Annotated in this window: 57 protein-coding genes and 1 pseudogene (1 of these 58 only partly in view); 24 read left to right on the top strand and 34 right to left on the bottom strand. The window is 45.8% G+C overall.

The genetic code is table 11. The annotated features are described in order from the left end of the window. From AB447_RS00600 to AB447_RS00550, 10 genes are all read right to left on the bottom strand, one after another. Window positions 1-112: the start of a hypothetical protein gene (locus AB447_RS00600; protein ID WP_048354483.1), read on the bottom strand. 599 nt of this gene lie to the left of the window's left edge; the window shows 112 of its 711 coding nt (coding positions 1-112); it begins with the start codon at window positions 110-112; its stop codon lies off the left edge, out of view. A gap of 514 nt (window positions 113-626) precedes the next feature. Continuing rightward, entirely contained in the window at window positions 627-2162 is a 1536-nt protein-coding gene (garD, locus tag AB447_RS00595; RefSeq protein WP_057957385.1) for a galactarate dehydratase, read from the bottom strand. Window positions 2163-2238: 76 nt separating this feature from the next. Beyond that, window positions 2239-2952, bottom strand: a complete 714-nt coding sequence (locus AB447_RS00590; protein ID WP_411801411.1) for a FadR/GntR family transcriptional regulator — start codon at window positions 2950-2952, stop codon at window positions 2239-2241. Window positions 2953-3059: 107 nt separating this feature from the next. Further along, a complete protein-coding gene (gene gudD, locus AB447_RS00585) occupies window positions 3060-4424 on the bottom strand; it encodes a glucarate dehydratase (RefSeq protein ID WP_048354485.1) in 1365 nt (454 codons plus the stop codon). Between the two features lie 31 nt (window positions 4425-4455). Further along, a complete protein-coding gene (locus tag AB447_RS00580) occupies window positions 4456-5814 on the bottom strand; it encodes an MFS transporter (protein WP_057957384.1) in 1359 nt (452 codons plus the stop codon). 75 nt (window positions 5815-5889) lie between these two features. After that, window positions 5890-7356 carry an alpha-ketoglutaric semialdehyde dehydrogenase GucD gene (gucD, locus tag AB447_RS00575; protein WP_048354486.1) on the bottom strand — a complete coding sequence of 489 codons (1467 nt, stop codon included), beginning with the start codon at window positions 7354-7356 and terminating at the stop codon, window positions 5890-5892. An 18-nt stretch (window positions 7357-7374) separates the two neighbouring features. Continuing rightward, a complete protein-coding gene (kdgD, locus tag AB447_RS00570) occupies window positions 7375-8301 on the bottom strand; it encodes a 5-dehydro-4-deoxyglucarate dehydratase (RefSeq protein ID WP_048354487.1) in 927 nt (308 codons plus the stop codon). A gap of 188 nt (window positions 8302-8489) precedes the next feature. Next, window positions 8490-9224, bottom strand: coding sequence for a twin-arginine translocase subunit TatC (gene tatC, locus AB447_RS00560; RefSeq protein ID WP_048354510.1), 735 nt, complete (start codon window positions 9222-9224; stop codon window positions 8490-8492). Between the two features lie 70 nt (window positions 9225-9294). Next, entirely contained in the window at window positions 9295-9501 is a 207-nt protein-coding gene (locus AB447_RS00555; RefSeq protein WP_046129055.1) for a twin-arginine translocase TatA/TatE family subunit, read from the bottom strand. Between the two features lie 21 nt (window positions 9502-9522). Next, window positions 9523-11274 (bottom strand): alkaline phosphatase D family protein, encoded by a 1752-nt coding sequence (locus AB447_RS00550; protein ID WP_048405943.1) that lies wholly within the window; start codon window positions 11272-11274, stop codon window positions 9523-9525. A 359-nt stretch (window positions 11275-11633) separates the two neighbouring features. Between AB447_RS00550 and AB447_RS00545 the strand changes: the two genes are divergently transcribed. Beyond that, a complete protein-coding gene (locus AB447_RS00545) occupies window positions 11634-12176 on the top strand; it encodes a GNAT family N-acetyltransferase (protein ID WP_048354489.1) in 543 nt (180 codons plus the stop codon). 49 nt (window positions 12177-12225) lie between these two features. Here AB447_RS00545 and glnL read toward each other — a convergent pair whose 3' ends face one another. After that, a complete protein-coding gene (gene glnL, locus AB447_RS00540) occupies window positions 12226-13161 on the bottom strand; it encodes a glutamine utilization two-component system response regulator GlnL (RefSeq protein WP_048354490.1) in 936 nt (311 codons plus the stop codon). A gap of 8 nt (window positions 13162-13169) precedes the next feature. Further along, window positions 13170-14501: a sensor histidine kinase gene (locus tag AB447_RS00535; protein ID WP_048354491.1), complete on the bottom strand. Its 1332-nt coding sequence runs from the start codon at window positions 14499-14501 to the stop codon at window positions 13170-13172. A gap of 313 nt (window positions 14502-14814) precedes the next feature. On the opposite strand from AB447_RS00535, the gene AB447_RS00530 reads away from it, so the two are divergent. Next, window positions 14815-15798 carry a glutaminase gene (locus AB447_RS00530; RefSeq protein ID WP_048406973.1) on the top strand — a complete coding sequence of 328 codons (984 nt, stop codon included), beginning with the start codon at window positions 14815-14817 and terminating at the stop codon, window positions 15796-15798. A 25-nt stretch (window positions 15799-15823) separates the two neighbouring features. Then, on the top strand, window positions 15824-17257 hold the full coding sequence (locus tag AB447_RS00525) for an alanine/glycine:cation symporter family protein (protein WP_048406974.1): 1434 nt from the start codon (window positions 15824-15826) through the stop codon (window positions 17255-17257). A 51-nt stretch (window positions 17258-17308) separates the two neighbouring features. Here the strand turns inward: AB447_RS00525 and AB447_RS00520 are convergent, their stop codons facing one another. Continuing rightward, complete coding sequence (locus AB447_RS00520; RefSeq protein WP_048354492.1) at window positions 17309-18046, bottom strand: vWA domain-containing protein; 738 nt, start codon at window positions 18044-18046, stop codon at window positions 17309-17311. Between the two features lie 185 nt (window positions 18047-18231). Between AB447_RS00520 and AB447_RS00515 the strand changes: the two genes are divergently transcribed. Next, the gene (locus AB447_RS00515; protein WP_048354511.1) at window positions 18232-18627 is read left to right on the top strand and encodes a ribosomal maturation YjgA family protein; all 396 of its coding nucleotides are present in this window, start codon (window positions 18232-18234) and stop codon (window positions 18625-18627) included. A 423-nt stretch (window positions 18628-19050) separates the two neighbouring features. On the opposite strand, the gene AB447_RS00505 is transcribed toward AB447_RS00515, so the two are convergent. The 6 genes and pseudogenes from AB447_RS00505 to AB447_RS00480 all read right to left on the bottom strand — a co-directional run. Further along, window positions 19051-20430: an amino acid permease gene (locus tag AB447_RS00505; protein WP_048354494.1), complete on the bottom strand. Its 1380-nt coding sequence runs from the start codon at window positions 20428-20430 to the stop codon at window positions 19051-19053. Window positions 20431-20724: 294 nt separating this feature from the next. Next, window positions 20725-21498 carry a MerR family transcriptional regulator gene (locus AB447_RS00500; protein WP_048354495.1) on the bottom strand — a complete coding sequence of 258 codons (774 nt, stop codon included), beginning with the start codon at window positions 21496-21498 and terminating at the stop codon, window positions 20725-20727. 62 nt (window positions 21499-21560) lie between these two features. After that, window positions 21561-21797, bottom strand: coding sequence for a hypothetical protein (locus AB447_RS00495; RefSeq protein ID WP_082142521.1), 237 nt, complete (start codon window positions 21795-21797; stop codon window positions 21561-21563). Window positions 21798-21967: 170 nt separating this feature from the next. Then, a complete protein-coding gene (locus tag AB447_RS00490) occupies window positions 21968-23359 on the bottom strand; it encodes a PTS transporter subunit EIIC (protein WP_048354496.1) in 1392 nt (463 codons plus the stop codon). A gap of 14 nt (window positions 23360-23373) precedes the next feature. After that, window positions 23374-24105: a carbohydrate deacetylase gene (locus tag AB447_RS00485; protein ID WP_048405986.1), complete on the bottom strand. Its 732-nt coding sequence runs from the start codon at window positions 24103-24105 to the stop codon at window positions 23374-23376. 142 nt (window positions 24106-24247) lie between these two features. Next, a pseudogene (locus AB447_RS00480) lies at window positions 24248-24531 on the bottom strand (UTRA domain-containing protein); the annotation flags it as partial. Window positions 24532-24630: 99 nt separating this feature from the next. On the opposite strand from AB447_RS00480, the gene AB447_RS00475 reads away from it, so the two are divergent. Next, entirely contained in the window at window positions 24631-25014 is a 384-nt protein-coding gene (locus tag AB447_RS00475) for a YndM family protein (RefSeq protein WP_048354498.1), read from the top strand. Between the two features lie 48 nt (window positions 25015-25062). On the opposite strand, the gene AB447_RS00470 is transcribed toward AB447_RS00475, so the two are convergent. Next, window positions 25063-25941 carry a Vgb family protein gene (locus AB447_RS00470; RefSeq protein WP_048354499.1) on the bottom strand — a complete coding sequence of 293 codons (879 nt, stop codon included), beginning with the start codon at window positions 25939-25941 and terminating at the stop codon, window positions 25063-25065. Between the two features lie 393 nt (window positions 25942-26334). On the opposite strand from AB447_RS00470, the gene AB447_RS00465 reads away from it, so the two are divergent. After that, entirely contained in the window at window positions 26335-27096 is a 762-nt protein-coding gene (locus tag AB447_RS00465; protein WP_048405989.1) for a SurA N-terminal domain-containing protein, read from the top strand. A gap of 45 nt (window positions 27097-27141) precedes the next feature. On the opposite strand, the gene AB447_RS00460 is transcribed toward AB447_RS00465, so the two are convergent. The 4 genes from AB447_RS00460 to AB447_RS00450 form a co-directional block, all read right to left on the bottom strand. Next, window positions 27142-28197 carry an iron-containing alcohol dehydrogenase family protein gene (locus tag AB447_RS00460; RefSeq protein ID WP_048354500.1) on the bottom strand — a complete coding sequence of 352 codons (1056 nt, stop codon included), beginning with the start codon at window positions 28195-28197 and terminating at the stop codon, window positions 27142-27144. A 165-nt stretch (window positions 28198-28362) separates the two neighbouring features. Beyond that, window positions 28363-28581, bottom strand: coding sequence for a hypothetical protein (locus AB447_RS00455; RefSeq protein ID WP_053071194.1), 219 nt, complete (start codon window positions 28579-28581; stop codon window positions 28363-28365). A gap of 10 nt (window positions 28582-28591) precedes the next feature. Beyond that, a complete protein-coding gene (locus AB447_RS25620) occupies window positions 28592-28747 on the bottom strand; it encodes a hypothetical protein (RefSeq protein ID WP_156183576.1) in 156 nt (51 codons plus the stop codon). Next, the gene (locus AB447_RS00450) at window positions 28747-29214 is read right to left on the bottom strand and encodes a helix-turn-helix domain-containing protein (protein WP_048405991.1); all 468 of its coding nucleotides are present in this window, start codon (window positions 29212-29214) and stop codon (window positions 28747-28749) included. The genes AB447_RS25620 and AB447_RS00450 overlap by 1 nt, the downstream gene beginning before the upstream one ends. A 142-nt stretch (window positions 29215-29356) precedes the next feature. Between AB447_RS00450 and AB447_RS00445 the strand changes: the two genes are divergently transcribed. From AB447_RS00445 to AB447_RS00415, 7 genes are all read left to right on the top strand, one after another. Further along, a complete protein-coding gene (locus AB447_RS00445) occupies window positions 29357-30193 on the top strand; it encodes an AraC family ligand binding domain-containing protein (protein WP_048355770.1) in 837 nt (278 codons plus the stop codon). Then, a complete protein-coding gene (locus AB447_RS00440; protein ID WP_048355769.1) occupies window positions 30190-31101 on the top strand; it encodes a DMT family transporter in 912 nt (303 codons plus the stop codon). Before AB447_RS00445 ends, AB447_RS00440 begins: the two co-directional genes overlap by 4 nt. After that, a complete protein-coding gene (locus AB447_RS00435; protein ID WP_048355768.1) occupies window positions 31098-31460 on the top strand; it encodes a DUF2000 domain-containing protein in 363 nt (120 codons plus the stop codon). Before AB447_RS00440 ends, AB447_RS00435 begins: the two co-directional genes overlap by 4 nt. Window positions 31461-31547: 87 nt before the next feature. After that, a complete protein-coding gene (locus AB447_RS00430; protein ID WP_048355767.1) occupies window positions 31548-33749 on the top strand; it encodes a glycoside hydrolase domain-containing protein in 2202 nt (733 codons plus the stop codon). Between the two features lie 98 nt (window positions 33750-33847). Further along, on the top strand, window positions 33848-34315 hold the full coding sequence (locus tag AB447_RS00425) for a hypothetical protein (RefSeq protein ID WP_048355766.1): 468 nt from the start codon (window positions 33848-33850) through the stop codon (window positions 34313-34315). Between the two features lie 36 nt (window positions 34316-34351). Next, window positions 34352-34798, top strand: coding sequence for a hypothetical protein (locus AB447_RS00420; RefSeq protein WP_048355765.1), 447 nt, complete (start codon window positions 34352-34354; stop codon window positions 34796-34798). Window positions 34799-34872: 74 nt separating this feature from the next. After that, a complete protein-coding gene (locus tag AB447_RS00415) occupies window positions 34873-35337 on the top strand; it encodes a hypothetical protein (RefSeq protein WP_048355764.1) in 465 nt (154 codons plus the stop codon). Between the two features lie 26 nt (window positions 35338-35363). Here the strand turns inward: AB447_RS00415 and AB447_RS00410 are convergent, their stop codons facing one another. Further along, window positions 35364-35624, bottom strand: a complete 261-nt coding sequence (locus tag AB447_RS00410) for a YiaA/YiaB family inner membrane protein (RefSeq protein ID WP_046129084.1) — start codon at window positions 35622-35624, stop codon at window positions 35364-35366. A gap of 418 nt (window positions 35625-36042) precedes the next feature. Here AB447_RS00410 and AB447_RS00405 point away from each other — a divergent pair, with 418 nt between their 5' ends. The 3 genes from AB447_RS00405 to AB447_RS00390 all read left to right on the top strand — a co-directional run bounded on the left by AB447_RS00405 (window position 36043) and on the right by AB447_RS00390 (window position 38243). Then, the gene (locus AB447_RS00405) at window positions 36043-36546 is read left to right on the top strand and encodes a DUF1648 domain-containing protein (RefSeq protein ID WP_048355763.1); all 504 of its coding nucleotides are present in this window, start codon (window positions 36043-36045) and stop codon (window positions 36544-36546) included. A 190-nt stretch (window positions 36547-36736) separates the two neighbouring features. Then, a complete protein-coding gene (locus tag AB447_RS00395; RefSeq protein ID WP_048355761.1) occupies window positions 36737-37474 on the top strand; it encodes a sulfite exporter TauE/SafE family protein in 738 nt (245 codons plus the stop codon). 112 nt (window positions 37475-37586) lie between these two features. Then, window positions 37587-38243 (top strand): GntR family transcriptional regulator, encoded by a 657-nt coding sequence (locus tag AB447_RS00390; RefSeq protein WP_048355776.1) that lies wholly within the window; start codon window positions 37587-37589, stop codon window positions 38241-38243. Window positions 38244-38277: 34 nt separating this feature from the next. Here the strand turns inward: AB447_RS00390 and AB447_RS00385 are convergent, their stop codons facing one another. Beyond that, window positions 38278-38895: a nitroreductase family protein gene (locus AB447_RS00385; RefSeq protein WP_048355760.1), complete on the bottom strand. Its 618-nt coding sequence runs from the start codon at window positions 38893-38895 to the stop codon at window positions 38278-38280. A gap of 135 nt (window positions 38896-39030) precedes the next feature. Between AB447_RS00385 and AB447_RS00380 the strand changes: the two genes are divergently transcribed. After that, window positions 39031-39570, top strand: a complete 540-nt coding sequence (locus AB447_RS00380) for a GNAT family N-acetyltransferase (protein WP_048355759.1) — start codon at window positions 39031-39033, stop codon at window positions 39568-39570. 47 nt (window positions 39571-39617) lie between these two features. On the opposite strand, the gene AB447_RS00375 is transcribed toward AB447_RS00380, so the two are convergent. Next, entirely contained in the window at window positions 39618-42278 is a 2661-nt protein-coding gene (locus tag AB447_RS00375; protein ID WP_048355758.1) for an MMPL family transporter, read from the bottom strand. Next, window positions 42275-42730 (bottom strand): MarR family winged helix-turn-helix transcriptional regulator, encoded by a 456-nt coding sequence (locus AB447_RS00370; protein WP_048355757.1) that lies wholly within the window; start codon window positions 42728-42730, stop codon window positions 42275-42277. The genes AB447_RS00375 and AB447_RS00370 overlap by 4 nt, the downstream gene beginning before the upstream one ends. Window positions 42731-42944: 214 nt before the next feature. On the opposite strand from AB447_RS00370, the gene AB447_RS25615 reads away from it, so the two are divergent. The 5 genes from AB447_RS25615 to AB447_RS00350 all read left to right on the top strand — a co-directional run bounded on the left by AB447_RS25615 (window position 42945) and on the right by AB447_RS00350 (window position 46851). Continuing rightward, on the top strand, window positions 42945-43094 hold the full coding sequence (locus AB447_RS25615) for a MarR family transcriptional regulator (protein ID WP_156183577.1): 150 nt from the start codon (window positions 42945-42947) through the stop codon (window positions 43092-43094). Between the two features lie 96 nt (window positions 43095-43190). Further along, a complete protein-coding gene (locus AB447_RS00365; protein WP_048355756.1) occupies window positions 43191-44630 on the top strand; it encodes a pyridoxal phosphate-dependent decarboxylase family protein in 1440 nt (479 codons plus the stop codon). Window positions 44631-44663: 33 nt separating this feature from the next. Further along, complete coding sequence (locus tag AB447_RS00360) at window positions 44664-45422, top strand: class I SAM-dependent methyltransferase (RefSeq protein WP_048355755.1); 759 nt, start codon at window positions 44664-44666, stop codon at window positions 45420-45422. Window positions 45423-46091: 669 nt separating this feature from the next. Further along, window positions 46092-46415 (top strand): DUF6944 family repetitive protein, encoded by a 324-nt coding sequence (locus AB447_RS00355; RefSeq protein WP_048355753.1) that lies wholly within the window; start codon window positions 46092-46094, stop codon window positions 46413-46415. Window positions 46416-46557: 142 nt separating this feature from the next. Further along, complete coding sequence (locus AB447_RS00350; RefSeq protein WP_231592091.1) at window positions 46558-46851, top strand: hypothetical protein; 294 nt, start codon at window positions 46558-46560, stop codon at window positions 46849-46851. A 146-nt stretch (window positions 46852-46997) separates the two neighbouring features. Here AB447_RS00350 and AB447_RS00345 read toward each other — a convergent pair whose 3' ends face one another. Next, window positions 46998-47678, bottom strand: a complete 681-nt coding sequence (locus tag AB447_RS00345; protein ID WP_048355752.1) for an aspartate/glutamate racemase family protein — start codon at window positions 47676-47678, stop codon at window positions 46998-47000. A gap of 249 nt (window positions 47679-47927) precedes the next feature. On the opposite strand from AB447_RS00345, the gene AB447_RS00340 reads away from it, so the two are divergent. Both AB447_RS00340 and AB447_RS00335 read left to right on the top strand, forming a co-directional pair. Next, window positions 47928-49478, top strand: coding sequence for an MFS transporter (locus tag AB447_RS00340; protein ID WP_048355751.1), 1551 nt, complete (start codon window positions 47928-47930; stop codon window positions 49476-49478). An 87-nt stretch (window positions 49479-49565) separates the two neighbouring features. Beyond that, the gene (locus tag AB447_RS00335) at window positions 49566-50564 is read left to right on the top strand and encodes a zinc-dependent alcohol dehydrogenase family protein (protein ID WP_048355750.1); all 999 of its coding nucleotides are present in this window, start codon (window positions 49566-49568) and stop codon (window positions 50562-50564) included. A 240-nt stretch (window positions 50565-50804) separates the two neighbouring features. On the opposite strand, the gene AB447_RS00330 is transcribed toward AB447_RS00335, so the two are convergent. The 5 genes from AB447_RS00330 to AB447_RS00310 form a co-directional block, all read right to left on the bottom strand. Then, the gene (locus AB447_RS00330) at window positions 50805-51161 is read right to left on the bottom strand and encodes a hypothetical protein (protein ID WP_048355749.1); all 357 of its coding nucleotides are present in this window, start codon (window positions 51159-51161) and stop codon (window positions 50805-50807) included. A gap of 60 nt (window positions 51162-51221) precedes the next feature. Continuing rightward, entirely contained in the window at window positions 51222-51506 is a 285-nt protein-coding gene (locus AB447_RS00325; RefSeq protein WP_269430228.1) for an AbrB/MazE/SpoVT family DNA-binding domain-containing protein, read from the bottom strand. A 101-nt stretch (window positions 51507-51607) separates the two neighbouring features. Next, window positions 51608-51823: a hypothetical protein gene (locus AB447_RS00320; RefSeq protein WP_048355748.1), complete on the bottom strand. Its 216-nt coding sequence runs from the start codon at window positions 51821-51823 to the stop codon at window positions 51608-51610. A gap of 243 nt (window positions 51824-52066) precedes the next feature. Further along, complete coding sequence (locus tag AB447_RS00315; protein WP_411801410.1) at window positions 52067-52615, bottom strand: class D sortase; 549 nt, start codon at window positions 52613-52615, stop codon at window positions 52067-52069. Window positions 52616-52636: 21 nt separating this feature from the next. Then, window positions 52637-56923 (bottom strand): isopeptide-forming domain-containing fimbrial protein, encoded by a 4287-nt coding sequence (locus AB447_RS00310; protein ID WP_082634598.1) that lies wholly within the window; start codon window positions 56921-56923, stop codon window positions 52637-52639. Window positions 56924-57671 lie beyond the last annotated feature (748 nt).

Here is a 57671-nt window from a genome sequence, read left to right as displayed (position 1 = left end):
CTTTCGGTTTAACGGCTTCTTCTTGATTGCCGTTCTTTTGGCTGTCGCTCATACTGCATCCTCCTGTAAAAGCTAGTATTATAGCAAAACACATCATCATCATTTTTTTCATTTTTTAAAACCTCCAAGGGTCCTGATGTTAACGGACTTTCAAACATTTTTGATGCGATTGACCCACTTGAAAACGGTCCTTTCTTATGTTACAACATGGAATAAATTAGATGAATAGGAAAAATGTCTTGAAAACTCTGTCAGCGAGATGATAATCAGCATAGGAAATAGGCCGAACGGTTATTGTGACGGGGAATAAGAGGGGTCTTTGGTTTGTTCTTCAAGGTAAACAAACTGTACAAAAGACTCATCTGATTTTTTTCATAAGAGGTTGTCGGTAAACATTCCACCAAGCAGTTCCTTTATAGTGAATATTAATGTTTTTTCAATCCGAAGCAATTTTCACTTATTATCTATACGGAACTATTTATATGAAGTTTCATAAATATATTTTTGGCTATGATTCTGTTTGAAGTATCGGATGTTGCGCACAATAAGAAATTTTTTGAGCTTGCGTCTCTTCTTTTATCCCATTATTAAAACCACCCTATAGTCTGCTATAGGGTGGTCTTCGATCACGTCACAGGCGCTGGATTGAACAGACATAAGTCATTATACAGCCCCCAATGTTCGGCCCACGTCTGTTTGCGGCCGCTTGCGACATCAAGAATCATTCGGAAGAGATCCCAGCCGACTTCTTCTATTGACGCTTCACCGGTGGCGATCCGTCCGGCATTGATATCGATCAAATCGTGCCAATCTTCCGATAATGATTGCCTCGTCGAGACTTTGATGACAGGCGCCATTTCCAATCCGTACGGCGTTCCCCTGCCGGTTGTGAAAACCTGAAGGTGCATTCCTGAAGCCAGCTGCAGCGTTCCGCAGACAAAATCGCTTGCGGGTGTCGCCGCAAAAACGAGGCCTTTCTGTTCGGCCCTTTCGCCTGGCGCCAATACGCCGTTTATCGGACTGCTGCCCGACTTCGCAATCGATCCGAGCGATTTTTCCACGACATTTGCCAGTCCGCCTTTTTTATTGCCGGGGGACGGGTTGGAGCTCCGGTCCGCTTCGCCCCTTTGGAGATACCGGTCATACCAGGCCATTTCCCTGATAAGCGCACGTCCGACTTCCTCGTTTACAGCCCGCGGGGTTAATAAATGGACAGCATCGCGTACTTCTGTTACTTCGGAAAATAAAACCGTCGCCCCTGCCCGGACCAGCAGATCTGCCGCATACCCCGCCGCAGGATTGGCGGTGACTCCTGAAAATGCATCGCTTCCCCCGCATTGCAGACCGATGACCAGATCGGAAACAGGGCATGTTTCCCGTTTTCGCTCGTTCAGTCTTTTCAAGCGTTCTTCGGCCATGTCCATAATGGATTGAACCATTTGCGAAAACCCTTGGCGCTCTTGCAGCAAAAGGATGTTCTCCGAACCGCCGTCCGGTGTGATCCTTGCGGGAAGCAGCTTTTCGCAGCCGAGGCCGATGATCATCGCCTGGCCGCCAAAATTGGGATGCCTCGCAATATTTTGAATCGTGCGAATCGGAATGGCGGCTTCGGGGGCATTGATGGCAACCCCGCATCCGTACTGGTGGTTTATTGCCGCTACTCCATCGACATTTGGGTATTTCGGAAGGAGCTCTTCTTTGATCCGTTTGACCGCGTAATCAAGAACGCCCCTTACGCATTGGACGCTCGTCATGATCCCGAGGACGTTTCTCGTTCCGGCGCTGCCGTCTTCATTTCGATATCCTTCAAATGTATAGCCTTCAAGGGGCGGCATGGACGTCGGAACCTTTGTAGCAATCGGCAGTTCTTCTAAATCCGGGGCTTCCGGAAGCTCAAGCATCGATTCAGAAATCCATGTGCCTTTTTGAATGGGCTCTGCGGCGTAGCCGATAATTTCGCCGTAGCGGACAATCGCCCCGCCTTTTTCGATATCTGCTAAAGCGACTTTATGTCCTTCGGGAACGCGTTCTTTTAGCTCAAGTCCGCAGAGGAATACGGTTCCCTCCTTCAGTCCCCCGGTATTAACGATGATTGCCGTATTGTCCTTCGGATTCACCTGAATGTAACGCGGGGTTTCTTGCCGGTTTACTTGTACAGCCATAGTTCAACATCAACTCCCCTTTGCGATTTGTTGAAAGCGCTGTCAAATGAACCGCGGCTGTCTTATATCTCAAGCATCAATTTCCCTTTTCATCTCCGCCTTTTTCTTGGTCAAGACCTATTAGAATTTTGTCGCGCACAAATTTTAAGTGTTCATACATATGGTGATAGGCTTGATAAGGATCTCTTTGTTCGAGGGCCTTCAAAATATTCGAATGATATTCGACGGTCCGGTCCCTCTCCCTGTACGGGATCTGGCTGTCTATTTTCGCGTGCGTCATCAAGAGTGACTGAATCATGCCTTCCACTACCGGGTTATTCGCGCTTAACGCAATGATCCGGTGAAATTCCTTATCCGCTTCGCCGTAATCGTTATCTGTGCTATTTGCGATTATATCGATCGTTTCCTTCAGCCTCGCAAGCTGGCTATCATCTATTTTTTCCGCGGCGATCGTCACCAGACCGAGTTCAAGCGCCATGCGCGCTTCAATAATGGCAGGCAAATTGTCAACTGCCAAAGCCAGCATGACATTGAACGGCTGGATGCCGATTTTGTCGTTAAAATACGTGCCGTCGCGGGTTTTTCTTTTGATGACGCCGAGCGTTTCAAGAGAAATTAACGCTTCCCTGAGGACAGGTCTGCTGACGTTTAAAATTTCCATTAATTCGATTTCCGTCGGCAGTTTATCGCCGGGTTTCATTTGACCGCTTGACAGTAAATGGACGATCCGCTCAACAACCTGTTTTGCCAATGTTTTGCGATTTACTGATTCTACTTGTAATGTCTCCATATCTTCTTCCACGGATGTGATCCCCCTTTCAGTTGCTCATATTGTAAGACAAAATACAGCATATGACAACGTTGATATGGGGATGAATACCGCAGAATCGCTTGCTTTTACCGGACAAGGCTCGGGCGTTTATGGTCAAACGTCCAATTTTCGATCAAAAACTGCATAGCGGCGGCATCGTCTCTTGCCCCAAAATTCATTTTGTTATAAAGTGCATGAGCCTTCTCAACCTGTTCCATGTCAAGTTCAATGCCGAGCCCCGGCTTATCAGGGACTTGAACATGGCCGTCCTTAATGGCAAACGGCTCCTTCGTCAAGTGCTGCCCGTCCTGCCATATCCAATGCGTATCGATCGCTGTTATCCGGCCCGGGGCGGCTGCTGCAACATGCGTAAACATCGCAAGAGAGATGTCAAAATGATTATTCGAATGGGAGCCCCAGGTCAGCCCCCAATCGCGGCACATTTGAGCCACCCGTACAGAACCTTGCATCGTCCAGAAATGCGGATCAGCGAGCGGAATATCCACGGCGTGCAATTGAATGGCGTGCCCCATTTGCCGCCAGTCGGTGGCGATCATGTTGGTAGCGGTCGGAAGACCTGTCACGCGGCGGAATTCCGCCATGATTTCCCGCGCCGAATAGCCATCTTCTGCGCCGCACGGGTCTTCGGCATATGCCAGTACGTCATGCTTGCCTTTGCAAAGCTCAATCGCTTCGGTGAGCGACCATGCCCCGTTCGGATCGAGGGTGATTCTCGCTTCAGGGAACCGTTTTGCCAAAGCTGTGACTGCCTCGATTTCTTTTTCTCCTTCGAGGACGCCGCCCTTTAGTTTAAAATCGCGAAATCCGTAGCGGTCATGCGCCGCTTCCGCGAGACGAACGATCGCTTCCGGTGTCAGCGCTTCTTCGCGGCGGAGGCGGAACCACTCGTCTTTTGCATCTTGTTCGCTGATGTAAGAAAGCGTGGTCCGCCTCCGGTCGCCGATATAAAACAAGTACCCGAGCATCTTTACCTTGTCCCGCTGCTGTCCTTCGCCTAACAGCGCCGCAGCCGGCACGCCGAGAAACTTGCCCAATAAATCGAGTAAAGCCGCTTCCAGAGCCGTTACCGCATGGATCGCCGTCCGCAGGTCAAAGGTTTGCATTCCGCGGCCCTCTGCATCCAGATCGCCAAACCGGTTTTTGACTGACTGCAAAATCGACTGAAACGCACCGATCGATTGATCCATCACAAGCTGCTTCGCCTGTTCCAGCGTATGGCGGATTCTCTCACCGCCCGGCACCTCGCCGACGCCGACCGCACCTGATGAATCCTTTAAAATGACAAGGTTTCGCGTGAAAAACGGGCCGTGTGCACCGCTTAAATTCAACAGCATGCTGTCGCGGCCTGCAACAGGGATGACTTTCATGCCGACAATCGACGGCGCGGCGGTGCTTTTTTCTTCTTTTATCTGCTGAATGTGTGAATTCATTTTAACCCTCCTCTTATTGAAGCGCTTACATTTAGATTGTCAAAGATGCATCAGTTTTCGGTTCTTCCTCCTTCAGCACAACGCGCTTGATCGGGCCGACGAGAAATACATAGCTCAGCACGGCGGCAATCGCATTTGCACCGACAAACACAAGCGCACCGTTAAACGATCCCGTACTGTTAACAATATAGCCGATGATAATGGGAGTAGTAATCGACGCGATATTTCCAAATGTATTGAAGATGCCCCCGCTTAAACCCGCGCACTCCTTTGGGGAAGTATCCGAGACGACAGCCCAGCCCAACGCGCCGAAGCCCTTTCCAAAGAACGCGAGCGACATGATAAAGACGACAAGCCATGCTGAATCGGCATAATTGCAGATGATCATGCTGCATGACATCAACATGCCGAGGATGATCGGCGTTTTTCTCGCAGCCGTTAAAGAGAAGCCTTTTTTCAAAAGGAAATCGGAGAAAAGTCCGCCAAGCACACCGCCTAAAAATCCGCATATTGCGGGCAGAGATGCGACGATTCCGGCTTCGAGGATCGACATGCCGCGCGCCTGAACGAGATAAACCGGAAACCATGTCAGAAAGAAGTAGGTCAAGGTGGTGATGCAATATTGGGCGATATAGACCCCGATCAGCATGCGGCTGCTTAGGAGCTGTTTGATGTAGGGCCATTGCGGTTTTCTGTCCTTCTTCTCTTTTTTTCCTTCATCCATCGAGACGAGTCCGCCGCCGTCTGCGATATAGGCGAGTTCCGCTTCGTTGATTCTTGGATGTTTCTTAGGTTCATAGACCGTTTTCAGCCAGACAAAAGACATCATGATTCCTAAAACGCCCATGATCACGAAAACGGTATGCCAGCTGAAAGAATGGGCGAGCCATCCCATGACGGGAGAGAAAATGACCAGGGCAAAATATTGGGCCGAATTAAAGATAGCGGACGCCGTTCCGCGCTCAGAGCTTGGAAACCATGCGGCAACCACCCTGCCGTTTCCCGGAAAGGACGGCGCTTCCGACAACCCGACGAGAAAGCGGAGAGCAAACAACAGGACGATGGCCGTTCCGGCGGCAAAAAATCCGAGCGTCCCCTGGAGCAGGGTAAATAATGACCAAAAGAAGATACTGGCGGCGATGACCATTTTTGAACCAAAGCGGTCGAGCAGCCATCCACCCGGGATTTGCCCGACCACATAAGCCCAGCCAAACGCCGAGAAAACATATCCCATCGCAACCGGGCTTAAGCCGAGCTCATGCTGAACGGTATCGCCGACAATCGAAAGGGTCGCGCGGTCAGCATAGTTAACCGCCGTAACGAAAAACAGCATGAACACGATAAACCAACGGACTGAGCTTTTTCTGCCTGCGGGATGATTTTTCTTCATAGCATCATCTCCTTTATTCATTTGTATTGAAACGAGAGGTAAGAAAGAGGCGCCCAAGGCCCCTTTCGAACCAAATTACCGCTTGATAAAAACAGTTTTGACGGCTGTGAAAAATTCTTTGGCCGCCTCTCCTTGTTCCCGGGAATGAGAACTCGATTGTTTGAGGCCGCCGAACGGCGCCTGCAGTTCGACACCGGCGCTTTCCGCGTTTACCCGAATGAGCCCGGCTTCCATATCATTGATAAATGACAGCATATGACCGATGTTTTCCGTGAAAATCGAGGCGCTTAAGCCGTATTCCACATCATTTGCGATCTTTATCGCTTCTTCTATCGTGTCCGCTTTGATTAACGCGATGACAGGTCCGAAGATTTCTTCCCGGGCAATCGTCATCTCTTGTGTCACTTGATCGAAAATGGCCGGACTGATATAGTAGCCGTTTTCATATTTTCCTTCGGTCAGCCTCTCTCCGCCAAAAATGAGCTCAGCCCCTTCCTGCTTTCCTTTTTCAACATAGGACAGGCAGTTGTCAAGCTGCTGTTTGCTCGCAATCGGTCCCATCCAGACGTCTTCTTTTAAGCTGTCGCCGATCGTGATGTCTTTCGTTCGCTGGATCAGCTTTTCTTTGAAACGGTCATACACCCCGCTTTGAACGATGACGCGGCTTGTTGCCGTGCATTTTTGTCCTGTTGAGCGAAACGCTCCGCTCACCGCCGCTTCCGCCGCGGCATCAAGATCGGCGTCATTTGCTACGATAACCGGGTTTTTTCCGCCCATTTCAAGCTGGAATTTCGCCCCTCGCTCAAATGCGATGCGCCCGATGATCTTTCCGGTTTGATTGGAGCCGGTAAAGGTAACGCCGCTAATCCCAGGATGCTCCGCCAGCCGCCGGCCGACTTCAGAGCCCGGCCCTGTCACTGCATTGACGACCCCAGCAGGAAATCCGGCTTCCTCAAAGCACGATATGATCTTTAGGCATGTGACGGCCGTTTCGGTCGCCGGCTTGATGACGACCGTATTTCCATAAATGAGCGCAGGCGCCATTTTCCATATCGGAATCGCCACCGGAAAATTCCATGGGGCAATCACCCCTACGGCTCCGAGCGGTACCCTGTCGGTAAACATGAGCGCGTCTTTGTCAGTCGACGGGATCACGTCTCCCGTTTTGCGCATGCCTTCTCCTGCATAGAATTTCAGAATTGCAATTCCGCGGGCTGTCTCGCCTTTTGCTTCAGGCAGCGTTTTTCCCATTTCGCGCGTTGCGCATTCGGCAATTTCATCAAGGCGCCGCTCCATGATGTCCGCTGCTTTATATAAATATTGGCCGCGCTCGGCTCCGGACAGCTTTCTCCAAGCTGTTTTCGCTTCGTTTGCGGCCGCTGCGGCCCGATCGACGTCTTCGCTTGAGGACTTTTGCACAAAACCGACGACATCGCGTGTGTCTGCGGGGTTTACTACTTTTTCCAACGAGCCTGATTCGGCTTTCACCCATTCCCCGTTGATAAAGTTCAAATACGTTTTGTGTTCCGTTGTAACGGGCATTCTGATTCCTCCTTTAATTTAGATGGCTGCCGTTTTTTTCGGATAGCGGTCCATCGCGTTCTTCAAGATGGTTTCGAGCTGGCGGCAATGGTCTTTTTCAACCGGCACAATCGGCGGTCTGGCAACATTTTTCACATTCAGCCCCATGATTTCCATGCCTGCTTTAATGAGGGAAACGGCATATCCCTTCCGCTGCTTGCGAATGTCATTGATCGGCAGGATCACGTGTTTATACAGATCCTTCGCAAGCTGTTTGTTGCCGTTTAACAATGCCTCGTAAAACATTCTCGAAATGTGGGGAATGTAGTTTGAAATCGCTGATGAATACGACGTAAAACCGATCGGAGCGTATGCAGGCATCGTTACTTCGGCCATCGGCATGCCGTTCAACAACCCGAGCCGGTCTCCAAGCGTATATGACAAACTGATGTTTAAATCCATATCCCCCGCCCCGTCTTTTAGACCGACAAGCTGCTTGAGCTCCGTCAGCCGCTCAACTTGCCCGAGTGTAAGAACGGCATGATCGCGCTGGTAGATAATCGCATTTAAATCTGTGCTTTCGATGATCGTTTTCGTATATTGATAAAGCCCCTCCTGCTCGCCTTTGATCAGGTAGGGAGGCAGGATCAGATATCCGTCCGCGCCTTTTTCAGCGGATAATTCCGCCCATTCGACCGCCGTGCTTAAGTTTCCGCCGACCCCGGTGTAGACAGGAACCTTCCCGCCGGCCGCCGAAACGGCGATTTCAACCATTTGTTCGTATTCCGCCCTGCTGAGCGATTGAAATTCACCGGACCCGCAAGCGATGAAAATCGCTTCCAGCCCTTCATCCAACAAAAATTGAATGTTTTGAAACAATGCTTCTTCCTCCAGCTTCCCTTGTCCATTGAAGGGCGCAACCGGAAAACCAAGTATCCCCTCCGGTGCCTTCCGAATTTGACTCATATCTGCAGTCCCCCTAAATTGCTTATTTGAATGATACAGAAAGCGCTGTCATTTCATTCAAAATGAGATGATGACCTCCTTCCAATATGTCTTTTTGTTTAATTGTAAGACAAATAAACAAATTGTCAATATCTTTATTTTCGGATTTTTCAAAAATAGTGAAAAAAAATAGGCTGAAGACTGTGCCTTCAGCCTTGGGCCTCTGCCCCGGCTTCACCGATCAATTTTTTTCTGTAAACGAACGAAGATAAAGAAATGCTCAATTCATACAAAACCAACAGCGGCACGATTACCATCACGTCTGAAATAAAATCCGGCGGCGTAATCACGATCGATATGACGACCAAAGCGAAATAAGAAACCTTTCTCATTTTGGCAAGCCTTGCCGGATTGAGAATTCCGAGGCTCGTTAAAAACATCACGACAAGGGGCATTTCAAATAAAAACCCGAACGGAAGGGTCAGGTTGATCATGAAGCGAAAATAGTGCTCTGCCGTAAACATCGTTTGAAAATGGCCGGCTGAAAGGCCGATCAAAAATTGAAGGACGAGCGGAAACAGCACAAAATAGCCGAATAAGATGCCCAGAATAAAAAAGAGAAACAGCCCCGGAATATAGCATAAAGCCACCCTCCGCTCATTTCTGGTCAACGCCGGCGATACGAACCGCCAGGCTTGAAAAGCGGCTACGGGTATTGTCGCCGCAATCGCCAAAACCCCCGAAATCATCATATACACCCATATAATGTCCCCTGGGCCCAAGACGGCAAGCTTGGCGTCCAAATCTCTGATCAGCCAGTCATAAATGTCCTGGACAAACAGAAAACCTGCAATGAGAAACAAAATAAACACGAGCAACGTTTTAATGATCCGCTGACGCAGTTCTTCAAGATGGTCAATTAAATGTGTTTCCCGGCTTTTCATCTGCAGCTGCCTCCCGCTTTCTTTAGCATGTTCGAATAAAGAAGCAGACGGGTTCACCCGCCCGCTTCCTTTATCCTGCCGTTTGGTCGCGCTTCTTTTTCACTTCAGTGTCAGCATCATTGTCATCAGAAGAAACCAAAGATTTCGTCGCGCTTTTGAATTCGGTTAACGTTTTGCCGAAAGCCCTCCCGATCTCAGGAAGCTTTGAAGGCCCGAAAATAATCAAGGCAATGACAAGGACCAAAATGAGACCGGGAATACCGATATTGGATAGCATTTGCCGTCATCCTTTCGCTGATTACTGGGTTACCTTTTTCTGCTTTTGCTTCATTTGTTTTTGGTGCGCTCTTGTATGCGCAATAAAGCGGTCCTCTTCGACTTCGTTCGATTTTTTCACGCCTCCCGGTACGATGTTGGAGGCTGTCCGCTTCAGGCCGGTGTGGTCTTTATGATAAACAAACGAAGCTCTCGTCGAAATCGCGGCGCCCGGCTCTGACACATACGGAACAACCCGGTAGTCCGCCCGCCATTCTTCAGGAGTGACCGTACAGCGCACATAGCCGCGGTAATCATTGAAAAATTGAATATGAGGATTGTTCGATAAAATTTTATCTGTATCCGCCCGTTTATCTGCCCCGTTTCCTCCGGATGTAATCGATGTGCCGACGAACTCGACGCCAAAGACAGCCGATTTCGGATCGTCAAAATCGACGAGCAGATTGTTCGCCCAGCTTGCATGAACATCGCCGGTGAGGACGACAATGTTGTTCATGTTTTTCTCTTTGATAAAGTCAATGATCCGTTCGCGCTGGGCCGGGTAGCCGTCCCATGAATCCATGCTGTAAATCGGCGCCGAACTCGTCCCAAAGTTCCAGCGAGCAAAGAAAATCTGCTGCGCCATGACATTCCAGTGCGCTTCAGACCGGCCGAGATTGTCGAGCAGCCAAGCCTCTTGCTCTGCTCCAAGGAGCGTCCGCTTCGGATCGTTTGATTCGTCTGAAGGCGGCTTGTTTCCGTCGCCATTCGCCTGATCATCGCGGTACTGGCGGGTATCAAGAACATTGATATCCGCTAAATTGCCATAGGAAAAATGACGGTATAATTGCATGTCAGGACCGTTCGGCAACGATCTGCGGCGGAGCGGCATGTGCTCATAATAAGCCTGATACGCGGCTGCCCTGCGTTTGATAAAGGCTTCAACAGACTGGCCTTTTTCAGGAATCGTATTCGCGTAGTTGTTTTCGACTTCATGGTCATCCCATGTGACGACCCACGGGAAGGCGGCGTGTGCCGCTTTCAGATTCGCATCTGAACGGTATTGGGCATGGCGGTTGCGGTAATCGAGAAGCGAGGTGATTTCCGGACCGCTGTGAGTTCTGACGTTTCCGGTCTTCGACAAGTACTCATTCGGACCGTATTCATAAATATAGTCACCGAGATGGAAAACGAGATCGAGCTTTTCTTTCGCCATGTGCTGATAGGCGGTATAGTAGCCGTGTTCGTACTGCTGGCAGGATGCGAAAGCGAAGGTGAGCTTCGAGACGTCCGCCCCTGGTGCAGGAAGGGTTTTCGTTTTCCCCACCGGGCTGAGCTGATTGCCGCATTTGAAGCGGTAATAATACACTTGGTTAGGCTTCAATCCGTCAACTTCGGCGTGAACGGAATGGGCGAGGTGCGGCGTCGCCTTCTCTTTCCCGCGTTTGACGATATGGCGGAAATGTTCATCCTTGGCGATCTCCCATTTCACAGTGACGGCTTCATTTGGCATGCCTCCCCCGTTTAGCGGATCCGGCGCCAATCTTGTCCACAAAACGACGCTGTCTGACAGCGGGTCTCCCGATGCAACACCAAGCGTGAAAGGATAATCCGAAAACTTCGGCGCCGCATTCACTTCCATCGTCCCCATCGATTGAGCAATCGCGAGCCCAAGCGAAAGCCCGGCGATTTTTCCGGCGCCCCGAATAAAGCGGCGGCGGTCAAACGTATGATCTTTCAAGCTTTCCTCGTTCAGCTTTTTGATCCATTCCTCAAGCGGCCCTTCATGTGACATGTAGATACCCCTCTCTATTCAAATGTTTGATCGGGTTCTATTATAGGAGCCGTTTGTTAACGGACAGTAAAGCTTTGTAAAACAAAAAATACGGTAAAACTAGCGGCTTCACCAGGTTTTTGTCGGAATTTGTCACAATCGATTCCATTCGCCTACAAATTCGACAAAAGGCCAATCATTCCGTCAGAACTTTCCTCCTGTTTTTCTTCATATTTTTTTAAAAGAATCAAAACAAACCGCCTCAATCATGGTAAAATAAAGAAAGTTATGAATAGAAAGGAATGAATGATGCGCAGATAGCTAAATGGTCTTCTCATTGTCCTCAACAAAAGCCAAACTTAAACTTTAGGAGGCAGACCATGGAACAAGTAAAACTCGAAACTGAAAGATTGATAGTAAGAAAGATGGAATTGCAAGATGCGGAGACCCTCTATCATTATTGGTCAGATCCGCTCGTGACGAAATTTATGAACATCACGCCTTTCACAAGCCCCGCCCAGGCGGAAGACATGATTCAATTGATCAACGGAATGAGCATTGAAGGCCGGGCAAACCGTTATTCAATCGTTGTCAAAGAGACAAATGAAGTGATCGGAACATGCGGCTTCAACATGATCGACGAGGAAAACAGCCGGGCTGAAATCGGCTATGACCTGGGGAGGGCCCATTGGGGAAAAGGCTTTGCTGCTGAAGCCGTCAAGACACTCGTTCGTCACGGCTTCCTCGACATGGAGCTGAACCGGATCGAAGCGAAAGTCGAACCGGAAAACAAAGACTCCATCAAACTCCTCGAGCGATTATCCTTTCAAAAGGAAGGACTTTTACGGGAATACGAGAAAGCAAAAGGCGTGTTCATCGATGTTTATATGTTCTCCCTGCTGAAAAGAGAGTTTCGTATATAAGGATGAAAAAAAGATTGATCTGCGTTTGGATCAATCTTTTTTCAGTTTGCTATATCCTTTTCCCTGCGCTCTCATTGAGCCGCTTGGCTTCCAAAAATAAGACCTGAATGAACTTTTTCATGTTCACGCGGGTGGACGAAAGAGCAGGAGCTGCATCCTTTTGCAGCTCTTTCATTTTTTTGCTGATCACGGTGAAGTCGAAAAACCGCGATGCATAGCTTTCAAACTTCGGATTTGAAAAGTCCGTCAATCCGAGGGATGCAAAATGGTTTAAAGAATGGATGATCGCCCTTCGCACCCGCTGCTCAGACGCTTTGATCTCTCGGTTGATCTCGACGGGCGAAGCGCCAGAACCGAGCTTTTGCTCCGCGACTTTGATGAAAATTTGCTTGAGCGGCGGAAAGTTTTTTTCATATAACGATATTTGCTCATTATCAAATAAATATTGAAGGATGGCGAGCAGGTCTTGGGAACCGTTTGCTCCGACAATGCCCAATTCGGAAAGAAGAAATTCGCCGGTCTCTTTAATGCTTTTTTCTTTTAGGACGTTCCTTCCGCCTCCGCCTACGTTCACCAGACGGCTTAAAGAAGACTGGATATCCTGTATCGACCTTTCCAATTCGATCCGCTCTTTCACTTTTTGAATGACGTTTAATATTTCGATGCGGTTGATCGGTTTATGGATATAATATTCGATCCCGAGAGAGTACGCTTCTGCGACCATTTCCTTCGCTTCCACCTGGGAGATCATGATGATTTTCCCCGGGAAAGACCCTTGCAGATGGCGGATTGTCTCGATTCCGTCACGGCCTGGCATTAAGAGATCGACAAATAAAATATCAATTTGCTTCAGGCGTAAAACGTGTCCCTCCAATTGACTGCCGTCCTCCGCTTCACCCGCCGTCTCTCCCAAATCTTCGTCTTCAATGATTTGTCTTAAAATCGAACGCACGGCGCGGTCATCGTCAACGATAAAAAAACGCATAAGGCCATTCACCCTTTCTGGATCAATTGTTGCGCGGGAAGCCTGATCGAAAACGCGACACCATGCGGTTGATTGCAGAACGCAATTTCGCCTCCAAGTTCTTCGACGGTTTCCTTTACATAAGAAAGTCCGATCCCTGTTGAAGGAGTGCCGAATTCATCATACTTAGAGGTGTATCCCGGTTCGAACACGACGTCCCCGATCTTCTCCGGGATGCCGGGGCCGCTGTCTTCCACTCCGAATTCTACCATGCCTTCTCCCGGATTCGAAAGATGGAGACGGACGGACCCCTTCTGTTGAATCGCTTCTACAGCATTGGCCATCACATTGTTGAGCACAGACAGCACGAGATAGACGCGGTATTTCGGGTGCTCGCCCTTGATTGCATAATGAAAATCAATGTCTTTTCCGAGTGATTCGGCATACTTCCGGTTGATTCCAACCACAAGGCGGATCAAATCCTCCGCTTTCATATAGTCCCTGAAATTTTCGTTTGAAATCAATTTGGAAAGCCCGGCAAAAATGCGCTGATTATCCTTTTTAACCTCATGGATTTCGCCGGCCAGCTTCAAAAGCTTCTGACTGAGTTCCTGCTCTGCAGGAGCTTCAAGGCTCCGGTTATGCAAGCGGCGGTAAAGCCGGTAGGACTCGCTCGTTATTTGCTCCGTGTTTTTCAACGTTTTTTTCAAATGAATCGTTTCCTCATATAAATTTGAGACGATCATCAGCATGCGCTCATTTTGTTCACGGACTTGTTTTTCCCTCGATTGTGTCTCGTACAGTTTCATGACATTAAAAAAACTGAGCACGATAAAACTGTGGGAAAACGCGATCGCCATCATATCGCGCAGCTTCTCCGGCGTAACCGTTGCGGCAAACATGACATACTGAACGGACATCTCTGCACAGTCGGCAAAGATTTCGATGACGAAGCCGAGCAGTCCGATAAAAAGCGGCCGGTATTGAAAAAACCGTTTGGCCTTGGCCATGTAAAAAAGGAAAGCGTACGTAAAATAAAAGAAAAAGGTCGGAAAATGGCTGTAAAAAGCCGGCTCCAAACTGACGTTATCTCGAGTGAGAAGATCCAGCAGAATCCTGAATACGACCACCGCAGCGCCTGTTAAAAACCCTGGTAAAACAGCCGACACATTTCTCATCAGCAGCAAAAAAAAGAAAAAAGTCGGAACGCCGAAGCTGACCCGGAATATCTCATTCAAAGGATAAAACTTCAGCTCGCCGGCAAGCGGTACAGTGAAAAGCATCAGTGCTAAAATATAGCCGTCTTTTTTCGCAAGCCGGCTGAACTTTTTCATGGCCTTGTCCCAATTTCTCCTCAGCATGTTGATCCCCCGTTAAACAGCGTTGTTTTATTTTACATCCAACATGATCTTCGTCCGCAACTCCTATTGTACCTACTGTTCAGTTGATTTTTACATCCATCGGCTTATTTTTTCAGCGCGTTTGTCGTTTTTTGTATGATCTTGTAGGTTCTGATTTAAATTGAATTTATATTCTTACAATTTGAAAGCGCTTTTAATTCCCAGATATTCTCTCTTGCCCTAATCTTTATCCTCTGACAAAACAGGCTTACGGCAGGCCGTCAAAGCGGACAGCCGCCCTAAGCACTCGACTTTTCAGATTGGAGGAATTTCGATGAAAGAAATCGTGAAAGAACGTGATAACACCCATTTCCGGCAAACCCGCCTTGACGATCTGGTCGAATATTACCGTCCCTTTTCCGCAGACGGCCGCAATGCCGAATATATCCCCGCCTTAGGAAAAATCGATGCAAAACAGCTCGGCATATGCGTGACAGGATCTGATCAAACGATGATGAAATCAGGCGACTGGGATGTCCCCTTCACATTGCAAAGCATCTCAAAAGTCATTAGTTTTATCGCCGCCTGCTTAACAAGAGGGATTCCTTACGTATTAGACCGTGTCGACGCAGAGCCCACAGGAGATGCATTTAATTCGATCATCCGCCTTGAAATGCATAAACCGGGAAAGCCGTTCAATCCGATGATCAACGCCGGCGCGCTGACCATCGCATCAATGCTGCCCGGGGATTCGGCTCGCGACAAAATCGAAACGCTTTACGCCCTCATTGAAAAAATGATCGGAAAACGTCCCGTCATCAATGAAGACGTGTTCCGTTCGGAATGGGAGACTGCCCATCGAAACAGGGCACTAGCCTATTACTTGAAGGAAACCGGCTTTTTGGAAGCCGGTGTCGAAAAAACGCTCGAAGTGTACCTTAAGCAATGCGCCATGGAAGGAAATACAGAGGACATCGCCATGATCGGCATGATTCTCGCAAACGACGGATACCACCCTTTTAGCCACGAGCAAATCATTCCAAAGGACGTCGCACGGCTGACCAAGGCGTTAATGCTGACGTGCGGGATGTACAATGCTTCCGGAAAATTCGCGGCCTTTGTCGGCGTTCCCGCCAAAAGCGGCGTATCCGGCGGAATCATGTGTGCGGTGCCGGCCAGCTTCAAAAGGAAAGAGCCCTTTCAGCATGGATGCGGGATCGGCATCTACGGACCGGCGATTGACGAATACGGCAACAGCCTGACAGGCGGTATGCTTTTGAAACAATTGGCACAGGAGTGGGATCTGAGTATTTTTTGAAGATAATGAATTAAGAGGTGAGAACATGCAGGAAGCTCTTCAGTATGTCATTGGAATCATAAACGATTTTCTTTGGTCAAAACTATTAATCGTGCTGCTTCTGTCGGTGGGAGTTTATTTTACGTTCAGATTGAAATTTTTACAGGTTCGGATGCTGAAAGAGATGGTCCGCGTTTTAAAGGAAGGCGCTGCAAACCGTTCCAAAAACGATATATCTCCTTTCCAGGCGTTCTGCATCAGCATGGCGGCCCGGGTCGGAACCGGAAATATTACGGGAATCGCGATCGCGATTGCACTCGGCGGCCCCGGAGCGATCTTCTGGATGTGGATCATTGCCATTATCGGTTCAGCTTCAAGCTTTGTCGAAAGCACGCTGGCCCAAATTTATAAAGTGAAAGATGTAAACGGCTTCCGCGGCGGCCCCGCCTACTACATGGAAAAAGGGCTGAAAAAACGCTGGATGGGCGCCCTGTTTGCGGTTTTAATCACCCTGTCATTCGGGATCGTGTTCAACTCCGTTCAATCGAATACGATCAGCGTCGCGTTCAATAACGCATTCGGGACAGACCGTTTCATGCTCGGCGTCATTTTGATCGCCGTTTTCGGAACGATCATTTTCGGCGGTGTGAAGCGGATTGCGAAGCTTTCCGAATATATCGTCATGTTTTTAGCCGTTCTTTATATCGGAGTCGCTTTTTTCGTCATTTTGACCAACATTTCGCAGCTGCCCGAAGTTTTTGCACTGATCGTGAAAAATGCATTCGGATTTGAGCAGGCAGCGGGCGGAGCATTAGGCGCGGCACTGATGCACGGGATCAAACGCGGAATTTTCTCAAACGAAGCGGGAATGGGAAGCGCGCCAAATGCAGCCGCAACGGCTACGACAAGCCACCCCGTCAAACAGGGGCTGATTCAGGCGTTCGGCGTCTTAACAGACACATTGATTATTTGTACTAGCACTGCCTTGATCATTTTGTTCTCTGATGCCTATAAGCAGCCGGGACTGAGCGGAATCCCGCTGACACAGGCCGCTCTAAGCGAACACGTCGGACCGTGGGCGTCAGGATTTCTTGCGATATTAATACTGTTATTCGGGTTCTGCGCGCTGATCGGAAACTATTACTATGGAGAGACAAACATCGGATTCTTAAACAAAAGCAAAGCAGTCTTATTGCTATATAGAATCGGTGTGCTCGGAATGGTGATCTTCGGCTGCGTTGCAAAAGTCCAGCTCGTCTGGGATATGGCCGACCTGTTCATGGGATTGATGGTCATTGTCAATTTAATTGCGATCTCCCTGTTATCAAAAAACGCTTTTGCTGCTTTACATGACTATGTGAAGCAAAGAAAAGCCGGAAAAGACCCTGTCTTTTATAAAGACGTATTGGAACATCATGACGACATCGATTGCTGGGATCTTTCCGAAGCCGCTCACGCTAAAAAAGAACATGCAGGATAAAGTGAGGCCGCCTGAAAGGGCGGCTTTTAATTGATTTGCTGAATCATTGCCTCATCTTCTGAACAGCCTGCTGAAAAACCCCTTCTTTTTCGGTATATCAGGCTGGGATTCCCGAACCGGTTCTGCTAATATTCCTTTTTGCTTCGCTTCCTTCAGCCACGCGGGAAATTCGTTGAGAAGCGACTCATACAGTTCATCATCTGAAATGCGTTCTATATCTTGAATATGCAAAAAATTGGCGTTGTCGACAACGCGGCCTTCCAACGCATCAATCTTTTTTAGAAAATCAAAATTTCCGCCGCCAATTCCGACAAACTGCCAGAATAACGGTTTATCCGAGGACGCCTCGATAATGGGTTTTATCGTTTTTTTGCAGCCACCGTCATTGATAAAAATAATAAAGGCAGGCTCTGAACCAGGTTCTTCCGTCATGTATTTTTTCAAAACATCTTTCATGACCGGGGGTTCATCATTCCTTCCGAATTTATGAATCGAATCATTGTTGATAATCTCCCGGTCCACATACCCTGAAAAATCTTTTTCGGTAACCGGCGCCAATCGGGAAAATTCATTATCATACACCCAAACATCGAGCACCCCGTCGTCATCAAACCGGTCGGCGACAGCCAGCACCCTTTCAACCGTCTTCTGAACGGTTCCATTTTTATAAAGAGACCTCATTGATCCCGTAATATCCAAAACCAAGCCGACCCGTGCCGTAACTTTCGTTAGTTGTTTTTTCTCCAAAACGATGTTCAAGCTTTTCTTTTGCAGACTGATCGAGTTCATTTGCAAATCTCCTTTTTGTTTGTATAAAAAACTATTACGAATCCGGCATATCTCAGGTTTCAACCTGCGAAAAACCTTCAGATTTCGATTACGATGATAAGATATAGATAAATAGAGGTTACATGCACGCAGAGAAATTTTCCCCTTATTTCAATAACTCAATCTTTAGAAACGGGGTTTTACGCATGATCAAACGCAACCGTACACGACAGGCCTTGCTCGTGATCGCAGCCATGGCGGCGGGCTTAGGTTCACGAAAAATAGCAGGGCTGCTGCCGGACTTTGTAAACGCCTATTTAGGGGACGCTCTTTGGGCCCTGATGATTTTCTTCGGATTCGGTTTTTTGTGCAGAACGGCTCGTACAAAAACTATCGCGTTCATGGCGCTGGTGTTCTGCTATTTAATAGAATTCAGCCAGCTGTATCATGCCGGATGGATCGACCGGATTCGAGGCACCGCACTGGGCGGGCTTGTGCTCGGTTATGGATTTTTGTGGAGCGATTTATTGGCCTATTTGCTGGGAATTGGAACGGGCATCCTTTTCGACCGCGCGATGCACAAACGAAAAAAACAGCTGTAAAGCTGTTTTTGAGGAAAATATACGCACTTTTATTTTGTGACTTTCTGCTGTTTAAAACTTGCTGGACAAGTCCGATAATAAAAGAGGATGGGTTCGATGCGTAAAGCGTGATGCAGGCCGTCATTTCCTGCAGCAGGCAGATGATTTCCTCCTGTTTTTTCGACATGTCCAGTGTCTCTATCCTTTTTGGCAGGAGGAACTACATCGTTTATCTCTTCCCTATAATCGTCTGCCGCATGCTTTACGGTTTGCCCATCTCTGTTTGTTCTATGGACTTTTCCCCAATAATCCGAAGTAAGAAAAATGTTGCCCCGCTTTCTCATCCAGCCTTATTCATTTGATGCGTTTCCATTCATGATTTTCGTTTATTCCATAAAAGAAAGCCCCGTTCCTACGCGGAGCTCTGAATAAAATCGTGAGAATCTATTGTTTAAGTGTGCTGTGCTTATAAGAATAACTGAAATAAACCGCCGTTCCGGCCAGCAGCCAAACAGAAAAATAGAGCCATGTTTTCATCGGCAAATTCGCGATCAGAAACAGGCAGAAGCCTATTGAAAGAATGGGAAGCAGCGGCACGAAAGGAACTTTAAATCCGCGCGGCAGGTTTTTTTCGGTTTTTCGCAAAATGATCACAGACAGGCTCACCATCAAAAAAGTGAGCAGCGCACCCATATTGGCTAAATCAGACAGGTTTTTCAAGTCGACAAACCCGGCGATGAACGCTGTTAACATCCCGGTGATCCATGTATTCCATACCGGTGCTCCCGATTTTTTTCCCGTTATTGAAAAAACTTTCGGCAGCAGCCCGTCTCTGCTCATGGCAAACGAGATTCTCGTCGCCGCAAATGTATTTGCAAAAATCACCGCCATCAGCCCGATTACCGCACCGACCGAAATGATTTCCGCCACTGCGTTTTGATTGACTACCTGTAAAACGTAAGACATGGCCTCGGGGACGTTCAGCTGGCTGTACGGAACCATGCCTGTCATCACCAGACAGACGAGGATATAGATCATCGTACAGATCACTAAAGATCCTATAATGCCGATCGGCAAATTGCGCTGCGGGTTTTTTACATCCTCGGCTGAAGCAGAAATGGCATCAAACCCCAAATATGCGAAAAACACAGCCGCCGCTCCGGTAATGACACCCTCTGCACCGAACGGCATAAAAGGCTGCCAGTTTTCAGGCTTCACGTAAAAACTGCCGGCAATAATAAAGAGCGCGACGATTAATATTTTCACGATCACCATTGCGTTGTTGAACTTTTTGCTTTCTTTCGTTCCCTGTGACAAGATCCATGTGATGACGAACGTAATCATGATAGCGGGAAGATTCATGATTCCGCCATGTTCGGGAGTGGTCAGCAGCTGTTTCGGAATGGACAGTCCAAACCCTTCGAGCAAGTTGTTAAAATAGCTGGACCACCCGCTTGCAACCGCAGACGAGGTGACCATATATACTGACAGCAGCGTCCAGCCCATCAGGTGGCCGACGATTTCTCCCATGGTTGTATAGGAGTAAATATAAGCGCTTCCATATACAGGGAGTGCGGACGATATTTCTGCATAGCAGAGAGCAGCCAGACTGCAGGCAACAGCAGCAAGGATAAATGAAAAAATAACAGCCGGTCCGGCGTCCTGTGCCGCTGTTATCCCGGTCAACACCATAACCCCCGTTCCGATAACGGCGCCGATTCCCATCAATGTTAAATCAAACGCTCCCATGGATGGATTGTGTTTCCGCTTTTGATATTGTGCTAAAAGTTGTGCTACATCTTTTTTCTGAAATAAGTTTCGCAAAAGCCTTTCCTCCAAATACAAAGCCGGAAAAATACAGATTTCCTTAACTCTGATTGTTTTGCGTATCAAATGTTGTCATTTCAAGCTTTATGATGCGTGGATATGCTATGTATTCCAATATACACCCCGTTCCCATCAGCCTCGTACAAAACAAAATCCCCTAAAAAATGGACAGTATTTATAGTAAATGAAAAAGGCTGCAATGTAAAATAATGTCCTTTCCCGATAATACGAAAAGCGCCCGGCAGGCACCGTGCGCTTTACAAACAGCATATGGCGGCTGAAAGCCGCGTTTTACTGTCGGAAAGGGTATTTTTCGTTATGCAGCATATAATATTCAAACACGCGTTCCAGCCATTCTTCCTCTTCCTTTGTATAAGGCGAAGGAATTTGATTCACAAACTTCTCCGTTTCGGCTGTATCGACGCTGCCAAAGGCCGCCAGTACATCCTCGCCGACAAACTGAAGACTCATCTTCATATGCCGATCTGCCATCTCTTGCACCTCGGGATCATCAACGGGCTTTCCCGCCAGCCTTTTGACTTGTTTGGCTAATTGAATAAACGATTTATCCAATGATGCCATCACTTCTTCCGGTTTGTTAAACAACCGGTCGGCAGCTCCTTCCGGCATGTTCTGTTCGAGCCATTCACGCTGATCTTTTTCTGTTTGGATGCTGTTGATCAGGCTCATGAAAATGGCCCCGTCTATTTCTTTTTCTTCCTCCAGAAGACCGATCATCCGGTTGACCGCTTTCAATGCGGTTTCAATATGTTCCTTTTTTCCTTCAAGCTCTTTCTTTTGATTGTGCAGTGTTTCAATCAGACTGATGTCAAAGCTGGAATCGCTCATGAGCCGCGCAATTTGCTCAAGGCTGTATCCCAAAAATTTAAAACACGTGATCTTATGCAACGTCATCTCATCCTGATCCGTGTAAAGGCGGTGTCCTGAGCTCGGGTGCTTCTCAGGCTTGAGCAGCCCGATTTCATCATAATAGTGCAGCGCCCTGATCGATGTGCCGGTTTTCTCGGAGAAAGCCCCGATTGTATAATATTGATCTTTTTCCATCTTTGTCATCCCCCTCACAAGACAATCATAACGCCTCACGTTACCGGAGGTGCAAGTTTTATTTACTTGAAGAATCGCACGTATTCGATGATGGATCCATCGGGATGCTTCATCGTTATGTTTTTCCCCGTCGGCACTTCCTGAATGTCGCGAATGATCTCGGAACCGCCGTCAACGAACCATTTCTTAAACTCCTCTACAGAATCGACAATCAAGGTTACTTTTGTTTCAAGGTAAGGCTCTAATGCCTTTTGCGATCCTGCCAGAATGAAAAAATGACCGACTGCAGCGATTTCCAAGCCTGTTTCGCGATATTGAAACCTCAGCTTGAGCCTAACAGCTTTTCATAAAATGACAGAGCCCGATTCCAAATCATTCGTGTACAGGCGGGTATATGCCTTATAACTTCTAAGAACATGCCCCCCTTTCGTTTATCTGTTTTTATGATAACACTAAAGCGGTGACGAATTTACGATTCCCGCTCTATGATGTTTTCCAATTCCCTCTTCACATGCGCTGCCCCAGGGCCGATCACAATCTGGATATCATGCCTTCCGATCTTGATGACGCCGTGTGCTCCGGCTTGCTTTAATTTGGTTTCATCAGCAAGTGAGGTATCGGTTAATTTCATCCTCAGCCGCGTCATGCAGTTGTCGCATGCGATCACGTTTTCTCTTCCCCCGATATGCTGGAGAATGTTTGCTGCGATCGTTTCATAGCCTGAATGCATTGTACCCGGTTCGCTTTTTGCCGGAGCTTCGGCATCCTGTTCCCTGCCGATGACTGGAACGTTTCGTTTTGTAATGACAAGATAAAAGGTGACGTAATAGAGGACAAAGAATGCGAGGCCGACCGGAATCAACAATAGACCCCGATCAGATAAATTCAGATTCAGCGCATAGTCGATTGCTCCCGCTCCCCACGAAAAGCCGTGCCGAATGCCGAGCAAGTACAGCACCATGCCGGCAAGACCCGTGTATACAGAATGGAGGAAATACAATAACGGCGAGGTAAACAAAAACGTAAATTCAATCGGCTCGGTAATGCCGGTAATCAACGATGTGGCCGCTCCGGAGGACATCAGCGCCTTCGTTTCTTTCTTCTTCGTTCTGGCGGCCCGTGTGATGGCTAAGGCAATCGCCGGAATGCCAAACATCATCGTGACGAAAAATCCGCCGAGAAAATACCCGGCTGCCGGATCGCCATTCAGAAACCGCGTAATTTCGCCTGTCACCGTTTCCCTTGAAGCCGTTTCAAAACGTCCGAGACCAAAATAAACATACGTATTCATGACGTGATGAAGGCCGAACGGCAGCAAAAACCGGTTGAAAAAACCGAAGACAAATATACCGAAAGCCCCCAGCCCGACAAGCATTTGGCTAAAAGCGTCGATTCCCGACTGCGCATAAGGCCATACGACTGAGAACAGACCCGCGATCGGGATCATCACCAAAATGATCATTGTAATCGGAAACTTTTCACCGCCAAAAAAAGCGAACATGCTTGGTAGCCGGGTTTGATGAAATCGATTATAGATAAACGCAGCCACAAGCCCCGCAACCACCCCGCCGAACACGCTCATATCAAGGTTCTGATTCAGGATGCCGAGCCCTTCCTGCAAGACTGAAACCGCCAAAAATCCCGTCAAGGCGGGAATGCCCTTATCCTTTGTATTGGCAAGCCCCATGGCAATGCCGATCGCTATCAAGATGTCCATATTGTTTAAGATGACGCCCGACGCCTGAAAAAGCGGAATGTCGAGCATGTCTACAGCAGACAGCCGAAGCAGAAGTCCCGCAGCCGGAAGGGCAGCTATCGGAATGAGCAGCGATTTGCCGAGCTTTTGAAGAAAATGTTTCATCTCCTCTCCCCCTCTTATAGATCCCCGAATGTAGATAAACGTACGTCCTGCAGCGACCTCACCCGCTCTACGGTCTCTGAATCGATCAAAAACTCCAGCTCATCGGCCCGCGGATAAGTAAACGAGGAATTCGCCAAAAGCGCTTTATCAAGATAAGCCGGATGCGTCATGACTTCTATCGATTCACAGTCATTGAAAAGCCGGCTGACGGCTTGTTCGTCCTGTAAAGCGGTTTCGAGAACGGGTTCGAAACGGTCCGTCGTTTTGATCTGTTTCAATGACGCATGCTCCATGTTATTTCTGACAGGCAGCCCGAATTCTTTCGCCAATTTTACAAACACTTCCGTTATCCCGGCATAGGAGTTGATATGATGATGGCTGTCCATATGAGTCGGCTTAAGGCCTAATTCATACACTGTTTCGATTTGCGCTTGCCACTCGTCATACACTTCTTCCAAATCTACCGTGAACGCTCCCTGATAAAAAGAAAGCCGCCGAAAATCCCCCTTCACATCAACGATTGTCCGATGGCCCGGCAAAATCGGCCTTCCGCATGTCAACACCAAATGCACGCCGACTCCCAAGCCCGGATACGCTTTGGCAAGCCCGGCTGCATGTTCGGCTCCCGGCATATTGGCCATTATGGTCGCCGAAGTTAAAATCCCCAGGTTGTGGGCATCGATAATCCCATAATTGATGCCTCTTGAATAACCAAAATCGTCAGCATTAATGATTAATTTTTTCACCGTGATGTCCCCTTTGCGATGTTTTGGTGTCCCTATCAAAATATGCCGGATCCGGCACTTTTAGCATGTTGCAGCGATTTAGGGGACCGCAAAACAAAGAAAAAAACCTGCTGCTGAACAATGCTCAGTTAACAGGTTTTGGCTATGTGCGATGTTGTTGTTCGACGCTATCCCCTCTCGTGATGATCCTTTAGCGTATTCGACGACTCCGTCTGGATCATCATATGTAAGCGATTCAGACAGGAATACCGGGGCACCGACGTTGACGTGCAAATGCTCGCTGATCGTTTCATCGGTCAAAATCGGTTCAATCCACTAGGTCTCCCGCTCGATCCGGATATTGTATTTTGTCCTCAGTAAACCAAACAATGACCCTTTAACTCTTCTTAAACAAGACCAGGTGCAATTTTCCCAAGGAATATAGGATATATTTCAAACAGCCGCCAAAAGAAGCCTGATAGCATGTTTTGATTCCTTCATACGAGGAAAAACTAAAGTAAACCTCGTAAGAAGGAGTGAATGGGGATGGAACATGTCAAAGCTCTTGCGATTAAAGGTATCATGACAATTGTGATTTTGTATCTTGTACTCGGTCTCGGCTTCGGCTTTTCTTTTGGACATACCCTCTTGATTACGGTAGTTTTAGGCGCGGTCTCATACTTGCTTGGCGACTTGTTTATTTTGCCGAAAACGAGCAACATTACCGCCACGCTGGCCGATTTGGGCGTCGCATTTCTTGTTGTCTGGCTGCTGTCACGTACGATGGGAGTGGAGGGAGGCCCCTCCGCACTGGCCGCATTTTTCGCAGCAGTCGCCATGTCGGTCGGAGAATACATTTTCCATTTTTACATGATGAATAAAAACCTCGGCTTTTTCAATCACCGTCAAATGGAAACACGGACGGACTAGTGGCACCGAAAAACGAAGAACGTCCCATGTTACAGGGACGTTCTTTGTTTAGCGAATCGTTAACCGGCCGATTTGGCCGCATTCTTCGGCAAACCAGATCCCGCCACCCGCTGCGGCGATGCCGTGCGGTTCAGCATACTCCGCAGGAATGGGATATTCGGTGATGTCTCCTTCCACCGTGATCCTGCCGATTTGATTGGCGCCCCACTCCGTGAACCACAGCGCACCGTCTTCGCCTGAGGTGATGGCGTGGGGCCGGGCATTTTCGGAAGGAAGCGGGTATTCGCAGATCTCCCCCGAAACAGTGATCCTCCCGATTTGATTGCCGTTTATTTCAACGAACCACAGCGCGCCGTCCGGACCAGCCGCAATCCCGACCGGCCCTGATTGACTCGTGGGTATTTGAAACTCCCGGATGCCGCCCTCCGGAGCGATGCGGCCGATGGCGTTGCTTTGGTTTTGCGTAAACCAAAGCGCACCGTCAGACCCCTCCGTAATGAATGAAGGGAATGACCCAGAGGGCAGTTCATACTCCGCAACCTCCCCCGAACGGGACATCCTGCCGATTTTATGGCCTGCCATGTCCGTGTACCATACGGCATCGTCAGGCCCTTCCGTGATTCCGAATGGCGCCGATCCAGCCGGAAGCGCATATTCTGTCAGTTCACCCTGAACTGTGATTTTCCCGATTTTCCCGGCTTTATACTCTGTAAACCAGAGCTCCCCGCTGTTTCCGGCGGCGATGATCGACACGCCGGCATCCTGCGTCGGAACGTCGTATTCCGTGATCTGTCCGGCTGCGGTGATTCTGCCGATCCGGTTCCCTTTTTGCTCTGTAAACCAAAGCGCGCCGTCCGCGCCTCTTGCGATTCCGTACGGTCCTGATGCAAGATCAGGCAGCGGATATTCGTTTATGTTCAACTGCATGGCTAACCCCCCTGTATGTTTGGATTTATTCTGAATAGGAGGCGATGCAGCTGTACAGCAAGAAAAACTTCTTCTATAAAAGCACATGACAAATCCTATTCAGAAAAAAGACGTTACATTCGGCAAATCGAATAGACGTATACGATGATATGCTTGTAACGAAATTTTCTAAAAAGGATTATAAGATCATGGACTTTTTTCACCCTTCCGCTTTTTTTACAGTATATCACAGACCGGACGTTTCGTCTGAAACATTACGAACTCCTTTCAATTCGATTACAAATTGGAAAAACGGTTCCAAATGCTTTCTTTTTTAGCGAATATCATTTAGAATGCGCACTAGATCATTTTTTTGCGATCTGACTTTTTGTTCAAGAAAGGAGACACATGTTGATGAAGAAACTGATTTCATCTCTCATGATCGGATTCATGGCTGTCGCTCTCGCTGCGTGCGGTTCAAATGAGGAAAGCCAAAAATCGAAAGCCGATGATCAGGCAAAATCAACGCAAAACTCACAGGATCAAGAAAAACAAATGAAGGCGATGCAGAAAAAGCTCGATAAGCAAAAAGTGGATGACAAGAAAACCGTTGCCGTCGTCAACGGCAAAAAAATCAGCGGCAGCGACTACAACAGCTTATTGTCAACCGCACAAATGCAATATCAGCAAACCGGACAAGACCCGACAACTGCTGACGCGGCAAAGCAAATCAAAAAACAAACGCTCGACAGCCTCGTCGGACAAATCCTCCTTCTTGAAGAAGCCGACAAAAAAGGCTATAAAGCGTCTGAGCAGGAAATTAACAAACAGCTTGATGAAAGCAAAAAGCAGTATAAAAGCGATCAACAATTCGATGCCGCTTTAAAAAAAGCCGGCTTAAACATGTCCGGATTCAAATCCGAAATAGCCGACAACATCAAAGCGGAAAAATATATCAAGAAAGAAGTCCCGCAGGATAAAGTAACGAACGAAGAAATCAAATCATATTATGATCAATACGCCGCACAGCAAAAACAAAGCAAACAAAAAACGCCGAAGCTCGAAGACGTGAAATCGCAGATCAAAACAATGCTCGAACAGCAAAAACAGCAGGAAAAGCTCGGACAACAAGTTGAAAAGCTGAAAAAGCATGCGGATGTAGAACTTAAAATATAAAAACAAGGACCGCCGGTTTTGCCCGGCGGTCCTTGTTTTTGCATGCTATTCCAATGATTCGATCGCAGCAACGACATCCGCTTCGCTGAACGTTCCCATTAAGCAAAGCGACTCTTCCGGTTTGCACGCGTGGGCTGCAATTTTTTGTTTTGCCTGCTCGATGTTTTCGACAATGCCCAGATCGCGCAGCCTTTTCGGAAAACCGAGCGCCTCATAAAGCGGAAGCAGCTCGCGAATTTCGTCTGTCCGCCCTTCCAAAGCGAGCTGAACCAATATACCGTAAGCAACCTTTTGACCGTGCAGCACATGATGGGTTTCCGGAATAAACGTCAAACCGTTGTGAATCGCATGGGCCCCGGCCATTCTGCCGTAGCGGCCCGCATATCCGCCCACCGTTCCCGCAAGCGCGATGACCGCTTCCAGCACATTCGCCAAAGCCGGAGATGGTTCGCCTTTTTCGATGCTTTCTACAGCCTGCAGACTCTCGTTTAACAGGATCTCGCGAATATAGACGGACTGTCTGAGCCCCGACTGAACCATGATCGACAGCGCATCCTTCGTCGTTCTGATGATCGCCTCAGCCTCATACCACTTCGCAAGCGTATCGCCGATCCCGCTTTTTACGTAAGCAATCGGCGATGAAAGAAGCAAAATTGGGTCAACAAGCGTCAAATAGCTGGAACGTTTATGGTACTGCACCCCTTCAAAGTTCCCTTCGTCATCGTAAATCACGCTGAGCGGCGTAGCTGCGGCGCATGTACCCGGGATTGTCGGAATCGTCATCACCTCAATGTTCAAAAAGTCGGCAACGGCCTTTGCCGTATCTAAAACGGTTCCCCCGCCAATCCCGATGATGATATCCGCCGCGCCTGCTTCCTCGGCTGCTTCGCGAATCGTACGAAGCGAACTGTAGCCCTTCTGCTGAATCACCTTCCAATCAGCCGGAAGCGCCGCATGATTGGAAAAAGCCGCAAACGACTTCACCCCGGTGACAATCACAGGATGCTTGAACCCTTCTAAAAACGCCGGGAGCTCCCGCGTAATTCCTTCCTTGCATATATATTGATTCGGTCCGCTTCTGACGATATCTTCAGGCTGCATGACACCATCTCCTTCTATTATTTTCTAACGCCAATCATCTCACTTTCTTTAAAAATGTGTCAAATTATATTACGGGCCCGCCGCTGCACTGGATTCCAAAAAAATACATGTTTCATATGAAACATGTCGAGGAAATGGTGATGTTGTCATTGAACCAGCCGGTGTTTAGTCACGGTTTTTCAGACCGAAATCACAGTGCGGTTCGTTGTACTTCGTCTTGCCATCATTCGTTACGCTTAATTCATCTTTCTCACAAAACTGAACGATCTTTCCCGTTTTTTTGTTCTTTCCATAATAATATGTAACATCCGGATCATCTTTAAAAACGACCATATATTGCGTTAAAAAATAGTCTTTGTTAATCACCGTTTTAGGTTCAATCACATGATTCTCTTTATAATCTTTTTCCTGATACCCTAATTCCGCCAAATGCTTTTCGAACCCGCGCATTCATGATCGGGTTGCCGTGGTCGAACACATAAATAATCGCATACGGACCGATGAGCAATACCGTACTGATCAACCTTAATATGATGTTTAACCTTTTCATCATTGAACTCCGCCGTTCTCACTCACCAGCTCATCCAAGCGCGCCATCGCTTCCTCTTTTTCAAATGTACTGTACCAGAGGTCATCATAGGAATCTAAGATCCGGTAATGATGTGAAATCAAATTTTGCTGCAAACGAAAATCTCCTTTACAGTCAATCTCCCGCCACCATACCCTGCCGCCGAGCGTTTTCCCCTTCGGCCGGTCGATACTGCGATGCGCTACTGTTTCAACCACCTCTAGCGGTTCGTCCCCCAGCACCGACTGCAAAACCTCACTGTTTCGAAATAGCGCGCACACTGCCACGACATGCGTCCACCCCGCAGTCGTCCTGCCCTTTTCAATTTGCACAAGCGTCTTCTTCGAAATCCCAAGAACATTCGCCATTTTCTCCTGCGTATAGCCGCTTTCTGTACGAATCAGCCTTAATTTTAACGAAATGAGTTCCATTATGTAATCTTTGTCCACAGTATTCCTCCATTGTAGCATTTAGTGTAATATTACACTTTCCGATGAAAAATTTCAATCTTTCAAACCGCAACATCATACAAGAAATCCCCGAAAAACATGCTAAACTAAAACAATCGACAACACCGACAGGAGGTCCGTTATGCGAGAAGAAACCCGGACGCTGATCCTTGATCAAGACCTGCAGGTTGAAGCCTATCGTTTCAAAGGAATCATGCAGAAGTTCCCGAACCACTTTCACGAATATTATGTGATCGGCTTTATCGAAAAAGGACAGCGCTATTTGCTTTGCAAGGGACAGGAGTACATCATCAACCCCGGTGATCTCCTGCTGTTTAATCCCCACGATACGCACAGCTGCGAGCAAATTGACGGAAAGGCGCTTGATTACCGCAGCATCAACGTCATGCCTGATGTGATGCAAAAAGCCGTGAAGGAGATAACGGGCGCCGAAAGTCTCCCTTACTTCACGCAAAACGTGTTGTTCCGCCACGAGCTGACGTCCAGCTTGAAGGAACTGCACGTGCAAATTTTGCAAAAAGAAAAAGCTCTTCAAAAGGAGGAGCTGTTTCTCAACCTTCTTGAAGAGCTGATCAGAACGTATTCTGACGTGACGTTCCCCGAACGCGCACCCGAACCGTCCGATGAAGTCAAAACCGTGTGCGGTTATTTGGAAGAGCATTATACGGAAAATATTAGGCTTGATGATCTCAGCGGGCTCACGGGCTGGAGCAAGTATCATTTGCTGCGGTCGTTTACGAAGCAAAAAGGAATTTCTCCGTACAGCGACCTGGAAACCGTACGCATCAATCAGGCGAAAAAGCTTCTGGAACAAGGAGTAAAACCGATCGACGCCGCCTTTCAAACGGGCTTCAGCGACCAAAGCCATTTAACGAAGTTTTTCAAGCGGCAGGTCGGGCTGACACCGAAACAATATATGAAAATCTTTGAACAAGACAGATTGGAGATTGAAGGATGAATCATCGACCTGAAACCGCCGGACACCTTGCAGCCGTTTTAACGATTCTCATCTGGGGGACGACCTTTGTCTCGACAAAGGTGCTTCTCGAGGATTTTTCGCCCATGGAGATATTGTTTTATCGATTTTTGCTTGGATTGATCGTCCTTCTCATCGTTGATCCGCGCGTTCTGAACGTACAGAGCCTGCGGCAGGAGATCCTTTTTGCAGGGGCCGGCTTATGCGGCGTAACCTTGTATTTCTTATTGGAAAATATCGCGCTTACCTACACATATGCTTCAAATGTCGGCATGATCGTCTCGGTGATCCCGATGATCACAGCCGTCCTGGCTCATTTCCTTCTGGACGGCGAGAAGCTTAAACCGCACTTTTTCATTGGATTTGCCGCCGCTTTTACCGGTCTCTTGCTTATATCTTTCAATGGAAACGTCGTGCTCAAGCTGAATCCTTTCGGTGACCTGCTTGCCGCAGCCTCTGCTTTCGTTTGGGGAATATACGCCATTTTAATGAAAAAAATCAGCGTGTTTCGCCATCACACGATTCAATGCACTCAGCGCATCTTTCTTTACGGGCTGATCTTTATGATCCCGGCTTTGTTCATGTTTGACTTCCGTTTTACACTCAGCCCATTCGCTTCCTCCGTCAACCTGCTGAACATCTTGTTTCTGGGTGCTGGCGCATCCGCTCTTTGCTTCGTGACATGGAACTGGTCGGTCGGGGTGCTCGGAGCCGTGAAAACGAGCGCCTACATTTATATGGTGCCCGTGATCACGATTGCCGCTTCGATTATCATTTTGCACGAACAACTGACATGGATCGCCCTTGTCGGAGGCGCGCTGACACTCACCGGCCTTTATATTTCGGAGATGAAATCTAAACCGCAGCTGAAGGAGGAGCATACGTCTTGAATGAAACAAAATGCGCACTCGTCATAGACGAAAGCCTGCCTGTCGGACTAATCGCCAATACAGCCGCCATTCTCGGCGCGGCGCTCGGCAAAAACAACCCCGCCCTCCTCGGCGGGAACGTAACAGACGGCTCAGGGATCGAGCATCTGGGGATCGTCAACGTCCCCATCCCCATCTTAAAAGGAAACGCCGGGCTTCTTTATGAACTGAGGAAAAAGCTGCTCACCAACGAGTTCGACGATATCCTCGTCGTCGACTTTACCGATGTGGCGCAAAGCTGTCATACATATGAAGCATATATTGAAAAACAGACTGACCGGGAGCGTGGGGCTGTTAAAATAAACAATTACGGGCATTGACTGCTGAATGGGTCAAGGCCCTTATTTTTTTGTCATACGTTTGCCACCTAATAGTGAAAGCCTAAATAAAGAAAAGAGGGACCTTCTATGGATCAAATGGTATTGAAAACTCAGGAATGGCTAAACAAAACCTACAGCGGAAAACACGGCTACAACAAGGTGAAAGAGAACGGAAAACCAAGCTGGGAAACGATTTACGGTTTAACGAGAGCATTGCAGATCGAACTCGGTATCGCAGAGCCCGCCGATAATTTCGGGCCGGCGACAGAGAGTAGGTTTGTGCCGCTAAAAAAGCAGAAAAAAACTGAAAAACCTACAAACTTAAATTACATTCTGCAAGGCGCTTTTTGGTGTAAAGGAAGTGGATTTAATCCCGGCGGTTTAACGGGTAACTTCTTTGAGAGTACAGAGGATGCCGTGAAAAGGTTTCAGAGAGCTGCAGGTCTAGCCAAACAAGACGGTGTTGTCACTGCACAAATCATGAAAGCTCTGCTCAATATGAGCGCTTTTAAATTGCTTCGAAATGGTGATACGAAAATCCGTCAAATTCAGCAAAATTTAAACCGGGATTACAATGCTTATTTCGGATTAATGCCTTGTGACGGCGTTTATTCCAGAGAGACAAATAAGGCACTGATTTATGCTTTGCAAAAAGAAGAAGGCATGAGTACAAGTGTGGCAAACGGCAATTTTGGACCAGGGACAACAAGCAAATGCCCGACACTCAAACCAGGCGATTCCAGAACAAAGTTCGTGCTGATTCTTCAATACGCATTATATTGCAATGGATACCCATCAGGTGAATTTGACGGCGTTTATGATGCAGAAGTGGAATCTGCCGTCTCACGCTTTCAAAGCTTCATGTGTTTGCCGGCAACGGGAATTGCCAATATGGCAACGATCAAGGCACTATTGTCAAGCTCCGGCGATACTTCGCGTGCTGCCGCGGCCTGCGACACTTCCACGGTTCTAACGACGGCAACTGCAAAAACTTTACGTAACAACGGATATAAAGTTGTCGGCAGATATTTAACGGGCAATGTGCGGACAAGCAGCGGCCTTAAATCAAAAGCAATGACTCCCGCTGAGCTTTCAACCATTTTTAATGAAGGTTTAAGAGTATTTCCGATTTATCAGGACGGCGGCTACGAATCCTCGTATTTCGTAGAAAATCAAGGAACAACAGATGCGTATGCCGCTGTCAACGCAGCACAAGGATTAGGCTTCCCATCCGGCACAACCATTTATTTTGCCGTTGATTTCGACGCATATGATTACGAAGTAACAGACAAAATCATCCCGTATTTTAATGAAATCAGAGCAGCGTTTGACAAAATGCAAAGCATTCCGAATTCGCCAAAATATAAGATCGGCGTATACGGGCCAAGAAACATCTGTATCAGAACAGCCGACGCAGGATTGACGGAATACAGCTTCGTCGCCGACATGTCGACCGGCTTCAGCGGCAACCTCGGCTACACAATGCCGAAAAACTGGGCCTTTGACCAATTCTACGAACATTCAATCGGTACAGGCAGCGGCACCATCGGTATTGATAAAGACGCCTATTCAGGCAGAGACAAAGGAACGGCAAGCGTCACCCCGTCGTCAGATCCGGTGTATGATGCACGCGTTCGCACATTGAGAAACATTTTGGCAAATATCCCGGCACTGAGCAGTATTTCTGAACTATTTACAACAATGTTTATTTTTGATAAAACTGAGACAGTTTACAAATCTCTATACTTGGATATTACGTTGTCTACTTCACTGGTATTTAAAAAGCCAAGTGAAACGTCACCGGGTACACTGCAAGTTAAAAACGGGAAGGTCGGAGCATCGATTACAGAAGTATTAGGAAACTCAAAAACATCATTGAGTTCTTCACAAATTCATTCGTATGATGAGCTCTTAAAGAATATCGGATTGTCGGTGCGTAACGGCTATATTTTGGTAAACGTTTCACCTTCTGTTGAATCTTTGGATCTTTCATTAACTATATTTAGCAATGAAATTCCGGTAGTAGGCGATACAAAAACTGAAATGTCGGCTACAATTACCTTTAAAATTAAGAAGTTATATGTCTCACCTAGCAAACCAGTTGTAGCTCCTGAAGAAGCTTTACCAATCGATTGGGGAGCAGTTGGGGTTGCAGTTGGAGGAATTATAGCAGCTACTGTTGGCGTAGCAGCTGTTGTCATAGTAGGAACTGCAGCACCTGAAATCGCTATTGGTACGGCAGTGTCTGCTGTGTTATTTGCGATATTTGGCGAAATAACAGCTGATTAATTTGTTTATTTAATGAAAGCTGCATAAATACATAATATAATGTATTTATGCAGTTTTTCCAAATCTTTAATATATAAAGTCTCGTGGAGGTATTTACATTGAACACAGACAAACAAGTATTCACTGCAACGCAAAAAACAGCCAAAACCCTTAAAACTTACCGCGATAAGAGCGACGAAGAGTTATTAGCCTTTCTCGCTAAACAAGATTCACTAACCTTAAATCAGCTGAAAGTCTATTACTCTGATCCTTCATTTGCACTTCATTATTTCATCAGTGCAGCATTTTTCAGTATAATATTGGCTTCGTTCATAACTGCAATTCTTTCTGGTCAAGCAGATTCGATAATCCCTTTCGTTTCCGGCATCTCCATTATAATATTAGCCGTCATATTTGCGGGGGGTATCTTCTGGGTGCTTAAACAGCTTGTCACCTTGAAAAAAAAGCCGATTCAATTCATTGCACACTTTTCCAAGAAAGCCGAGTTTGCACGTATCGTAAAAATGATTGATTATGTTTTACAACAAAAATACAAAAAGGCATTGAAAAATATACCGTACCAATAAAATCTCACATATTTTTTATGTAGGAGTGACAATCCAATGAGCAACGAAAAACAATTATTTCAAAAAGCTGAACATACAGCCAAACTCCTTGAGTCTCACAAAAGTGACGATGAGCTGCTTGCATACCTTGCAAATCAAGATTCTGTTACATTAAATCAGTTAAAAATTTATTTTTCAAATCCCAGTTTCACATTAACGTATTTTATTAAAGCCATTTTTTTCAGCAGTATTACCGCTGTAATTATGGCGGCCTTTTTATCTGGTCAAGTCTCCTCCTCCACCTATGATCTTTCAAGGCTATTTTCATTCCTCTTCATGTTTTATCTAATCTTCTCTTTTCTTTGGATCGCCAAGATGCTGACCTCCTCGCGAAAAGGACCAATGCAAACAATCCTGCACTTCCAAAAAAGAGCGGAATATTCCAGGATTACGGGTATGATTGATTTTATTTTAGATGAACGTTTCAAAAAGAAATTTGATTAAAAAGCAGAGGGACATTCGCCTCTGCTTTGGTTCGTCGATCAATCTAAAATGTTGTGATTTGGAGGACAAAAGACATGCAAACAGACAAACAATTATTCGAAGAAACAAGACAAACGGCAGAAGCTATATTGTTTTCGAAAGCTGAAAACGATGAAGAGCTGATGGCATACCTCGAAAAACAAGATTTATCCACGTTAAACCGATTGAAAGTTTATTTTTCAGGGCCAACGCTGAAAATCGGCCATGTGATAAAAGCCTCGCTTTATAGCTCCTTCACCGCCAGCATTATAACTGCTATATTTACTGGTCAAGCCGTCTCCATTTCGTATGACATTGAATATAATTTTTTTCCTTTTATATTAACGATACTACTGATAGCCAGCTCCATCTGGGTGTTCGGCACGATCACTAAATCGCAAAGAAACAAAGACCAAAACTTTTTACACTTTAGAAAAAAATCAAACCATACAAAAATCATCGGGATGATTGATGTCCTCCTTGAAAACAAATATGAAAATATGTTAAACCGCAAAAAATAAAGAAGGCATCCTTCGATGCCTTCCCATCACTCCATATTAGACATATTCTGTCTTCTTTCCTGCTCGGCGATGATCTCATTGTCTTCGGCATTATCACGCGTCACTTTCTGCGTCAGAATCGCGCCCACCGCCACTAAAATCATCACAGCGATGTAATAGCCTTTTTCATTGAGCTGCAGGTTGTCGGCATTGTAAAGACCGATACAAAACAAAAAAACGCCTGCAAAAAATGTGAAATATGCCATGACCGTAAAAGCCGTTGTATTTCTCCGTCTATACTTCTGCATCTTAATACCTCCTAAAAAACTAAAACTATTATACTTGATTTACCCATCCAAAAGAAGAACGATATTCCTTTTCACACACAATTTAGTAAATATGTCACACGATGATCGTATAGACCTAATTTCTTGGAATCGCTAATATACGGAGGGCGGCCTTATTCTGCAAACCGCCCGGCAGGTTGTTTCCGGGGTTGACGCATGAAGCGGCCATTTCGGGTCAAAATCGCTTCAATAAAGAATAAAGGGAAAAAACATTAATCGTAAGTCACTGATTTGATAAACATTGACCTGATTGACGATTCTTTCATGGTTCAATCCTCGATATTTTTCGGTAATTGCCATCTGAAACCATTGTTTATGCATAAAAGAAACCGAACTTTTTCACACTTCGTCCGTATAAAAATAAAGAGGGGGAGAAAAGATGTCACATTCGCCAGGCCAAAAAGCAAACATTCCAAAGACCGTAAGCGAAAAGATCTGGGACGTGTTAGGCTGTTTATGCTACGCCGGATCGATCGTCTTTTTGTTCTCGATTTGGAGCAAGCTTCCTGAAGAAGTGCCCGTACATTATGGTGTACTCGGTGAAGCAGACCGCTGGGGATCAAAATGGGAGCTGATCATATTGCCCGGAATCGGAATGTTCATTCTCTTGCTTATGACGCTTTTGGAAAAGCACCCTGAAATCCACAATTATCCTAAACGGTTGAATGAGGCAAACGCAGAACGCTTTTATTTGCACAGCCGAAAACTGATCAATCAACTAAAAAACGTGTGTATCATTATATTTTCTTTCATTCTGCTTGAGTCTGTCTCGATTGCTTTAGGCTGGGGCAGCGGTTTTGGCAAATGGTTTTTGCCGATCGCCCTATTTGCCGTCGGTTTTCTTATTGCATCGAGCATGATCAAACGCAAAAAGATACAATAGCTTAAAAAGGTCCTCTGCCGGGGCCTTTTTCGTATGTTCGGCCGGTTCGCTGAAATCAATGTCCTCATACCAGGCCGGCTTGTCAATATGAAAATAATAGAGTAAGATGTTGTTATCCATTATGGTCGACCGAATACCGTCGACCCCGAGATTGTGCAAAATCAGGTTTTCATAAAGGAGAAGAAGCAACATGTCGATTGTTTTCGTTATGTTTTTCCTAGGTCTTTTACTAGGCTTTGTCGGAGCCGGTGGAGCCGGATTCGTCATCGCGCTGTTAACGATTCTGTTTCACATTCCGATTCATACAGCATTGGGAACGTCTCTGGCCGGCATGGCTTTCACGAGTTTATCAGGCACGTACAGCCACTTTCGCGAAGGAAATATCAAGCTGAAAATCGGCTTAACCGTCGGCTGTTTTGCAGCAGCGGGATCCTTTGTAGGAGCTAAGCTGACTTCTCTGATACCTTCAAGTTCATTGCATTATATGACCGCAGGAATGTTATTTTTATCGGCCATCCTGATTTTAATCAGATTATTCTTTTTGAAAGAAAAAGAAGCTCCCCAGGAAACGAACCTTGCCTTTTGGATCAAGGCCTGTTTATTGGGAATCGTGGCCGGCGTCCTGTCCGGAACGTTCGGAATCGGCTCTGCGCCTTTTATTCAAATCGGGTTGATGATGATGCTGAACCTGTCGATTCGCCATTCCGTAGGAACGACAATGCTCGTCATTATTCCGCTCTCATTAGGCGGTGGGATCGGCTATATTTCAGAAGGATTCGTCGATTATATGCTATTGGTCAAAATCCTGATCGGCACGATGTGCGGCGCATATGTCGGGGCTAAATTCACCAATGTCCTGCCGAAAGTCGTCTTGAAATCGGGTTTATTTTTAACTCCCGCCGTTTCAGGATTCATGCTCTTATTTTAATTCAGTGCCCGGCTTGCGGCCGGGCATTTTGTTTATCCTGCACTTGGAGTGGTTATAGTGGGAGATAACGTAGGAACCTGTGGTAAAATACGAAATGAGAACGAATACGAGGATGAGAAGCGTGATTGAAAAACCAAAACCGTTTTATGAACAATCCTACCATGCGATTAAGCGAATGATATTTGAAGGGAAATTAAAACCCGGTGAACGAATCGCCGAAGCGAAGTTAGCCAAGGAGCTCGGCGTCAGCAAAAGCCCTTTAAGAGAAGCGATCAGGGTTCTGGAAAAAGAGGGGCTCATCGTCATCGACTCAAGAGTGAAGGTCTATCAGCCGACAATAAAGGACGTTGAAGAAATCTATTTTTGCCGGATGGCGCTTGAATCATTCGCTGCGGGATTGACGGCAAGAATTGCAACGGCAGAGGAACTGAAAACGATCGAAGGCGTTTTGCAAAAAACGGAGGAAGCCATCCTTCAATCCAAGGAGCAAAACACGATTATCGAATTAAATGATACATTCCACGACTTAATTATCCAATATACACAAAACAGTCTATTGCGGAAACAGCTCAACGATTTGGAAGGGTTAATTTATTATTTCCGTATTTTGAATTTTGAAGGAGAAAAACGGGCTGAAGCCATTTTGGAGCAGCATCGGGAAATTTTTCGCCATATGAAACAAAGAGACGACGAACAGGCATCAAAAGCGATGATTCGCCACCTTCAGCTTGATCTTGACCACTTAACCGCTGTGCTGTCTCATCAATAAAAAGGGCGGCCTTTCTTACGGCCGCCCCCCATTTTTAATAGAAAGAAACAAATTCATTAACCGGTTTGCGATATCCTCTCAAGCGGCGGCTGCTTTCTTTTTCTTTGCCGATCGTTATCATGAGGACGATTTCATGTGTATCCGGGATCTTCAGCAGATCGCGAACTTGATCGCTGTCAAATCCGATCATCGGGCATGTGTCCCACCCCCGGTTCTTGGCGGCGAGCATAAACATCATCGCAGAAAGAGAAGCATTGCGAATAGCCTCTTCCTTCATAAATTGCTCCCCCCGCGACTCGTAAAAGTGGGTATTGTTTTCGATCATTTCATGCAGCTCAAAGTCCTTAATAATTCCTAAATCCCTCATGCCTTCGTTGATTTTTTCCGTTTGCCGGTAGGCGTAGCGGTCTCCCGTCACTAAAATCACGGCAGAGGCTGAATGCACTTTATATTGGCCGTTCGCAGCTTCCTTGACTTTTTCTTTTAAATCCTTATCCAATACTACTTTATACTCTGCATGCTGCAAATTGAACGCCGAAGGCGCAAGCTTGATATCTTCAAAGATATGCTCCAAATCTTTCACCGTGATTTGAACATCTTCCAGAAAATTATTTGCGGAGTGACGCGTTTCGATAAGCTCGTTAAATTCCATTCTCAAAAACTCCATTCTATCTATACTTTTCCGATAAGTTTCCTTACTTATAATATCGGCGACACCCCCCTATTGTTTAGAAGCGCTCACTTCGCTGTTATGATACGATGTTAAAAAATGAGGTGAACTCAGAGCATGAACATAACCATTAGAAAAATGACAAGCGGGGATCTGGGCCGGCTGCCCGAAATCGATGACAGTTTCATCGTAGACTCGGTTCTCCTTCTCACGCTTGAGGAAAATAAAATCCGATATTCAGTAAAACCAATTCCAAGCTGTAAAAAAAGCTATACGGATGAGTTAGAGCCCGCTGATTACTCTGCATATCTCGATAACCCCGATCAAGCCGTTTATTTGGCGTTTGCCGGCAATCAGCCTGCAGGACTTGCCGCAGTCAAACGGAACTGGAATGAATATGCCTATATCGAGGACATCAAGGTCGACCCAGCGTTTAGACGCCATGGAATCGGGCGGAAATTAATGGAGCAAGTCAAACGCTGGGCGCAGGAAAAGGGCCTCGCGGGGATCACGCTGGAAACGCAGAACAACAATGTAAAGGCATGCAAATTTTATGAAAACTTCGGATTTGAAATCGGCGGGTTTGATCTCTTCTTGTATAAAGGCATCGATCAACATCAAGATGAAATCGCGATTTACTGGTATTTGACGTTTTAAATCTAAAAAAGAGTGATGAACATCGATTGTTCATCACTCTCTTGCTATTATTCTCCGCTCTTTTTTCTGCCAAACGGCCACCAGTTGCCTTCTCCGAACGTCACAGTGATCGCCGGAATCAACAGCGGCAGGATGACGAGGCCGTATAGCAGAAGGCCGACAATGACGACTGTCGCCACCTGCATCAGCGTATTGACCCCCGAAGGCATCATAGCCGCGAATGTACCGGCCAGAATAACGGCTGCCGTCATAATCACAGACCCCATCTTGCTCATAGACTTTACAATACCTTGATTGATACCGAGGTGCACCTCTTCCTTAAACCGGTCAAGCAGGAAAATCGAATAATCCACCCCTAAAGCGATCAGGATCACAAAGCTGAAGAACGGAACGGCCCAGCTGACCCCGTCGTCGCCCATGATCCGGACAAAAATCAGCTCCGTAATCGATATCGACGTGTAATATGTGATAAATAGAGACGCAATCATATAGATGGGCATGATCATCGAACGGAACAAAATCGTCAGCACCGCAAACAAACCGATGACCATAATCGTCATCGTGCGGGATAAGTCTGTCGTCGACAGCTCTTTTAAATCGGCGTTCTGACTGGAGACTCCGCCGTACGCAATCGTTGCATCCTTCAAAGGAGTGCCTGAGACTTCATCGGCGAGTGCTTTTTTGATCTGATTGACCGTTGTAATGGCCTGTTCCGAATACGGATTGATATCCAGCGCCACGCTTAATTGGACGCCATTTCCGTCTGAAAATGAATAATTGTCAATTGCCTTCTTAAATTCTTTATTTTTCATGACCTGATCGGGAATGAATATCCCCGTATCCTTCACTGCAGAGCTTTTGCTCATGTCCTTCAGCATATCAGCGGAAGCCGTGATGCCGTCAGTCACTTTTGCAAGGCCGTCATTTGCGCTCTTCACACCGTCTGCAAGCTTACCTAGGCTTTCTTTCAGCGTTCCGGCCTGCTGCTCTTGTCCTGCAAGCTGCTGATCAGCTTGCTCAAGCCCGCTTTGAATCTGCCCAAGCTGGCCGCTGATTGCAGTCAGCTGAGGCACTGCCTGCGCGGTGTTACCCGTTTGAGCCATCTGTTTGCTGACGAGCTGGAGCTGGCTGTTGATTTTCCCCAACCCATCAGCCGCATCCCCCAGCGAACCGCCCGATTGTCCGCTCCCGGCAGAACCTGCGGCTTGCCCCGCGATTTGTCTTAGGCCTGCTTCTACATCAGTTAAACCGCTTTGAACATCGCCGATTCCTTTTGCCGCTTTATCAAGTCCGTCTGAAACCGCCCCAAGCTGGTGATCAATCGACAGGCCTTCAATTTCCTTTCCGGTCGGCTGCGTGATCGTCATCACCGAATCGACGTGATCCACCTTCTCAATGGCTTTGCTGACGTTCCCGAGATAAGGAATCGTTTCAGCCGTCGTCAGTTTGTTTTCCCCTTTGATGACGACATTCACCGGGAAGGCTTTTCCTTCGCCGAGCCCTTCTTTTATCACTTCAAGGCCTTTTACCGATTTATAGCTGCTGCTGATTTCCGAAGTGGAATCGAAAGAAATTTGATCATTATACGTTAAAATAAACGGAACTGTAATGATAGCCGTGATGATGATAAACAAGAACGGGCGCGCAACCGAATGTCTGCCAAGAAACGCCCACAATTTATTGTCGCTGTGAGAAAGCACTTTTTTGGACGGCCAAAATAATTTTTCACCCAGGGTCACCATAAACAACGGCAGCAGCGTATACAAGATGATCATTAATACGCCAACCCCGACGGCGACACCTACGGCAGATTGGAATATCGCAAATTTGGCAAACCCGAGGGAAGAAAAACCGATCAATACGGCAAAGCCGCTGATAAAGAGCGTTTTCCCCCCTGTGCGGTAAGCGATCAAAGTGGACTCTATTTTGTCATGCCCGTTTGCCAGCTCTTCGCGGAAGCGCGTCAGAAGAAGGATGCAATAATCCGTCCCGATCCCGAACAGGATCGCCACCAAAAACGTCTGCGTAAAACTCGAAATCGGAAAATCAACATGATGAACCAGGATCGCCAACAGCGATTGGCTGATCAAATAGGAAAAACCGACAGCGATAATCGGAACAAAAGGCGTTACGACTGACCGAAAAACAACCAAAAGCAAACCGATAATTAAAAAGACCGTGATAACTTCGGTTTTCTTCAGCCCTTCCTCTGAGCTGTGCGCAAAGTCCTGATTAATGAGAGACGCTCCTGTAATGTATGCCGTTAGATCGTCGGGAACGATTTGGTAAATGCGGTCCGCGATCTTTTCCACTTGTTTATCCGATCCTGTGACCGTAACGGGAATGAGGACCGTTTTCTTATCCTTTGATATCAGTTGATCTTGTATCTCCTTATCGCCTGAAAAAGGGGATGTAACGCCTTTCACCCCCTCGATCTTTTTGATCTGATCCGCTACATCATGCATGTTTTGTTTTTCGTCTTTCTTAAAGGCGTGATCCAGCGTAAAGACAACGCTGATCGTGTTATTGTTTTCCCCGGCGTTTTTCAGAATCTCCTTCGCCTGCTCAGACACCGAATCATTCGGAAGCTGTACCTGCCCCTTTTGATTTGCCAGTTCGGTCAGGTTCGGGGAAAACAAACTCAAGATGACCGTAAGTGCTAAAACGCATGCGGCAATGATCCATTTGTATTTGACGATCAATCTCATTCCGTCACGTCTCCTTTAAATTTTTGTTTTAACATCGTGAATATCTCGATAAAGGAATCCAAGTGTTCCTCATCTGTCTCATCAATTACTTTTTTTAGAGCCTTAAAAATGGCCGAATCTAATTCTTCCATGATGTTTTCGCCTTGCTCCGTAATTTTGATAAGCTTGGAACGTTTATCGTGCTGGACAGGAGAGTCATCCCATTCAACGAGTCCTTTTTCCAGCAGCTTCTTCAGCCTGTTGGAAACGGCGCTTTTATGTACGTTTTGTATGAGCGCAAGGCTTCCCGGAGTGGAAGGTCCTTTAATTTTTAAAACCGTTAATAAATCAGCCTGTTCCCTTGATATATGCTGAAACACATCCTGGTCAATTTCGCGCTGAACAAACTCTGTGCCGACAAACAATACTTCTGCAAAGAGATCGATTGCCTGGCACAATTTCTTTTCATCCAAAAGGGTTCACCTCTGCATTCGTTTATACCACTAAACTTTATTCACATGTCATATAGTTTATACCGTTAAACTATATGACGTCAATATTTTTACCAGAACGAAAATTAGCAACTAATTTGTACCTTTTCGATAAAACGCAGTTGATTTAACACTTATACAGAATATATCGGATTGATCCCTGACGCATATGCATGTGCAAAAAGGAGCCTTACACATGAAAGACATCAGCATCGGATTGAATATCACAAAACAGCAGCTGACGAGCGTCATCGGCTCATTGGAAGCCGACGGCTATGTGACAAAAGCGCCAAACCATAAAGTTTTCATAGCAACTTCCGCTTTCCGTCAATTTCTCCTTCCCTGAAAATGCCTGCTGCACAAACAGGTTCTAGTTTTCGAACACCTGAATGACCACAATGCTATAATTAAGAAAAATGTGAAAGAAAGCAGCGTGTGAACTATGAAACCATCCTTTTTGCCCAAGAACGCCTTTATCGATCCGAATGGTCAGAATATTAAGGAAATCTCGATTCTTGTTGATCAAATCGTCAAATTCGTCATTGAGCACGGAAGCAGCGCCGGGAATCACCGCACTTTGCCTTCCCCGGAATCATCGCATTACGGCGATATACCCGAGACTGGGATCGAATTAGAAGAGCTTTTAAAAAAGTTGCAGGCGATTGTAAAAAACTCCATGAATCCTCTAAGCCCGAATTATATGGGGCATATGGATTCCATTCCGACTCTAATGTCTTGTCTGGGAGAATTCGTCAGCACTTCAGTGAACAACAATATGCTGAGCCTGGAAATGTCGCCTGTCTTTTCAAAAATGGAAGTACAGCTGTTGGACACCTTTGCCCGTATGTTTGGATACGATGACAATTCAGGAGGCGTGATGACAAGCGGCGGGAGCCTCGCGAATCTTCAAGCGCTTGCAGCAGCGCGTAATCATCAATTGAAGGTGAAGGAATCGGGGTTATTCGGACTTTCCGGACAGCCGGTCATCTTTGCTTCAGACGTCAGCCATACTTCCTTGCACAAAGCAGCAATGCTGTTGGGCTTGGGAATTTCCAGCATTGTCCCGGTGAAAAGCAACAGCGATTCGAAAATGGATCTTGACGATTTAAAAAAGAAAATCAGCCAGGCAAAAAATGAAGGAAAGATTCCATTTGCGATTGCAGCCACGGCTGGAACGACGGTAACAGGAAGTATCGACCCCATTCGATCGATCGCTGACATCGCAAGGGAAAACGGATTGTGGCTGCATGTTGATGCAGCGTACGGGGGAGCACTCATTTTTTCAGAAGCTTACCGCGACAAGCTGAACGGTATCGAAATGGCCGATTCCATCACATTCAATCCGCAAAAATGGATGTACATTGCAAAGACCTGTGCAATGGTTCTATTCAAGAATCGCGGCGTTTTGGAAACCGATTTTCGCATTTCCGCCCCATATATGAACGAAACCGACTTTACAAACCTGGGCGAAATAAACGTTCAGGGCACGCGGCATGCGGATATCCTGAAATTATATTTATCGCTTCAGCACATCGGATTAAAAGGATACAGAGAGCTGTTGCATGAAAGCCTTGCATTAAAAGACGAGTTTATCAAACAGGTGAAACAGCGCCATTATCTCGAACTGTCCGGAGATCCGGATACAAACGTTGTCTGCTTTAGAAGCATTCCGCAGGATCTTGATGAAGCTCAATGGGATAACTGGAATCTCGAATTGCAGCAGTTTTTGTTGAATGAAGAAAACGTCTTCTTTTCATTGCCAGCATTTAAAGGAAGCCGCTGGCTCCGCGCTGTTTTATTAAATCCTTTTATTTCAAATACCCATATTGAAAGAGTCTTTGAGAAAATAGATGGGTTTTATGATCAGAGGTTATCGCTTTAAATGATTAAATAGACTTTGAAAAGGAGGAGAACTATGACAAGAAAAATTGGCACAGAAGAAGCTATTAAAAGATGGAACCGATTCGCCGATGCATATGCCGCCAATCATACCGAACTGGGAGACATTCATAAAGAAGTGTTTTTAAATCCTGCCATTTTTTCTCTCATTGATACGGTAAAGAATAAACGTGTGCTCGATGCCGGGTGCGGTGAAGGGTATTTCAGCAGGCTGCTGGCCAAGGCCGGAGCTGCTGTAACAGCTGTCGATTACTCTCCGAGAATGATCGACATTGCCAAGGAAAGAACGCCGGATGATTTGCCGATTGAGTATCGGCACGGGAACTGTGAAGACCTGAATATGTTAGAAGACAAAAGCTTTGATTTGATTATATCGAATATGGTCATGCAAGACCTCGCGGATTATGAAAAAGCGTTTCAGGAAATGCATCGGCTGCTGACAGACCGCGGATGTTTTATTTTTTCGATTTTGCATCCCTGCTTCATTACGCCGGAAAGCGGCTGGGAAAAATCGAAAGACGGCAAAAAGCTGCATTGGAATGTAGATCAATATTTTTATGAAGGTACATACGAACAAAAGCTTGGCGAACGGGAAAATATGCTGTTCTTCCATAGAACCTTGACGAGCTATATGAACACTTTGATGAAAACAGGCTTCATGCTGGAAGGCATAATAGAACCAAAGCCGTCAGAAGAGATGCTGAAAAAATATCCGTCATTTGAAGAAGATTTCAGGTGTCCTGATTTTATCGTTTTTAAATTAAAAAAACGTTAAAAGCAAGAATTTGAAACAATACCGGTTATAAGTATTCATTTTTCTTTTGCAAACTTTAAAAACAAGAAAAATATAACTATGGCGATACAATAATTCAACGGATTTTTAAAAATATTCATATTCAATGCTATTTGCAATAAAATCCACAAAATAAAAATTACTATTATAGAAGGTAATATTAACTTATTCATATGAATTCACCTTTTTATATATCAGATTAACATAACGAGGGAATTTCTCTTTTCCTCGTTATTTATTATTCAAAACAAGATGCTGCAACACCAGTACTGTCATTAATTTTTTTAATTGTTCCTAAACTTTTAGATTCTTCAGCATTAGCCACAGAAACTGAATTCATAGATAAAGTAAATAATAGAGTGAAAGCTGCTAAAAGCGCTTCCGATTTTTCACAAAAAACTCCATCCCAATGTCTAACGCATAAATTAACATAAAAATTAAATGGCTTCCATGGGATTTTTAAATGCCTCTAACGGAGTCTTTATTTCTATTTTTATAGAGGAACCTATTCTCATGAAAGGGCCATTTATCAAATACCTTGTCTTTCGTCGTGTCAAACATGGAAAAAGATCCTTACTGCTAAAAACACCTAGTCCAAAATATAAACTCTTGATTATATTGAATTAACGGGCCGGAAAGAGAGGGGATGAAATGAAAAAACAAAATTCACAAGAAACACAAGACGTAATAGATGAACTGAATGCGATAAGCGCATGGATACAAACCTATGGATCTTACATTCAAGCTATTGGCCAAACGAAATTTTTATCTAAAAAAGAGGAAGACAAAAAAGAAGGAATCGAATTGCAGATTAAAGGCAATCTGATCCAAGCCTTAGGCAACAGCATTCAAGCTGCTTTGGCTCAAATACAAGGAAAGAGCGAAAAAGACAAAAAAGGGGCCGCTCTGGATGTTCTGGGCCCGCTGTTCCAATCAATCGGAAATGTAATTGAAGCCGCAGCGGAAAGCGATTAATTTTTGCATCATTCCGTCCACCCGAATACCTCTCTTTTCCGAAACTGTTCAAGCCCCGGAAAAATGATAAGGACATGTTTATCGCCTATTCCGCAACTACCCATATCAACATACATTATCTTAAAAAGGGGGAGATATCAAATTGAATATCAGCTACCATCAAGCTCCTGATTATGTTCCTCACCTTCAACCAGATCTATATCCAGACTTATATTACCGGGATCCCAACCTTAAACAGCAAACACTGACAGCCATAGATCCGGTTGTCAGACACGGATTGCGCGAGGCCCAGCATCTCGGTTACCGGCACGCATTAAGGGAAGCGGTCGCGATTGGATATTTGATGGGAAGAGGCTATCAGTATCATACCGCTTGGAAAACCGTTGAATCTTGGTGGAGACCGCCGGGGACCCCGTTGCCTCAGCATCCGTACTAAGATCCATCCAGCTGTTTGAATCCGTCAATTCAAACAGCTGAATTTTTTCCCCTCCTTTTTTATGCTCGCCGCGATGGTGATGTCCCTCTGTTTTAAAGTCTTTATGTGCTCCTTTTCTGCATCGTCTCGAATTCAAATGTATGGGCTTAACGACCCGTCAATGAAAGATATTTATGGACAATCGCTTTGGCGAGACAAGCAGATGAGTCAATGAAACGAATGTCTGATTGTTGATCAGTCACGACATTTAAATCCGTACAGGCAATCACTGCCGCGTCAATTTCCTCGGTTAGTTCTTTAGAGAACGTTTTCCACAACTGAACGGATTCGTCGATTTGACTTGTTTTAATCATTTGTATGATTTGATTCACACACGTTTGCCAATGATCTTTATGGATATAATCCAGGCCGTTTTTCAAAAAAGCATCTTGAAAAATGCCCGATTGAACGGTCGGATCAGTAGCTAATAAGGCTATCTTTTTTGAATTCCCGGGTATGGCTTTTATCGTTTCATCGATCATGTTTAAGAGAGGTACTGAAACCGAATGTTGCAGCTGTTGAAAGTAGATGTGTGCCGTATTGCAAGGAATCGCAATAAAATCAACCCCTGTTTGTTCAAGCTTACGGGCGCCTTTTATAATTGCCGCTTCCATCTCTGCATGATTAATGGGTTGATCAATAAAGAAAGGGGTCGGACACGAATAAATCATCATGTGCGGGAAATCCATATCATATGTTGCCCCATACATTCTTTGACACTCGTCTACCACTTTATCAACGAACGGCCCGGTCGATTTCGGCCCCATGCCGGCAAGTATTCCGATCATCGTTATTCCTCCTTTTTACACTCATATTGAAATGATACCATTCCCATCACCTGCAGGAAATGACAGAAAAGAGCATATCCGGGATGCCTTTTCGTTTGAAAGAAATACTAGTATAATAGAAGCTAAAAGTTTCTCGATGGCATTATAATAGACCTGTTTTCTCCTAAACGGGCGCCTTTTATTTCTGAAGGCGTCTTTTTTATTGAATGTCAACTAGATGAACAAGCAAGAAAAGAAAGGAATTGCAGTATGAAAATAAGTAAACACTGGGGAATTTCATTATTGGCAGTCTTGTCAATCGGCCCCGGATTAAGGATGAATAGTGCGTTTACTTCAGCGCAAAGGCTGGTGCAGCAGACGTTTCACGCCGAAGCTAATGCAGCTCTTATTCCGTTTGTCGTCGGAGCTGTCGCTTTTGGTTTATTCGTTCCGTTCGGACCTTTTCTGCGGCATCGAATCGGTGCTCTGAGAACGTATGTCGCCTCAATGTGTCTTTTTATTTTGGGCGCATTGATATGCGGAGCATCTCCGAATTTGTTATGGATGACAATCGGCCGCATGCTGCAGGGGATCGGCACGGGGACGGTGCTCATGATGATGATTCCCATGCTGGTCCTTTCATTCCCAATCAGCATTCGAAATTTTGCATTGTTTGTCCTTGTCGGCGGATTGTTTGGCTTTGCCATTTTGGGAACGTTTTTCGGGGCGATCTCGTCCGTTTCCGGCCACTGGAGATGGTTATGTTATGCAGCCGGCGCATGTTCATTCAGCGGAATTGTTTTGAGCCGCATCTTTCTTCAAAACGAACATTCGGCTGAGAACAGACATCCCTTTGATGTTATCGGGTTTATCCTGTCGGGAATCGTTTCTGCTTTGACGGTTCTCACGTTCATCGGCTTTTTAAAACGGGGATTGTCCTCTCCTTATGTATGGGAAAGTGCGGGAGCAAGCCTGCTCCTCTTTGTGATTTTATTCACAACGCAATGTTGCATGAAAAAACCCTTCCTGCCGTTCAAATTAATGCTGCGTCCCAAGCCAATATTGGGGCTGCTAGTCATTGTTTCAGGTTATATGTGCATGGTGTTCAGCTTGTCTTCCCTGCAAGGAATGCTGAAAGATAACGGGATTTCCCATCATGATTTCCTGCTTTTCTACTTATTTTTCATTTGCGGCGTTGGGATCTCAGCGCTGCTCAGCGCCTTGCTGTATGACAAGCTCGGCCCGGGCGTGATCGGAATATTAGGATCGATTTGTATCATGGCCGCCGTTCTGCAAGGACTGTTATTGGGCAATCATGTCCCGTTGTATATGTATGCCTGCAATTTTATGATTTTAATGGCCGGCGTCGGGTTTACCGTAGCATCCGGCCTCATGGGAGCCGCTTTAGGAGGTCCGCTGCCGGACCTGGTGCAAAGGATTGTCGCCGTACAGTTTATTCGACTGTTCGCTTATGCGTGGATACCAATCATCGCAAGTTTTGCCTTAAAAAAAGATATGGCCTATCATTTGATGAATACCGGCAAAACTGAAGCGGCCCGCATGATGACATATCATGATTTTTTCTTCATTTCCTTTATTCTAAGCCTGCTGATTTTATGTTTCTCGTTTGGAATGGCGCTTACAGGAAAAGGGCATAAGCTTGCTCATAAACCGAATCATCATAAAAAACATACAGGTGTTTCACAGCATCTTCCCCGTCGCGTTCATGACAGATCTCTCGGGCAATTCAAGCTCATTTCGAGAAAAATGAGTGATCATGAATTCAGGCGCGCGCTTAAACAGTTTCAAAACAATACGTAAGGATCGAAAGAAAAGACAGGGGATACGCTTGCCCCCTTGTCTTTCTTCATTTTCAAACATGAGTGATATAATGAAATAAAAAAACGAATGAAGGAGTTAAAAGCCTTGGATGCAAAATGTATTACATTCTACAAATTCGGCAACCCGAAAGATGTTCTAACAGTCGAACATCGATCGATTGAACCTCCTAAGCATCATGAGGTGCTCGTTCGAATGCTGGCAAGGCCGATAAACCCTTCTGACATTATACCGATCACAGGCGCATACGCTCATCGAATTTCTTTGCCGGCTGTTCCTGGTTATGAAGGTGTGGGTATCGTAGAAGATGTTGGCTCTTCTGTATCACAAGATTTAATCGGCAAACGTGTTTTGCCTTTGCGCGGAGAAGGTACATGGCAAGAATACGTAAAAACATCTGCAGACCTCGCAATTTCCATACCGGAACATATCGATGATGTGACCGCAGCCCAGCTGTATATTAATCCCGTCACGGCCTGGATTACTTGTACGGAAGTCTTAAAGCTAAAACCGAATGATGTTCTATTGGTGAATGCCTGCGGTTCTTCTATCGGGCGGATTTTTGCACAGCTATCGAAGGTTTTCGGTTTTCGGTTAATCGCAGTTACGAGAAACAATAAGCATACTGAAGAGCTTCTCAAGCTTGGAGCATCATATGTTATAGATACTTCCGAACTCCCCCTCTATGAAACTGTTATGGATGTAACAAATGGAATTGGTGCAGACGCAGCCATTGATTCGATCGGCGGAGCATCGGGAAACAATCTGGCTTTTTGCGTTCGCCCTAATGGAACGTTTCTAACGATTGGCCTTTTATCAGGGATACAAGTAAATTGGGCAGATATTATAAAAAAAGCAAAGGTTAACGCCAGCATGTTTCATTTAAGAAATTGGAATCAAGATACCCCGGTTGAGAAATGGCAAAGCACTTTTCATCAATTGATTCAACTTATAGCTGATAACAAGCTGTGTTTGATGAAAGAGGACGGTTTGTATGACTTGTCACAAGTTAAACGAGCTGTTGAAACCTCTGACATTGTGAAAGGGAAAGTGTTTTTAACAAGCTGAAAGAGAGTCTTTCCCCGGGCTCCCATCACATAAGGAACAGCCGGCCTCGAAAAAACCGTCCATACCCCAGACAGACTGGTTCTCTTGACGTGCAGAAGCATTCGAAAAAAGAAACGCGTGAACTATCCCGTGCCAGGCAGCATCTCTATTCTACTTATCACTGTTTATCTTAACGGCTCACGTTTCCTTAATTAAACAAAGAATCGCCCTTAGAAATAAAGGGCGAGATTCGATAATTGATTATTTTGCGGTCTTTGCAAACTCCAATTTATCCTGAACTTTATGCTTTTTAAGAATATGTTCAATTGCATCTGCAGCAGCCTGCAAAGCTTCTATTTTGGTTCCGTACCATATTTGTCCGAATCCAAGGTCTTCTAATTCATCGGCACCTGCGGACAATCGTTTAGAAAAATTGAGTGGAAGGTCCGGCCAAAACCTCTCATTTCTTTCAATTTGAAAAGAAAAGGACGCATTTTCTCCTGGAACATGCATAATTTGAATTTCAGCAGCAGGGACTCCCCGAAAACAAAATGTGTATGTTTCCAGCTTGTAGACGACACTCCCCAAGTGGTCATGCTTTAACGGATAATCTGACATTTATTGCACTTCCTTTTTCCATATCGAATGTTTAGGCTTATGATTCGGCAGCATCTATAACTAGATTTCTTTTTGCAATCGGAGAGACAACAGGTCTTGCAATAAGGTCCTTGCTCCTTCAGGACTTAACACGATTCCCCCTGATAAAACTTTATTTTGATCGGATACTCTGCCGGTAACAAAGCATGCTCTGCCTTCTGAATATTTTTGCAAGATGATTTTTTCATCTTCAACAAATATCTCAATCGAATCTTGTTCATTGATTTTCAAAGCTTTTCTTATCCTTTTCGGCAATACAATTCTCCCCAGATCATCCATTTTCCTAATAAAAGCTGCTTTTTCCACAAAAACATCCTCCCCATCTTTTTTTGAAATTTTTCGGTTGCAAACTCAGGCAGAATGATTTTTTAGTGAAATTCCGCAGGCATTAACACCTTCGCTGCATATCAATCAATTTTCCCGCAGCCGGCACATACGATAGCAATGGAAGGGATCGCTTCAGGTCCAGAGCTCAAAACCGAAGAATCATCTTGCAGATCCAGCCTTATAAAGGGCTCTATGATTATCGCTTCATCATGATTGCAATTTGTGCATGGCTTTAGAAGTCCTTTTTTAGCAATTGTTTTCTTTATTCTGCTTTTTAAATCAGTAGAAAATTCCATACAATCCACCTCTAACCTGAAAGGCTGATTTATTATATAATGAAAGCTATCATATGTCTCTATAAGCAATATACAGTCAACAGCTTGTACTCTTTTAATGTCCAGGGTTTGAAACCTTTGTGATTATACGTTTAGCCGCTCTATTCATGATCGTTTCCTAAAGGATGGACATCACTAAAAGAATAGTATGTAAAATCTGATGTTAGATTAAAAATAAGTCGCAGGAATTCCTGCGACCTATTATCAAACTCTTTTTCCATAAATGATGTATCTTTTTGGCGCATGGCCGATATAAGAAAAGGGATAGCAAGTCGTAAGAATGAGCTCCTCTTTGTCATGCTGCAGCGTAATAATGGACATATCGCTTTTGTCTACGATTTTCGTCTTTTTGATTTCATATGAAAAACTTCCATATGGCAGCAAAACCTTTAATCGATCTCCCTTTTTCAGTTCTTCCGTTCGGCGAAAGACGGTATCCCGGTGCCCTGATAAAACGATTTGTCCGTTTTCATTTGGATAATAGCTGCCTTTGTAGTGCCCGACTCCTTTTTCCAAATCATCTGCGTCGGTGCCCTCTACAATCGGCAGCTCTGCATTGATTTTAGGGATCTCCAGAATGCCGACCGCTTCGCCGAACTTGGGCTTGAACCGGTCTTGATCTACTTTTTGGGGATGCTCAATTGCAAGTTTCGCATCTTCTAATGTTTGTTCTGTCTTTTTGCCGGTATCTATCACTTTCCATACTCCATAGCCTATAAGAACGAGTCCTGCTGCAATGAGGAGAATAGACATATATTTTTTCACGACAGAGATTTAGACACTTCTCTTTCTTCTAAAGTACCAAAGGGCTGTCCCTGCCAGAAGCAATCCTAAACCAACGAAAATCAGATTAAACGTATTTGTTGCCGTATCCGGAAGCTCATTTCCTTCATTTGTTTTCTGATCTGTATTGTCTGGCTTTTCAGGTTTGTTTGGTTTATTAGGTTCGCTTGGTTTGTTCGGCTCAGGATCTTTCGGTTCGACGGTGATGTCTACTCCCGGCTTATCCGGTGTGTCGATATTTCCGCCGTCAACCTCTGCGACGTTTTTAATCGTTTTACCCGCATAGCCGGGCTCGATTTTCGCTTGGAATGTCACAGTCCGCCATTCGGTGTCGCTTACATCGCCAAAGTTGGCGGTAACCTTGCCGCTTTCAAATTTCGCTTCGCCGCCGTTGCTCGCTTTTAAGCTGCCTTCTACATACGTCAGGCCGGCTGGAAGTTTGTCTGAAATGACGAGATTTTCTACTTTGCTGTCTGTTACCGTGTTGCGGGTCTTAATGGTATAGACAACCGTGTCGCCCGCTTCATACTTGTCCTTATCTGAATCCAGTTTCTTCGCCGTTTTTTCAGATTCTAATACAGGATATCGCGGATATACTTTGACTTCATGACTCGGCTTGTCGGGAGTATCAACATTATCGCCGCCCACGTTTGCCGTATTGACAATATCTTTGCCTGCTTGGCCGGCTTTGACTTTCACTTCAAATGTCACGGTATGCCACTTCGTGTCGGTGACATCGCCGAACTGGCCTGCTACTTTGCCGTCTTCATATTGACCATGATCATCGTCTTGGGCGTCAGTCGCAGCTGTACCGTCCACCTTTAAAGTACCCGAAACATATTCCAGGCCTTCAGGAAGCGCGTCTGAAATGACGAGATTTTTGACAAGGCTGTCTTCCACCGTGTTTCGAGTCTGGATCGTGTACAGAAGCGTGTCGCCTGATTCAGGATGTTTTGAATCCTTGTTGCCGTCAGCTTTTTCTTGCAGGCTTGCGGTTTTCTTTGATTCTAGCTTAGGCTCTTTCGGATCCACTTTGATGTCGGTTCCCGGTTTGTCAGGCTCATCGATATTTCCGCCGTCGACTGTTGCCACGTTTTTAATCGTTTTGCCCGCATAGCCGGACTCGACTTTTGCTTGGAATGTCACAGTATGCCATTCGGTATCGGTGACATCACCGAAGTTTGCCGTGATCTTGCCGTCTTTGATAGTAGCTTCCCCGCCGTTGCTCGCTTTTAAGCTGCCTTCGATATATGTCAGGCCGGCTGGAAGCTCGTCTGAAATGACAAGATTCTCTACTTTGCCGTCGGATACCGTATTCCGTGTCTTAATCGTATAAACAACCGTGTCTCCTGCTTCGTATTTCTTTTTGTCTGTGTCGAGATTTTTTGCCGTTTTTTCCGACTCTAATACAGGATCGCGCGGATAGACTTTGACTTCGTTGCTCGGTTTGTCAGGATCATCGACATTGTCGCCGCCGATGGACGCCGTATTGACAATATCTTTACCTGCTTGGCCTGCTTTCACTTTCACTTCGAATATCACGTTGTGCAACTTCGTGTCAGTAACATCGCCAAACCGGCCTTCTATTTTGCCGTCTGAGAAATGGCCTTGATCATCGTCTTTGGCGTCAGTTACCGCTGTGCCGTCCACTTTCAATGTCCCCGGCACATATTCCAGTCCTTCCGGAATTGCGTCTGAAATCACAAGATTTTTGACAAGACTGTCTTCGATCGTGTTTCGGGTTTGAATCGTGTATAGAAGCGTGTCCCCAACTTCAGGGTGGTCCGCATCTTTGTTACCTTTTGCTTTTTCTTGAAGGCTTGCCGTTTTCTTTGATTCCAGCTTAGGCTTTTTCGGATCCACTTTGATGTCGGTTCCCGGTTTGTCAGGATCATCGATATTTCCGCCGTCAACGTTTGCGACGTTTTTGATCGTTTTGCCTATATAGCCGGACTCGATTTTCGCTTGGAACGTCACAGTCCGCCAATCGGTATCGGTGACATCGCCGAAGTTCGCCGTAATCTTGCCGTCTTTGATTGTCGCTTCGCCGCCGTTGCTTGCTTTTAAGCTGCCTTCGACATACGTCAGACCGGCTGGAAGTTCGTCTGAAATGACGAGATTTTCTATCGTACTTTCAGTTATCTTATTGCGCGTCTTAATCGTGTAGACGACCGTGTCGCCCACTTCAAATGTATCCTTGTCCGAATCGATATTCTTTGCCGTTTTCTCAGATTCTAAAACAGGATCGCGCGGATAGACTTTGACTTCATGATTCGGCTTATTAGGATTGTCAACATTATCGCCGCCGACGGTTGCGGTGTTGATAATATCTTTCCCTGCTTGGCCGGGCTGCACCTTCACTTCAAATGTCACATGATGCCATTCCATGTCGGTGATTTCGCCGAATTGGCCGTTTACTTTGCCGCCTGTATAATCGCCTTGATCATCGCCCTTTGCGTCAGTTACTGCTGTACCGTCCACTTTCAATGTGCCCGGAACATATTCAAGTCCTTCCGGAATCGCGTCTGAGATCGTTAGGTTTTTCACCAGACTGTCCTCAGAAATATTTCGGGTCTGAATCGTATACAGAAGCATGTCCCCGACTTCAGGGTGGTCTGCGTCTGTATTTCCTTCAGCTTTTTCCTGAATGGACGCCGTTTTCTTCGACTCAAGCTCCGGATTTCTCGGATAAACTTTCACTTCGTTGTTCGGCTTATCCGGATCATCGATATTGTCTCCGTCTACGTTTGCCGTGTTGACAATATCCTTGCCGGATTGGCCGGACTTTACCTTCGCTTCGAATGTCACGGTATGCCATTCGGTGTCAGTTACATTGCCAAACTGGCCTGTCGCTTTGCCTCCGGCGTAATGGCCTTTATCACCGTCTTGGGCATCGCTTACCGCTTTACCGTCCACTTTTAAATTACCTGGAACATATTCCAATCCTTCCGGAATCGCGTCTGAAATGGTGAGATTTTTCACAATACTGTCTTCAGATGTATTTCGGGTCTGGATCGTGTACAGAAGCGTATCTCCCACTTCCGGATGATCGGCATCCGTATTTCCATCCCCTTTTTGTTGTATGGTTGAGGTTTTCTTTGATTCAAGCTTTGGCTCGTTAAAGATGATCGGTGTGGTCACTTCATTTGATTCAGTTTTTTCCTCTTTATTCGTCAGCAAATTGTCGTAGTTAATTTGCGCCTTGTTGTTAACTTTTGTAACCGCATAATCCGTTAGCGTTTTCACTTTAAATTGAACAGTGACCCCATTAGGCAAATCCGTCGCATTAGGCAAATTCCCCAGTTTGACGTTTACCTTGCTGCCGTCAAAATGACCTGCATCACCATCAGATGCATCAGTTAGATTTTTTGTTGTCGAACCGTTGATCAATTTTAACGATCCAGGGACGTATTTCGTGCCCTCCGGGATAAGATCGGTGAAGTTTGCATCCGCAGCGATGTCTCCGCCTTCGTTTTTGACTTGAACCGAATACGTCAACTCATCTCCGGCGCGCACCTCTCCCTGTGGAGAAACTGACTTATTTGCGGTTACACACGGCTCTGTGCCCAGGAAAATATCATCCAAAAAGTTGCCGGCTCCTAAGCTTCCGCCTGCTGAACTCACCGCCTCAAAACCGAATCGAGTTGTCGTCTGTCCAGCAGGAACCGCATAAGTCCCCGTATAAGTTCCCCATTTGGTCTTTCCATCAGACATTTTTCTTTGCACCACGGTATCGTATGGGTTAGCAGTTGCCGCACCAATGCGGAGCTGCATGGTGTCAACGCCTCCGCGACCCATATGAGACAAGCGCCAATAGATGGTTTGTCCAGGCGTTGTCTTGACATCTTGATACAACATGCCATTTTCAAAAGCGTTTAGTTCCGCCCACCTATTTCCATTGGGAGGGGCTGGATAATTTTTCGCTCCCGCGGGATAACCCTGCTGATAATTCCATATCTCAATTACTTTCTGGCCTGAAGGTGAAGCATTATCAGTTGTCTTCCACCCTGGAACCTCGGATTCAAGAAAAAAGTAAGGAGCACCGGCCGATCCCTTGGCAGGACCTTGTTCAAAGCTTCCGTTAATCAACGCGACCGGAGCCGGGCAAGCATTTTCTGCCGCTGCCGCTTGAGTTGCACCTGTATTTTCCTCAGCATGCACTTGAGTCGGGAAAACAGTAGCCGACATGTTACTTGCAACTAATAAAAAGATCGCAAATAGCATCAAGTATTTTCTAAGATGTAGTTTGTAAGATCTAGACAGAAAATCTTTTCGCATCAATTCCTCACTCCAATAGTCGTATTTTCATAGATAATTTGCAGTAACGGTTTTTGAAACAAAATCCGTTCTCAATATGACCCCCTTTCTTAATAAAAAACTTACCAAAATAGTATTATATTTCACAATATAACAAAATGTTGATATTTAAATTCAAAAAATAAACATATGTTCAAATAAATTCTGACGTATCTAATTAGAAAATGGAAATCGTCAAGGTGAATTAAGATTATTTTTATAACAATTCATGAAACTATCTAATATTTTAGAAAATCTCGAATTCAAACTAAACTATAGTTAAATGTCATACTCGCTCTATGTTCCTAGGAAGCAGCACCCTTCCTACGATATCTCCTATTACATTTGGTCCTCCGATTAAAAAACCTTCCTTCTTTGTAAATCCATAGTACCAAGAAGAGCAAAAACACTGAATGTGACGATACACTCATATTTCACAAACCGAATGAAAGATAAGGCTTATCCAATATATAGTGTTTTTACCAAAAGGGAGTTCTACCCCTCTTTCTTTTCCGTTATTTTTCATACCCGCTTCATAACAAGGAGTTCTTTAAGTGTGATGAAAATTGTTTTTCGCAACGTCTCGGTTTCTCAATTTCCAATTTTCCATTGCATTAATTGTCGTTTTATGAAAATATTTGGTTCGTTTTATGAAAAAATGACAAGATTCTTTTTTGACAAAAAATTTTCAAAAAAGTTGTTCATGCAAAAAAACCGTGTATAATCTTGT

It is taken from the genome of Bacillus glycinifermentans, from assembly GCF_001042475.2.
In the GTDB taxonomy this organism is placed as follows: Bacteria; Bacillota; Bacilli; order Bacillales; family Bacillaceae; genus Bacillus; species Bacillus glycinifermentans.
Note: the sequence above shows the minus strand (reverse complement) of the source record. Positions and strands in the feature narration are given on the sequence as shown.

Excerpts from the sequence above, each read along its gene's own strand:
- garD (WP_057957385.1), bottom strand. The coding sequence starts at position 2,162 with ATGGCTGTACAAGTAAACCGGCAAGAAACCCCGCGTTACATTCAGGTG.
- AB447_RS00590 (WP_411801411.1), bottom strand. The coding sequence starts at position 2,952 with ATGGAGACATTACAAGTAGAATCAGTAAATCGCAAAACATTGGCAAAA.
- gudD (WP_048354485.1), bottom strand. The coding sequence starts at position 4,424 with ATGAATTCACACATTCAGCAGATAAAAGAAGAAAAAAGCACCGCCGCG.
- AB447_RS00580 (WP_057957384.1), bottom strand. The coding sequence starts at position 5,814 with ATGAAGAAAAATCATCCCGCAGGCAGAAAAAGCTCAGTCCGTTGGTTT.
- gucD (WP_048354486.1), bottom strand. The coding sequence starts at position 7,356 with ATGCCCGTTACAACGGAACACAAAACGTATTTGAACTTTATCAACGGG.
- kdgD (WP_048354487.1), bottom strand. The coding sequence starts at position 8,301 with ATGAGTCAAATTCGGAAGGCACCGGAGGGGATACTTGGTTTTCCGGTT.
- tatC (WP_048354510.1), bottom strand. The coding sequence starts at position 9,224 with ATGAAAAGCCGGGAAACACATTTAATTGACCATCTTGAAGAACTGCGT.
- AB447_RS00555 (WP_046129055.1), bottom strand. The coding sequence starts at position 9,501 with ATGCTATCCAATATCGGTATTCCCGGTCTCATTTTGGTCCTTGTCATT.
- AB447_RS00550 (WP_048405943.1), bottom strand. The coding sequence starts at position 11,274 with ATGTCACATGAAGGGCCGCTTGAGGAATGGATCAAAAAGCTGAACGAG.
- AB447_RS00545 (WP_048354489.1), top strand. The coding sequence starts at position 11,634 with ATGGAACAAGTAAAACTCGAAACTGAAAGATTGATAGTAAGAAAGATG.
- glnL (WP_048354490.1), bottom strand. The coding sequence starts at position 13,161 with ATGCGTTTTTTTATCGTTGACGATGACCGCGCCGTGCGTTCGATTTTA.
- AB447_RS00535 (WP_048354491.1), bottom strand. The coding sequence starts at position 14,501 with ATGCTGAGGAGAAATTGGGACAAGGCCATGAAAAAGTTCAGCCGGCTT.
- AB447_RS00530 (WP_048406973.1), top strand. The coding sequence starts at position 14,815 with ATGAAAGAAATCGTGAAAGAACGTGATAACACCCATTTCCGGCAAACC.
- AB447_RS00525 (WP_048406974.1), top strand. The coding sequence starts at position 15,824 with ATGCAGGAAGCTCTTCAGTATGTCATTGGAATCATAAACGATTTTCTT.
- AB447_RS00520 (WP_048354492.1), bottom strand. The coding sequence starts at position 18,046 with ATGAACTCGATCAGTCTGCAAAAGAAAAGCTTGAACATCGTTTTGGAG.
- AB447_RS00515 (WP_048354511.1), top strand. The coding sequence starts at position 18,232 with ATGATCAAACGCAACCGTACACGACAGGCCTTGCTCGTGATCGCAGCC.
- AB447_RS00500 (WP_048354495.1), bottom strand. The coding sequence starts at position 21,498 with ATGGAAAAAGATCAATATTATACAATCGGGGCTTTCTCCGAGAAAACC.
- AB447_RS00490 (WP_048354496.1), bottom strand. The coding sequence starts at position 23,359 with ATGAAACATTTTCTTCAAAAGCTCGGCAAATCGCTGCTCATTCCGATA.
- AB447_RS00475 (WP_048354498.1), top strand. The coding sequence starts at position 24,631 with ATGGAACATGTCAAAGCTCTTGCGATTAAAGGTATCATGACAATTGTG.
- AB447_RS00470 (WP_048354499.1), bottom strand. The coding sequence starts at position 25,941 with ATGCAGTTGAACATAAACGAATATCCGCTGCCTGATCTTGCATCAGGA.
- AB447_RS00465 (WP_048405989.1), top strand. The coding sequence starts at position 26,335 with ATGAAGAAACTGATTTCATCTCTCATGATCGGATTCATGGCTGTCGCT.
- AB447_RS00460 (WP_048354500.1), bottom strand. The coding sequence starts at position 28,197 with ATGCAGCCTGAAGATATCGTCAGAAGCGGACCGAATCAATATATATGC.
- AB447_RS25620 (WP_156183576.1), bottom strand. The coding sequence starts at position 28,747 with ATGAAAAGGTTAAACATCATATTAAGGTTGATCAGTACGGTATTGCTC.
- AB447_RS00445 (WP_048355770.1), top strand. The coding sequence starts at position 29,357 with ATGCGAGAAGAAACCCGGACGCTGATCCTTGATCAAGACCTGCAGGTT.
- AB447_RS00440 (WP_048355769.1), top strand. The coding sequence starts at position 30,190 with ATGAATCATCGACCTGAAACCGCCGGACACCTTGCAGCCGTTTTAACG.
- AB447_RS00430 (WP_048355767.1), top strand. The coding sequence starts at position 31,548 with ATGGATCAAATGGTATTGAAAACTCAGGAATGGCTAAACAAAACCTAC.
- AB447_RS00420 (WP_048355765.1), top strand. The coding sequence starts at position 34,352 with ATGAGCAACGAAAAACAATTATTTCAAAAAGCTGAACATACAGCCAAA.
- AB447_RS00415 (WP_048355764.1), top strand. The coding sequence starts at position 34,873 with ATGCAAACAGACAAACAATTATTCGAAGAAACAAGACAAACGGCAGAA.
- AB447_RS00410 (WP_046129084.1), bottom strand. The coding sequence starts at position 35,624 with ATGCAGAAGTATAGACGGAGAAATACAACGGCTTTTACGGTCATGGCA.
- AB447_RS00405 (WP_048355763.1), top strand. The coding sequence starts at position 36,043 with ATGTCACATTCGCCAGGCCAAAAAGCAAACATTCCAAAGACCGTAAGC.
- AB447_RS00395 (WP_048355761.1), top strand. The coding sequence starts at position 36,737 with ATGTCGATTGTTTTCGTTATGTTTTTCCTAGGTCTTTTACTAGGCTTT.
- AB447_RS00390 (WP_048355776.1), top strand. The coding sequence starts at position 37,587 with ATGAGAAGCGTGATTGAAAAACCAAAACCGTTTTATGAACAATCCTAC.
- AB447_RS00385 (WP_048355760.1), bottom strand. The coding sequence starts at position 38,895 with ATGGAATTTAACGAGCTTATCGAAACGCGTCACTCCGCAAATAATTTT.
- AB447_RS00380 (WP_048355759.1), top strand. The coding sequence starts at position 39,031 with ATGAACATAACCATTAGAAAAATGACAAGCGGGGATCTGGGCCGGCTG.
- AB447_RS00375 (WP_048355758.1), bottom strand. The coding sequence starts at position 42,278 with ATGAGATTGATCGTCAAATACAAATGGATCATTGCCGCATGCGTTTTA.
- AB447_RS25615 (WP_156183577.1), top strand. The coding sequence starts at position 42,945 with ATGAAAGACATCAGCATCGGATTGAATATCACAAAACAGCAGCTGACG.
- AB447_RS00365 (WP_048355756.1), top strand. The coding sequence starts at position 43,191 with ATGAAACCATCCTTTTTGCCCAAGAACGCCTTTATCGATCCGAATGGT.
- AB447_RS00360 (WP_048355755.1), top strand. The coding sequence starts at position 44,664 with ATGACAAGAAAAATTGGCACAGAAGAAGCTATTAAAAGATGGAACCGA.
- AB447_RS00355 (WP_048355753.1), top strand. The coding sequence starts at position 46,092 with ATGAAAAAACAAAATTCACAAGAAACACAAGACGTAATAGATGAACTG.
- AB447_RS00345 (WP_048355752.1), bottom strand. The coding sequence starts at position 47,678 with ATGATCGGAATACTTGCCGGCATGGGGCCGAAATCGACCGGGCCGTTC.
- AB447_RS00340 (WP_048355751.1), top strand. The coding sequence starts at position 47,928 with ATGAAAATAAGTAAACACTGGGGAATTTCATTATTGGCAGTCTTGTCA.
- AB447_RS00335 (WP_048355750.1), top strand. The coding sequence starts at position 49,566 with ATGAAGGAGTTAAAAGCCTTGGATGCAAAATGTATTACATTCTACAAA.
- AB447_RS00330 (WP_048355749.1), bottom strand. The coding sequence starts at position 51,161 with ATGTCAGATTATCCGTTAAAGCATGACCACTTGGGGAGTGTCGTCTAC.
- AB447_RS00320 (WP_048355748.1), bottom strand. The coding sequence starts at position 51,823 with ATGGAATTTTCTACTGATTTAAAAAGCAGAATAAAGAAAACAATTGCT.
- AB447_RS00315 (WP_411801410.1), bottom strand. The coding sequence starts at position 52,615 with ATGTCTATTCTCCTCATTGCAGCAGGACTCGTTCTTATAGGCTATGGA.
- AB447_RS00310 (WP_082634598.1), bottom strand. The coding sequence starts at position 56,923 with ATGCGAAAAGATTTTCTGTCTAGATCTTACAAACTACATCTTAGAAAA.